Raw genomic sequence first — 57,671 nt, 5'->3', positions numbered from 1 at the left:
TGTGGATGTTGATTTTGAAATCCTGAAACTGCCTGCCGTAGCCCATCAGCACCGCGCACAGCGTGTGATACTCGACATCCTCCAGCGCCCGATCCACCACGTCATCATTATCCGAAGCCAGCACCGTATACTGGCCGGGATGGAACGACAGGCGAATGTTGTGCTCGCGGGCCAATTCGCCGCAGCGGCTAAACAGCGGCTGCAGCTCGGGCAGAATATCGCCATACAGTTCAGTGGCCAGCGGCACGGTGTACAGCGGCAGCAGATCGCTGCCGATGCGCATCATGCGCAACGCATCAGGCTGCTGCGCCAGCTGTTCCAGCGTTAGAGAGAGGTTCTGCAGGTTATTTTGTGCCAGTGCCAGCAGCAGCGTGGCCGCCGCGTTACGCTCCATAGCGAGAAAGCGTGTGCGGGTGGTGGTTTTAAATGGAAATGGCTGTTTAGCCTCAGAATCAAAGTACTTACACGCAAAACCCAATTTCATTATGTTCCCCTTCAGGTCAGCTAGTGAGTCTAGCTGCCGCTGGCAATTATGCGAGGAACGCCACGTGATTAAACGGGCAGCCGCCTTGCACGGCTGCCCGCACTGTTACACGCTCGGGTAAGTGATATTGCTGCCCGGCGCTTCACGATGCAGATGGATAAAGTTCAGGTGACGCTCGTACTGATCGAGAATGTCGATGATCACCTGCTCCTTGTTGTAGTCCATCAGATCGTTGCCCTGGCTACCCTCCAGCAGGAAGGTTTCCAGCCGGTAATAGTGCGACTTACCGCTGCGGGCGCGATAGGTAAAGCCCGGCACCGAGTACTGCTGCGGCCACACCTGATAGACGAAATCCTGCTCCTCGCCGAGGTGCACGCGCAGATCAAGGTAGCCCAGCGGCTGGCCCTCTTCCGGCGCAACGCTCTCCAGCGATACGCGACCGCCGCGCAGCTCCAGCTCTTTAGCGACATCCTGCATCGCCGGATAGATCACGGTTTCCATCATCTGCTGGGTATAGCGCGTGCCCGGGTAGTTCATCAGGCGCGACAGCCGCTTTTTCCAGCTCAGACGGTCATTGCTCGCCGGAATATAGGGCGCGGTATCACGGCTGGCGCTGGCGCGGCGATGATCTTCCACTTTGAGTGATTTATACAGCCCGGCCATCACAAAGAAAATCACGAAGCTGAACGGCAGGCCCATGATCACCGTGGTGTTTTGCAGCGCAGAGATGCCGTTGGTCATCAGCATGCCCATGGTCAGCACGCCAATCGCCACCGACCAGAAAATGCGCAGCCAGTTTGGCGCATCGCTGTTGATGTCTTTCAGCTTCGAGGTGAAGTTCCCCAGCACCAGCGAGCCGGAATCCGCCGAGGTAACATAAAACAGCATGCCGGTAATGGTGGCGACCGAGGCGCTGAACTTAAACGCCGGGTACTGCGCCAGCAGGCTGTAGAACCCGCGCTCGGCATGCGCCATCACTTCCTGGGCAAAACCGGCATCACCGTGGATGATCTCGTACAGCGCCGCGTTACCGAACACCGACAGCCACAGCAGCGTGAAGGTGAACGGGATAATCAGCGTGCCGAGCACAAACTCACGGATGGTGCGGCCACGGGAAATACGGGCGAGGAACAGGCCGACAAACGGCGACCACGCCACCCACCACGCCCAGAAAAACAGCGTCCAGCTGTTCATCCACTGCGTCGGACGATCAAACGCAAAGGTGTTGAGCGTCATGCCCATAAAGCGGTTGATGTAATCACCGACGTTCAGCACCAGCGCGTTGAGCAGGAAATCCGTCTTGCCCATAAACAACACAAACAGAATCAGACCAAGCGCCAGCGCGACATTCAGCTCCGACAGAATGCGGATGCCTTTATCCACGCCCGAGGTCACCGAAATGGTGGCGATCACCACCGACAGTACAATCAGCGCCATCTGCGCCGTCAGCCCTTCCGGCACATCAAATAACACTTTCAGCCCGTAGTTGAGCTGTACCACGCCGATACCCAGCGTGGTGGCGATACCAAAAATGGTACCGATCACCGCCGCGATATCCACCGTGTGGCCAATCGGGCCGTTAATGCGCTTGCCGAAGATCGGATAGAGCGCCGAGCGAATAGTGAGCGGCAGATTATAGCGGTAGCTGAAGTAGCCGAGCGCGATGCCCATCAGCGCATACATCGACCAGCCGGTCAGACCGTAGTGAAACAGCGTCCACACCATCGCCTGACGCGCCGCTTCCAGGGTCTGCCCGGCCCCTTCCGGCGGCTGCATATACTGGGTGACCGGTTCCGCCACCGAGAAGAACATCAAATCGATGCCGATGCCGGCGGCAAACAGCATCGCCGACCAGCTCAGCAGACTGAATTCCGGTTTGGACTGCTCCGGGCCCAGCTTGATGGCGCCGTAGCGTGAACAGGCCATATAGATGACGAAGACGATATACAGCGTGGCGGCCAGCATGTAGTACCAGCCAAAAGTGGACGATACCCAGTTGACGGCGCTCTGGATCCAGCCGGCAGCGAGATCGCTGTACAAAATGGTGACAAGTGAAAATGTCAGAATCAGTCCGGCAGAGGTGTAAAACACCACGGGATTGATTCTGTCTTTTTCACTGGCAGGTGGATTAATCATCGGTTACCTCTGGTTAATTTCCTGTAATTATTCAATGAAGTAGCAGGGCCGTAGCGATCGGCCTTATCGGTATCGTTCTCCTGTTTTCCCTCCTGATTGTTCGGCACGGTTCAGCATTCACCATCCCGTTGCGCTTTTATAACAACCGAAGCACAGTATCCTAACAAGTTTCTTTTTTATATTGAACGTGCAATCAAAAAAAGTTTTAATAGGGGTCTTACATTGCGGTGGAGCTGGAGTCATGCCAAAGGTGGGAATGCAGCCGATACGTCGTCGGCAACTGATTGATGCGACCCTGAGTACCATTAACGAAGTCGGGATCAATGACGCGACCATTGCGCAGATTGCGCGGCGCGCTGGCGTCTCGACCGGCATCATCAGCCACTACTTCAAAGACAAAAACGGTTTGCTGGAAGCCACCATGCGCGACGTGACGCGTCAGCTGCGTGATGCGGTGGCGGCGCGACTGAAACCGCTGACGGGAGCCGGCACCGAAGCGCGCCTGCTGGCGATTGTCGAAGGTAACTTCGACGACACCCAGGTGCACAGCGCGGCGATGAAAGCGTGGCTGGACTTCTGGGCCAGCAGCATGCATCAGCCGCAGCTGGGTCGCCTGGAACGCGTCAGCAGCCGTCGCCTGTTTTCCACGCTCGCTGCCGAGTTTCGCCGCGAGCTGCCGCGTGAGCAGGCGCGGCTGGCCGCGCACGGTCTGGCCTCGCTGATTGATGGCCTGTGGCTGCGCGCCGCGCTGAGCGGCAAACCGTTTGATCTGGCGATTGCCAGAACGCTCACCACCCAATTCATTCGCCAGCAGCTGGCTGGTGCCGCGAATCACTGAGGAAGGAGCAACCATGTCCCGATTCACCGAGCAGCATTTATACATTGATGGTCAATACGTTGCCGCAGCAGCGGGTGACACATTCAAGACCATCAACCCGGCCAATGGCGAAGTGCTGGCCGAGGTCCATGAAGCCGCGCAGGCGGATGTCGATCGCGCGGTCGCCGCCGCGCAAAAAGGCCAGAAAATCTGGGCGGCCATGACGGCGATGGAGCGGTCACGCATCCTGCGCCGTGCGGTGGATATCCTGCGCGAGCGTAACGATGAGCTGGCGGCGCTGGAAACCCTCGACACCGGTAAACCGCTGAGTGAAACCCAGGCGGTGGACATTGTTACCGGTGCCGATGTGCTGGAGTACTACGCCGGCCTGATCCCGGCGCTGGAGGGCCAGCAGATCCCGCTGCGTGATACCTCCTTCGTCTATACGCGCCGCGAACCGCTTGGCGTGGTCGCCGGTATTGGCGCATGGAACTATCCGATCCAGATCGCGCTGTGGAAATCTGCGCCGGCGCTGGCGGCCGGTAACGCGATGATCTTTAAACCCAGCGAAGTGACGCCGCTGAGCGCGCTGAAGCTGGCAGAAATCTACAGCGAAGCCGGCGTACCGGATGGCGTATTCAACGTGCTGAACGGGCGCGGCGCGGTGACCGGTCAGCTGCTGACCGACCATCCGGGCATCGACAAAATTTCCTTCACCGGAGGCGTGGCCAGCGGCAAAAAAGTGATGGCCAACGCGGCCGGCTCCACGCTGAAAGAGGTGACCATGGAGCTGGGCGGCAAATCGCCGCTGATCGTGTTTGACGATGCCGACCTCGATCTCGCCGCCGACATCGCCATGATGGCGAACTTCTACAGCTCCGGTCAGGTGTGCACCAACGGCACGCGCGTGTTTGTGCCGACGGCATTGCAGCAGGCGTTTGAAGCAAAAATCGCTGAACGCGTGGCGCGCATCAAAGCTGGCGATGTCAACGATCCGGCCACCAACTTCGGCCCGCTGGTCAGCTTCCCGCATCGAGACAATGTGTTGCGCTATATCGAATCCGGCATTAGCGAAGGCGCGCGCCTGCTGTGCGGCGGTAAACGCATGAGCGGCGCGGCGTTTGATAACGGTGCCTGGGTAGAGCCGACCGTGTTCACCGATTGCCGTGATGAGATGACCATCGTACGCGAAGAGATTTTCGGACCGGTGATGTCGATCCTGACCTACGACAGCGAGGAAGAAGTGGTGCGCCGCGCCAATGCCACCGAATACGGCCTGGCTGCGGGTCTGGTCACCCGGGATCTGAATCGCGCGCACCGCGTCATTCACCAGATTGAAGCGGGCATTTGCTGGATCAACACCTGGGGTGAATCCGCCGCTGAAATGCCGGTGGGCGGTTACAAGCACTCCGGTATCGGCCGCGAGAATGGCCTGATGACGCTGCAGAGCTACACCCAGGTGAAGTCTGTGCAGGTCGAACTGACCCGTTTTCAGTCGGTATTTTAATCAAGCTTAACCTGAGGAGCGACTAATGGAATTTGATTACATCATTATCGGAGCCGGATCCGCAGGGAACGTTTTGGCAACAAGACTGACCGAAGACAGCAGCGTGAACGTCCTGCTGCTGGAGGCCGGCGGTCCCGATTACCGCTTTGATTTCCGCACGCAAATGCCGGCGGCGCTGGCCTGGCCGTTACAGGGCAAACGCTACAACTGGGCGTACGAAACCGAGCCTGAGCCGCACATGAATAACCGCCGCATGGAGTGCGGACGCGGTAAAGGGCTGGGCGGTTCGTCGCTGATCAACGGCATGTGCTACATCCGTGGTAACGCCATGGATCTCGACAACTGGGCGCAGCAGCCGGGACTGGAAAACTGGACTTACCGCGACTGCCTGCCCTACTACCGCAAGTCGGAAACGCGCGATATCGGTGCTAATGATTATCACGGCGGCGAAGGCCCGGTGAGCATCACCACCTGTAAGCCTGGCAACAACCCGCTGTTCGCCGCGATGATTGAAGCCGGCGTGCAGGCGGGCTATCCGCGTACCGACGATCTCAACGGTTATCAGCAGGAAGGATTTGGTCCGATGGACCGTTTCGTGACGCCGCAGGGCCGCCGCTCCAGCACCGCGCGCGGTTACCTGGATACGGCAAAACAGCGTCCGAACCTGAAAATCATCACCCACGCCACCACCGATCGCATTATGTTCGAGGGCAAACGCGCGGTCGGCGTGCAGTATCTGCACGGCGCCAGCGATACGTCGCACACCGTGCATGCGCGGCGTGAAGTGCTGCTGTGCGCCGGTGCTATCGCCTCGCCGCAGATTCTGCAGCGCTCCGGCGTTGGCGCGGCGGCATTGCTGAAGCAGCACGACATCCCGCTGGTGCATGATCTGCCGGGCGTCGGTGAAAACCTGCAGGATCATCTGGAGATGTACCTGCAGTACGAGTGCAAAGAGCCGGTATCGCTCTATCCGGCCCTGAAGTGGTGGAACCAGCCGAAAATTGGTGCTGAGTGGCTATTCAAAGGCACCGGTATCGGCGCCAGCAACCAGTTTGAGGGCGGTGGCTTTATCCGCAGCCGGGAAGAGTTTGCCTGGCCCAACATTCAGTATCACTTCCTGCCGGTGGCGATTAACTATAACGGCTCGAATGCAGTAGAAGCGCACGGTTTCCAGTGTCACGTCGGTTCGATGCGTTCGCCAAGCCGCGGTCACGTGCGCATTAAGTCGCGCGATCCGCGCCGGCATCCGGCGATTCTGTTCAACTACATGGCACACGAGCAGGACTGGCATGAGTTCCGCGATGCCATCCGCATCACGCGCCAAATCATCAACCAGCCGGCGCTGGATAAGTATCGCGGCAAAGAGATCAGTCCGGGGCTGGAGTGCCAGAGCGACGAGCAGCTGGATGAGTTTGTGCGCAACCATGCTGAGACCGCTTACCATCCGTGCGGCACCTGTAAAATGGGCAGCGATGAGATGGCGGTTGTGGATGGCGAAGGTCGCGTACACGGCCTGCAGGGGCTGCGCGTGGTCGACGCCTCAATCATGCCGCTGATCATCACCGGTAACCTGAATGCCACCACCATCATGATTGGCGAGAAGATCGCCGACAACATTCGTGGTCGCCAGCCGCTGCCGCGCAGCGAAGCGGACTACTTCGTGGCGGGCGATCGCCCGGTGCGCGGCGAGCCGCTGCGTGCATAAAGCAGTAATATCTCAGGGGAGAACGTACGGTTCTCCCCTTTTTTCGCCCTCTTCTCTCTCGCCACCCTGCCTGCCATTAAGGTCTGTCAGACTTTGCGCCGCACGGTGCTGGCGTCCGGTTGATGTAGCAAACTAACAGTATGTTGTAACTAGAATGCCTTAGCGCCTCCGCTAAGCGCCGGGCTCGTCCAGCGCCAGCGCCTGCAAAAAGCGTTGCAGGATGGCGTTGTGACGCGGGCCCTGGCGGGTGACGAGCGCGATTTGACTGTGGTAATGGAACTGCTGCGGCGCGAGGGCGCGCATTTGCTTTTTCTCCACCCACTGCGCGGCGTAGTGGTCCGGCAGGAAACCGATATAGCGCCCGGTGAGAATGAGAAATGCGATCCCTTCGCGATCGGAAGCGGTGGCGCTGCAGTTCAGCTGCTGATGCAGCGCAATCGCCTCCGCCGGCATGCGAAACAGCGGCGCTATCGCATCGCAGGCCGCCAGCGCGTGGTGTTCCGGCCGCTCCGCCTGGTTAAACAGCGGGTGCGCGTGGCTACAATAGAGCTGCGCATGTTCATCATACAGCTGTGCGTACGCCAGCCCGGAGACCGGCGCCGCCATCGGCAGCGCGCCCACGTGCAGGCGTCCTTCCAGCAGACCTCGCTCGATATCCGCCGCGGTTAACATACTGATGTTGATACGGATCCCTGCCCCGCTCTCCCGCAGCGCCGCCAGTGCATGGGTGAGACGCATGCGCGGCTGCGTCACCAGATTATTGATGATGCCGATGTTGAACTCTCCGCGCAGCTGCTGATGCATCTGGTTCACCTGCTGACGAAAATCTTCCACCGCCGCCATCATGGTCTCGCTGTGTCGTAAAATTTCACACCCTTCCTCGGTGAGCGCAAACCCGGCGCGACCGCGCTGGCACAGGCGCATGCCCAGCCGTTTTTCCAGATCGCTCATATGCAGGCTGATGGCCGAGCGCGTAATGCCAAGCAGGCTTTCGGCGGCGGAAAAGCTGCCGCACTCGCTGACGGTTTTGAAAACGCGCAGCAGTTTGAGGTCAAAGTCGGTCACCTGGGCCAGCGCTTTCTTTTTCATTCAGGTGAGTAAATCCATAAGTGAAGACAAGTTAATTAGCATTTAACTTAACCGGCGGCGGATTGCAAACTCTGCTTAACACATGCCGGAGAAAACCCGATGTCACAGCCGATCAATACCGCCGACCTGAATTTACAGGCGCACTGGATGCCGTTCACTGCTAACCGCTATTTTCAGCAGGATCCCCGTTTTATTGTCGCCGCGCACGGCCACTGGCTGACCGCTGGCGACGGCCGCCAGATTTTCGATAGTCTGTCCGGTTTATGGACCTGCGGCGCGGGCCACACGCGCCGTGAAATCCAGCAGGCGGTCGCGCAGCAACTCGGTACGCTGGATTACTCGCCGGGCTTTCAGTACGGCCATCCGCTGTCGTTTCAGCTGGCCGAGCGCATCGCCAGCCTGATGCCCGGCGATCTTAACCACGTGTTTTTCACCGGTTCGGGATCGGAGTCAGCGGATACCGCCCTGAAGATGGCTCGCGCCTGGTGGCGGGCCAAAGGCCAGCCCAATAAAACCCGGCTGATTGGTCGCGCGCGCGGCTATCACGGCGTGAATATTGGCGGCACCAGCCTTGGCGGAATTGGCGGCAACCGTAAAGCGTTTGGACAGCTGCTGGACGTTGATCACCTGCCGCATACGCTGCAGCCTGAGCTGGCGTTCACCCCCGGCCAGGCCGCCACCGGCGGCGAAGCGCTGGCGGATGAGATGCTGAAACTGATCGAGCTGCACGACGCGTCGACTATTGCCGCGCTGATTGTTGAACCGCTGTCCGGCTCCGCCGGCGCGATTATTCCGCCGCGCGGCTACCTGCAGCGCCTGCGCGAGATCTGTACGCAGCACGATATTTTGCTGATTTTTGACGAGGTGATCACCGGCTTTGGCCGCATGGGACGCTGGAGCGGCGCGGAATATTTTGGCGTCACGCCGGATCTGCTGAACTTCGCCAAACAGATCACCAACGGTGCGATTCCGCTGGGCGGCGTGGTGGCCAGCAGCGAAATTTATCACACCTTTATGTCACAGCCGCTGCCGCAGCACGCAGTTGAATTTGCCCACGGCTATACCTATTCGGCGCATCCGGTGGCCTGCGCGGCCGCGCTGGCGACGCTGGACGTACTGGAAAACGAGGCGCTGATTAGCCAGTCGGCCGAACTGGCACCGCATTTTGAACGTGCGCTGCACGGGCTGCGCGAGTGTCCGCAGGTGGTGGACATCCGTAACTGCGGGCTGGTCGGTGCCATTCAGCTGGCATCCCGTGAAGGTGACGCGACCGTGCGGCCGTTTGAAGCGGGCATGGCGCTGTGGAAAGCCGGCTTTTACGTCCGCTTTGGCGGCGATACGCTGCAGTTCGGCCCGATGTTTGATACCCAGCCGGCCGAACTGGACCGGCTGTTTGATGCGGTAGGCGAAGCCCTGCACGGCCTCAGATAATCTCAGTGCTGTAGCTGACCGGCTGCGGCGGAATAAATGCCTGCACCGGCGTCAGTTCGCCGCGGTATTTGCGCAGCTGCACCACGGTGATTTGTCCGCTACAACCCTGCGCCAGCGATGAAGTGCCGATATCCAGCGTCAGCACATTCGGATTGCCGTGGCGACACAGCGGTCGCAGCGCGGTGGGATCGACCGGATCGTACCAGGCGCCGGTCGGCAACTGCACCACCCCCGGCATAATGCTTTCGGTAACGCGAGCGCTGGCCAGCACGTGACCGCGCTGATTGTACAACTCGATAATGTCGCCGTCGGTAATGCCGCGCGCGGCGGCATCGTGCGGATGCAGGCTGCACACCTCACGTCCTTCGCGTTTGCCGCTCAGGCTGTAGTCACCAAAATCCAGCTGGCTGTGCAGACGCGTGGCCGGCTGGTTGGCGATCAACCACAGCGGATGTTCCGCATCCGGCTGCTGCTGCGGTGCGCGCCACACCGGATGGCCGGGGCAATTTTCATAGCCAAAGCTGGCGATGGTGGCGGAAAAGATTTCGATTTTGCCGCTTGGCGTCGGTAGCGGTGCCGCCGCCGGATCGGCCCGAAACGCATTGATCATCCGCCCGCCATCTTTCAGCTGCGGCAGTTCAATCACGCCCTGCAGCCAGAACTGGTCGAAGTCAGGAATCGTCACCTGATGCGCGGCCAGTTTTTCCTGCAGCTGCGCGTAGTGATGGCGCAGCCAGCCGCGGGCGTCGCGTCCTTCGGTGAACGACTCTTCACGGCCTAAACGACGCGCCAGTTCAGCAAAAATGGTGTAGTCATCCTGCGCCTGCGCGTAAGGTTGTGCCACCGGCTGCATGGCAAACAGATGACGATCGGTCGGCGCACCGCCGATATCTTCACGCTCCAGCGTCATGGTGGCAGGCAGCACGATATCCGCATGGCGCGCGCTGGCGGTCCACGCGGTCTCGTGCACAATCAGCGTATCCAGCTGGCAAAACGCCTGCCGCAGCCGCGCCAGATCCTGATGATGATGGAACGGATTGCCGCCCGCCCAGTAGGCCAGACGGATATGCGGATAGGTCAGACGCCGGCCGTTGTAATCAAATTGCGTGCCGGGATGCAGCAGCATATCGGCGATACGCGCCACCGGAATCAGCCGGTCAATACCGTTCTTACCCTGCGGCAGCGCCGGGAAACTCACCAGATTATGATGCTTCCCGTAATGGCCGAGCGCGCCGAGCGCATAGGTGTATCCACCGCCCGGCAGCCCCGGCTGTCCCAGCGCGGCCGCCAGCACCAGCCCCAGCCATACCGGTTGCTCACCGTGTTCCGCGCGCTGCAACGCGTGCGCCACGGTAACCAGCACGCGCTTGCCGTGCAGCTGGCGCGCAAAATCGGTGATTGTTGCCGCGCTGACGCCGCAAATCTCAGCCGCCCACTGTGCGTCGCGTCGCGTACCGTCCTCTTCGCCGCGAACATAGGCGACCATTTGCGGCCAGCCGACGGTGTAACGCGCGAGGAAAGCTTCATCGGTGCGCTGCTCGTCAATCAGCACCGACAGCAGACCGAGAATGAAGGCCGCATCGGTACCAGGACGCAGCGCCAGCCACTCTCCCTGCGCCTCATCGGGCAGATCGCTCTGCAACGGGCTCACCGAAATAAAGCGTGCGCCGCGTTCTGCCGCCTGCTGCATAAAGCCGCGTTCGGTGTGTTCGCTCAGACCACCGCTTGCCACCTGCGAGTTTTTCAGCGCCAGGCCGCCGAACGCCAGCACGATCTCGCTATGCCGGGCGATCTCTTCCCAGCTGACGCCGCGGCGGGCGATCTCATTCATGTCGCCGACGATATGCGGTAACAGCACCGAAGCCGAGCCGGAACTGTAGCTGTTCACCGAGCGCACATAGCCGCCCATCACCGTGTTAAGAAAGCGGTGCACCTGGCTCTGCGCGTGATGAAAACGGCCGGCACTTGACCAGCCATATGAGCCACCAAAAATACCTTCCGGCCCATACGCGTCACCGACGCGCTGCATTTCGCGCGCCACCAGCGTGTAAGCCTGCTCCCAGCTCACCGCCACATAGTCGTCATTACCGCGACGTGGATCCGCGCCGGGCCCGTTTTCCAGCCAGCCACGGCGCACCATCGGTTGCGCCACGCGCGCCGGGTGATGCAGGACGTTGTGAAAGTTTTGCAGCAGCGGGCTGGGATCGGGATCGCCGTGAAACGGTTCGATGGTCAGCCGATCTCCCTGCTGGCGGGCAGTAAAAGCACCCCAGTGGGCGCTGTGCATCACCGGTTTTTGCGTCATCATGCTTCCTGGCGTCAAAAATGAAAAACGGTGCTTACAGCACCGTTGCAATAAAGTTTCTTACCCGTCCGTTTTCCGGATCGTCGAGCACCTGCTGCGTCGGCCCCGCCGCCACAATCCGCCCGCCTTCCATAAACACGATGTTGTCAGCCACCTCGCGCGCAAAACCGATCTCGTGCGTCACGATCACCATGGTGATGCCGGAGTGCGCCAGCTGTTTGATCACCTGCAGCACTTCACCCACCAGTTCCGGATCGAGCGCAGACGTGGGCTCATCAAACAGCATCACGCCGGGATCCATTGCCAGCGCACGGGCGATCGCCACGCGCTGCTGCTGACCACCGGAGAGATTCTGCGGCCACTCTTCTTCGCGCCCGGCCAGCCCCACCTGCTTAAGCAGCGACAGTGCTTTGCTGGTCGCCTGCTGGCGGCTCTGTTTTTTCACCCGCATCGGCGCATCGACAATGTTTTGCAGTACGGTGCGGTGCGGGAACAGGTTGAACTGCTGAAACACCATGCCGATTTCGGCGCGCTGACGCGCAATCTCGCTGCTGCTCAGCTCGTGCAGCGCCTGGCCTTTCTGTTTGTAACCGATGATCTCGCCACCGATACGAATCGTGCCGCCATCCAGTTTTTCCAGATGATTAATGCAGCGCAACAGCGTCGATTTGCCTGATCCGGACGGTCCGAGGATCACCGTCACCGAGCCAGCCGGGATATCAAGATTAACTTCATCCAGAATAGTGACGCCGGAAAAACGTTTGGTCACCTTACGTAAGGCGATCGCTTCAGCCATTGCTTACGCTCCTTTCGGCTTTAGGCGCGGAGAAACCGGGCAGTGACTTGAGTAAACTGCGCTTTTCGCGGCGCGTGACGCCACGGCCAAAGTAGCGCTCGACGTAGAACTGACCAACCGACAGTACCGAAGTCATCAGCAGATACCACAGCGTCGCCACCAGCAGCAGCGGGATCACTTCATAGGTGCGCTGATAGATGATCTGCGCCGAAAACAGCACATCCTGCAGGGAGATCACCGATACCACCGCCGTGGTTTTCAACTGGCCGATGATTTCGTTACCGGCCGGCGGCATGATGGCGCGCATCGCCTGCGGCAGTACGGTATGACGGAAAATCTGCGCCGGACGGTAACCCAGCGCACGGGCGGCTTCCAGCTGGCCGTTGCCAACGCTCTGAATCCCGGCGCGCACGATCTCAGCCGCATAGGCAGACTGATGCATTACCAGCGCGATTACCGCCGCGCTGAACGGACTGACCAGCGCATTGGACTGAGTACTCCAGATTTCACCCAGACCCGGCAGCGACAGCGAAATGGTCGGGTACAGCGCCGCGATGTTGTACCACAGGAACAGCTGTACCAGCATCGGTACGCCGCGGAAAAACCAGGTATAGAACCAGCTGACGCCGACCAGCACCGGGTTGGATGACAGGCGCATCAGCGCCAGCACCGTGCCAAAGGCGAAGCCCAGCACCACCGAAATCGCTGTCAGCTGCAGTGTCATCAGCACGCCCTGCAGGATCGACTCGCCGGTGAAGTTTTCCGCAATCACGCCCCATTCGAAGCGCGGATTGTTGATCATCGAATGCGCCATCGCCACCACGCACAACAGCACCACCAGCGCACTGAGCCAGCGTCCGTAGTAGCGTTTACCGACGATTTTCAGATCGTCGGTGTGGTCGTGAAAGTCACTCATTGAAAGATATCCTGATTACGTTTTGACTCTTTAACCGCGCCAAAGCCGATGCCCCAGTTATCCAGGATCTTCTGGTAGCTGCCATCTTTAATCAGCGAGTTCAGCGCTGCCTGTACGGCAGGTTCAAGCGCGGAATCTTTCGGGAAGGCGACCGATACCGGCGCATCATGCACGGTGATTTCGCCGCTCATGGTCAGCGGTTTGATCACTTTCACCTGCCACAGCAGGCCTTCGTATGGACCGAGGAACATCGGCACACGCCCGCTGACCACGGCCTGAACACCCGCCGGGCGATCCGGGAACACTGACACTTTAATCGGTTTTTTCCCGGCCGCTTCACAGGCTTTGCTGGCCTCTTCCAGACGGGTCACCTGGGTGGTGCCGGAACCGGCACCGACTTCTTTACCGCACACCTCGTCGAGGGTTTTGAACGGCGCGACGTTGGCGTCTTTCCGCGAAATAATGCCCAAACGGCTGGCGTCGTAGTAACTCACAAAGTCGATAATTTTGGCGCGCGCCGGCGTGGCGTTGATGTTGGACAAGGCCACATCGTAGCGGCCGGTTTTCAGTCCCGGAATGATGTTGTCGAAGCCGCCGGTGTCACGCCACTGCACCTGAATGCCGAGACGCTCACCGACCGCGTTCATGATGTCAATTTCACGACCAGCCAGCGTTTTGTTGTCTTCTTTATAGAAGGTGGTGGGCGGCGTGTTGGGGTTGGTTCCTGCCACAATATAGCCGCGCTTCGCCACGTCGGCGGGCACCAGGCTTTTCAGCGCGGCATCAGCCTGAACATGCAGTGAGCTGTCGGTTGGGACGGATTGTTCGGCGGCAAACGCGGTGTGCGCACTGAGAGCGAGTGCGAAAAGGGTGATACCTTTTGCGAATTTCACTGGAACCTTTCTCCTGATATTTAAAATGTTTCCCGGCAGGGAAAAGGCGTCGAGGTAGCGATGTATTTTTCCCTTTGCTCATGTCGCGTAAAGCCGCGCGGAGCAAAGGATTGTCATCCTCAAAACGTCCCGCAGCCATTCTCAGGAAGATAGGCAGCGATCACAAATGCGAAAAACAGATATCTATTGCCGAAATCCGGCAATAGGTTTCTTTGCTGGCCTGAATGCGGCCCTGTCGTCGCGCAAAAATCAGATTGTTGCCGCAAATCAGGCACCTCCTTATCCTGCCACGCTGAATGATTTGCTTATTAGCCATAACGTTCCTGTCTAAGCCAGCGTATCGCCCTGCTGACAAAAACTGACAAAAAAGCGGCCCGTCGAGGCGATGTGCGCAGGAATGTAAAGAAGTCGCACATCAATATACAATGCAAACCATTCTCATTATCATGCGCATTTGCTTACAAATGTTAACGCATCAGGGAGATGATATAAGTGAATGTAACTGTATGTGGCAAAAAGCGTCCGGTCGCACTGTACCTGGCAGGCCTGTTAACCTCACCGGTGTTTGCCGCTGAACCCACGGAGAAGCTGGCCGACGATGAGTCGATGATTGTGACGGCAGAGCAGGAGCTGAAGCAGCAGCCGGGAGTTTCCACCATTACCGCTGAAGACATCAAAAAAAGTCCGCCCGTTAACGACCTCGCGGACATCATCCGCAAAATGCCCGGCGTTAACCTCACCGGTAACGGCGCCAGCGGCAGCCGCGGTAACAACCGTCAGATCGACATTCGCGGCATGGGCCCGGAAAACACTTTGGTGCTGATCGATGGCGTGCCGGTCACCTCCCGTAACTCGGTGCGTTACAGCTGGCGCGGTGAGCGCGACTCACGCGGAGATACCAACTGGGTGCCGCCGGAAATGGTGGAACGCATTGAGGTGATACGCGGTCCGGCCGCTGCCCGTTATGGCTCCGGTGCCGCTGGCGGTGTGGTCAACATTATTACCAAACGCCCCACCAATGACTGGCACGGCTCGCTGTCGCTGTTCACTAACCAGCCAGAAGATGACAAGGAAGGCGCCACCCGCCGCGCGAACTTCAACCTCAGCGGTCCGCTGGCCGGTGAGGCACTCACCATGCGGCTGTACGGCAACCTGAACAAAACGGATGCCGACGCCTTCGACATTAACACCGCACAAAATGGCGCTTATGCCGCCGGACGCGAAGGCGTGCGTAATAAAGACATCAACGGCGTGCTGTCGTGGAAAATCACCCCGACGCAGATTGTCGATTTCAGCTATGGCTACAGCCGCCAGGGCAATATTTATGCTGGCGACACGCAAAACAGCAACAGCAATGCCAGCGCCAACGGGCTGGTGGAAGCGCTGTACGGCAGCGAAACCAACCGCCTGTATCGTCAGAACTACGGAGTGGTGCACAACGGCATCTGGGACTGGGGCACCTCTAAGCTCAACTTTAGCTATGAGAAAACCAATAACACCCGCCTGAAAGAAGGCTCCGGCGGCAGCACCGAAGGGATGATCAACAGCGATACGTACGCTACCAGCCGGTTGGAGAGCTATCGCGCCGGCGGCGAGATCAATTTCCCGCTGCAGCTGCTGGTCGATCAAACCGTTACGCTGGGTGCTGAGTGGAATCGCGATGAGCTTAACGATCCGGCATCGGTACAGGCCACCAGCGCACCGGGCGTCGATTTCGGCGGCGTTTCCAGCGACGGTTCGCAGCGTGACAGTAAAAACAGCGCCACCATCAGCTCGCTCTATTTCGAAGACAACATCGCCGCCACCGACTCCACCGAAGTGATCCCCGGCCTGCGCTTCGACTATCACGATCAGTTTGGCGCTAACTGGAGCCCGAGCCTCAACCTGTCGCAGGGCCTCGGTGATTACTTCACGCTGAAAGCCGGTATTGCGCGTGCCTTTAAAGCGCCAAACCTGTATCAGTCCACTGAGGGCTACATCCTGTCGACGCGCGGCAACGGTTGTCCGATTGGCCTGTCACGCTGTTACCTGCTGGGCAGCAAAGACCTTGATCCCGAGATCAGTGTGAATAAAGAAGTGGGCATTGAATTCAGTCATCAGGGCTATGTCGCGGGCATCACCTGGTTCCGCAATGATTACAAAAACAAAATCATCTCCGGCACCACGCCGGTGGCTTCAACCGGCTCGTATAACCTGCTGCGCTGGGAAAATGGCGGCAAAGCGATCGTCGAAGGGCTGGAAGGCAATCTGAGCATCCCGCTGATCGCCGACACGCTGGAGTGGCGCACCAATGCCACCTATATGTTCCGCTCGGAGAGCAAAAAAACCGGCAACCCGCTGACGGTAATTCCTGAATTTACCATCAACTCGCAGCTGGAGTGGCAGGCGACCGAGGCGTTCAGCGCCAACATCAACTGGACGCAATACGGTCGACAGAAGCCACGCCAGTATGCGGAAACCAGCCTCGAGGCCAGCCGTGGTCTGTCGCAGCGTGAAATCAGCCCGTATTCCATTGTCGGGCTGAACCTCAACTATGACATCACTAAAAACCTGAGCGCCAACGCCGGTATCAATAACCTGTTTGATAAGCGCGTTTATCGCGAAAATGCCGGGGCATCGACCTATAACGAACCGGGCCGCGCCTGGTACGCCGGTGTCACGATGTCGTTCTGAGGAATGGACGCGATTGATTTGAGCGACCGAACTTAGCTGAGGGATTTAAGCACCGCCGCCTGTGCGGCAGGCCTGCGCGCTAGCCGGATGCTCAGCAGCGCGCCGGCCGCCAGACAAATCGACATACACACTATCGCCACGATGAAGGCATGGGTAATCTCTCCCGGCCCCTTGCCCGTGCCCAGCACGGCATAAAAGATCCCGCCGATAATGGCCACGCTCAGTGCCGTGCTCAGTTGCAAGGTGGAGCTGGCGATACCGGCAATCATCCCGGCCCAGGCGGGTGCCACGCGTCCGGTGACGATGTGCATCAACGTCGGCAGCGCCAGCCCCTGACCAAACCCCACCACAAACAACCCCAGGGCCAGCGGCAGCGCCGCCGGTGACACCCCGACCGGCGTGCTGGCCATCAGCCACGCCAGGCCCAGCAGGCCGACCACTTCCAGCACCATCCCAGTGGCGTTAACGTAAGGCCCAATCAGCCGTCGCGCAGCGGGCGTGGATAATGGCCCCAGCAGAAAACCCGCACCAAAGGGCAGGAAGATCAGCCCGGCGCTCAGTACGCCCTGATGCAGCGCGCCCTGTAAATAGATCGAGAACAGCAGGAAGAATACGCCAATCGAGTAGAACAGCAGCGCCAGCAGCAGGGACAGCCCAAGACCCGGCACGCTAAAAATCGCCGGATCGATCAGCGGATCGCCGCCCTGCTTTGCCAGCCGGCTTTCATAGCGCCAGAACAGAGTGCCTAGCACCGGCACCAGCAGCAGCGATAGCCAGGCCCACAGCGGCCAGCCCGCTTCCCGTCCTTCAATCAGCGGCACGATCAGCAGACCCAGCGTCATCATCGACAGTCCCATTCCGCCAAAATCCAGCTTGCGCGCGTGCTGAGCACGCGTCTCTTTAATCAACGGGATGCCAAACAGCACCACCAGCAGCGCTACCGGCAGATTGACCAGGAAAATGGCGCGCCAGCCGCTATTGAACAGGTTGAGTGAGATCAGGATGCCGCCCAGCGCCTGGCCAATCACCGAGGCCAGGCCAAATACCGCGCCGTACAGGCTCAGCGCGCGCGATTTCTCCGCCTCCGGGAAAATCGCCTGAATCGAGGCCAGCGCCTGCGGTGCCATAATCGCTGCAGTGATGCCCTGCAGCACGCGACCAGCGATCAGCGCGCCCGGTGACCAGGCAAAGCCACACAGCGCAGAAGCCGCTGCAAAACCGGTCAGTCCAGCGAAGAACATGCGCCCGCGGCCAAACAGATCGCCGAGGCGACCGCCGGTGATCAGCGTGACGGCATAAAACCCGGAATAGGACGAGATGACAAATTGCTCCGCCGAGCCGGACGTGGCCAAATCGCTCTGAATCGACGGCAGCGCCACATTGACAATAAAGAAGTCCAGCGGGGGTAAAAATGCGCCTGTCAGCAGGACGATAAACATCGCCCAGCGGCGTGGCTCGGGATTTAACGCGTGCGGATCGGACATCACAACACCTCACTAAGGAACCGATCAGTTCCAATATGGATAAAAAAATTAGTCGAGCAGACGCATCGTGCAGTCCACTACTGCGTTCATTTCTGCTACCGTTGCCCCGGTTTTACCGAGGATACGCATCCCTTCAATCTGGCAAACCAGTAAGCGGGCCAGCACCTGCTCATCACGCTCGGGCAGTTCTCCGCTCAGCTGACCGCGCACCAGTGTTGCCGCATACAGCTGCTGCAAACGCCGGAACATGCGTCCCGTGCGTTCGGCAATCTGTTCATCATGCGCGGCCATCTCGGTGGTGAGTGACACCACCAGACAACCGCGCCGCCCTTTCTCGCCGCTGGAGAGCGCGGCATAACGCAGCAGCGAGGCGCGAATCGCCGCTTTAACCGCGCCGGGCTGCGCCAGAATATCCGAGGTGGCTTTCAGACCTTCGGTCATGTAGATATCCAGCGCGGCCAGCAGCAGCCCTTTTTTATCGCCGAACGCCTTGTAGAGACTGCCGCGCGATAAACCGGTTCCGGCGATCAAATCCGGTAGCGACGCCGCTTCATAGCCGCGATCCCAGAAAACGTGCATGGCGCTGCGGGCGGCCTCTTCCAGCTCGAACTCGCGCGGGCGACCGATGACGGTCAGGTTCTTCATCACTGCCCTCCCCTTTAATTATAAACCAACTGGTTCCTATCTTAGCCGCAATGCAGTGGCTATTGCAAGTCAGCCGCCCCCCCCTTCACGGCTCGGCCGCTTACACATGGATAATCAGGGTTAAGTGATGCGTCACACAAAGAACTGACGTAACGCGTCGGCCAGCGCCTGCGGTTGCTCATCCGGGATAAAGTGACCACAGTGCGCGAGGCGAATCCCGCTGACGTCGGCCGCAAAAGTGCGCAGCGGCTGTGCCATATCGGCAATTGAGCCCTGATCGGCGCTCACCGCCAGCAGCGGGATCGCCAGTTTTCCCCGGGTTTGCAACAACTGACGATTCTGCTCCGCTGAGGTGCTGACTTCACGGTACGCCGCCATGCCGGCGCGCAGCGCGCCGTTTTGCTGCAGCAGCCGCACATATTCCGCCATCTCTTCGTCACCAAACACCATCGGGCTGGCTGCTTTGCGCTGCAAAAACCACTGCAGATAGAGCGCTTCACGACCGGCGATCAGCGCTTCCGGCAGATCCGGCAACAGGTGAAAAGCAAAGTGCCAGGTTTTCCAGGCTTTGTCCGGCGTCGCAGGCAGCGCATCCGGCAGCGTCACTCCGGGAATGCCGGCATCCAGCAGCGCCAGTTTGCTGATGGCATCACCGTGCAGCATCGCCAGCGGCCAGGCAACCCAGGCACCCACGTCATGCGCGGCCAGGTAGTAACGCTCAACACCCAACTGCTGCAACAATCCCTGCACGCTGTGCGCCAGTGAGGTGGTGTCATAACCGCTGGCAGGCTTGTCGGAGTCGCCCTGGCCGGGCAGATCCGGCGCAATGATGAAATAGTCTGCCGCCAGCTGCGCCATCACCTTACGCCAGGCAAACCAGCTCTGCGGAAAGCCCGCCAGCAGTACCAGCACTGGTCCCTGCGCATTGCCGCCGCTGACATAGTGCAGCCGCACGCCCGCGACCGTGGCGTAAGCATGGTTAAATTGCGGCAGGTGATCGACGGGCTGTGACCAGCGCGGCGCGGCGTCCAGGGCAGGCAGTGACATAAGCGTTCTCCGGTTATTTTGGTAAAGAGTGTTTCCTTATTGGATGCGATTCTGCGCTACCGCGCCGTTAACGCGGACTCATTAAGGAAATGTTTATTTCCTTAATATTAACGACAGCCACGCGCGCCTTGCAAGCGAGTCTGTGAAATAGATCCGGAAGCGAACGGCGGAGTGAATCGCCCCGCCGCCGCGCCTGAGCGATGCGCGGTTATCCCGCCTTCTTCGACGTGGGTTTCAGCGATCGATTGAGATCCTGAATGCGTTTCATGGTTTTAACCGTGCGTGCCGAACTGGCGGAGGCCACCGCCAGAATCAGCATTTCGAGGCACACCAGCACCGTGCCGTGCAGCGGCATGCGACCATTTTCACCGCCGCGCGGCACGTTAATCACCACATCCGCCTGCTGCGCAAACGCCGAATCCAGCGCGTGGGTCAGCAGAATCACCGGCATACCCAGCCGCTGCGCCTCTTTCAGCGTCGTCATGCCCTCACGGTGCGCCGATTTCTGCGCCATCATGATCAGTACATCGCCGCGCTGTAGCGTTATCAGCTGTTCCGCCAGCGCAATCCCGGCACGGTTAAGCGTCACCGCCGGCAGGCCGATGCGCCGGAACAGTCGCGCGCTGTACTCCGCCAGAATGCCGGAAGCGTTGATGCCAAACAGCGCCACCTGACGCGCTTCCAGCAGCAGTGTCACCGCAGCCGCTACCGCCTGGCGGTTGACCGGTTCTGCCAGTACTTCGCAGGCGCGCTGATGGCCGCCCAGCACAAAATCGATGCCGGAGTTGATGTCACACGACAGTTCGCTGATGGTCGCGCTCATCTTCTCTTCCGAGTTTTGCGCCGGGCCAAACCACGCGGCCAGCGTGGTTTTCAGATCGCGCAAACCGGCAAAGCCCAGCGCCTGCACGGTGCGCACCACGGTGGCGTCAGAAGTTTGGGTGGCCTGGGCGATATCCAATGCAGTCGCGTCTAATATAGCCTCACGATGTTCGTGGATATATCGCGCCACCGTTTGCAGGCTGGCCGATAATGTCGTGACGCGCGCACGGTAGCGTTCACCGAATACATCCACCCGATTTTTAATGTTATTTGCCGCCATTATGTTGCCTGTTAGTAATACCGCATCGTTGTGAACCGCGTCGGCAGGCCGGCTTGTAGTAAAAATTTGCGCCGCTACCGCTGCCCACTCCCTTCACGCCTGGCTTAACCCGGCCAGCCTCAAACTACAAAAAAAGCATAATCGACTGATTGTAAATAAATTTTCTGACAATCCCGGTTCAAAATTTTCTACCGCGTTCTGCTGTAGTATCCACACCATCATTTACGTTTACTACTACATTTTTTCATGTTTGAATGATTCTCAATTACATCTCAGCCGCCTTTTTCCGCTGACTGATGGCATAACAATGCCGGGCCGCGAATGTCCTGTTCGTCAACGGCAGTATTTTACTGATAGCTTCGTTGCGCGGAATAAATAATCCCGCAATTACACCAGGTTTATATTCGATGCAGAACAACTCACCGCGGGCGGTTAAATTACTGTGCCATCCGGCTATCCTTGCCGCTATTTACGGCGTAACGGCACTCAGCAGTACTGACAGCCTTGCCGCTGAACAAAACAGCACCCTCACCGTGACGGCGCAGCAGCAAAACAGTGACGACGGCTATAGCGCCACCAGCAGTTCGGTCGCCAGTAAAACGCCGGTGTCGCGCCTCAATGAAGCCCAATCGGTGAGCGTGGTGACGCAACAGCAGCTGGAGGATTATCAGGCCGCCAGCCTCGTCGACGCGCTGCGCTTTGTCAGCGGCGTAAGCGAAGGCAATACGCTGGCAGGTACCGAAGATGGCTTTGTACGCCGCGGCTTTGGCAGCAACTCGGATGGTTCCATCTATCGTGATGGCGTGCGCAGCAGCCAGGGGTTGAATTTTGATGCCACCACCGAACGTGTCGAGGTGCTGAAGGGCTCGGCTTCGCTGCTGTACGGTATCCAGAATCCCGGTGGCGTGATCAATATTGTGAGCAAAAAGCCGCAATACACCTGGCACACCAAAGTCAGCGGTCGCGCAGCCAGCGAGGGCGGCGGCGCCGGCACGCTGGACGTCACCGGCCCGCTCGGCAACGGTTTTGCTTTCCGCCTGATTGCCGAAAAGCAGAATCAGGATTACTGGCGCAATTTCGGCAGCGATAAACACACCTTAATCGCCCCCTCGCTACAGTGGTATGGCGAGCAGGCCAGCTTCCTCATCAGCTACGAAGATTATCAATACGATATTCCCTACGATCGCGGCACGGCGTTTGTTAACGGTAAGCCGGTAGCGATTGGCTATAAAGATCGCCTGGACGATAAAGCTAACCATGCGTGGGGCCACAATAAAACCCTGAACGCGCACTACGACTGGCAGTTCAATGAGGCGTGGAGCACGCGCCTGACTTTTGGCTGGAACCAGCGTCAGTACGACAACAACGAAGTGCGGGTTACGGCGATCAACCCCACCACCGGCGTGGTGACGCGCCGCGCCGACGCCAACCGTGGCTTCAACCATAAAACCAAATACGTGGCGTGGGATGTGATCGGTTCACCGCAGCTGTTTGGCATGACGCACGATGTGGTGTTCGGCACTGATTATGAAATGAACCAGACTTACCGTGCGCACCAGTATCAGGGTAAAGCGAACACCGGCTTCAACCTGTACGATCCGCAATACGATATGCTGGCACCGATCACCAACAGCAGCAGTGAAAACAGCGCCAACGCCAACCTGCTTAACCGCCTGCACAGTCGCTCGGTATACGCCAAAGACAGCATTTCGCTCACCGACGACTGGATTGCGGTGCTGGGCGGACGCTATCAGCACTATGAACAGCGCGCGTCAAAGGGCTTCGATCCGGTGGTGCAAACGCTGGACAGCGAGGGCAACAAGTTCCTGCCGCAGGCCGGGCTGATTTACAAACTGACGCCGGATGTCTCACTGTACAGCAGCGTGAGCAAATCCTTTACGCCGTCGACTGACGTCGACGATGACGGCAACGTCGGCAAGCCGGAACAGGGCACCACATGGGAAGTGGGCAGCAAGTGGCAGATTTCGCCCCGGCTGTTTGCCAGCGTAGCGCTGTACCGCATCGACGAACGCGATATGTCCCTTAATATCAACGGCACCACGCGCGCCATCAATAAAGCGCTTTCGAGCGGCGCTGAATTTGAGCTCAATGGTGAAGTGCTGCCGGGCTGGGATCTGAGCGCCAACTACAGCTACGATAAGGCAGAAATCGTCAACGATGGCGTCAATCCGGCGAACAAGGGCAACCGCCTGCAGAATGCACCGCGTCACGCCGGGGCGCTTTACCTGAGCCATAACCTGACGCTGAACGGCATTCCCGGTGACTTCCGCGTCGGCGGCGGTGCGCGCTACGTTGGCTCACGCGCCGGTGATCCGGAGAACAGCTTTACGCTGCCGGATTATGTGGTCGCCGACAGCTTTATCGCCTGGAATAATCAGCTGTTTGGCGAGAAAACCCAGCTGAAGCTTAATCTGAATAACCTGTTCAATAAGCACTACTACACCTCCAGCGGCGGCAACCTGCGCGTGCGCGAAGGGGAAACCCGTAACCTGATGGTCGAGGCCAGCGTTGAATTCTGATCGAGCGAAAAATCCGCTGACGTGGCGTGCCTGGCTGGCTGCCCTCCTGCTGCTGGCGTTCAGCACCAGCGCGCTGGCCAGGGTGATCACCGATATTGACGGCAATCGGGTAGAGATTCCCGATAGTCCGCAGCGCATCGTACTGGGTGAGAGCCGCATGCTGTATACCCTGGCGCTGCTGGCGCCGGATGACCCGTTCCGCCACATCGTCGGCTGGCCGCGCGATCTGCAAAAGTATGACAGCCAGACGTGGAACAGTTTTGCGCAGCGGTTTCCGCAGATGCTGAACATACCGACGCTCGGATCGGGCGGCCCTCAGGCGATCAATCCGGAGCAGATTCTCGCCCTGCGACCGGACGTGGTCATTCTGCCGAGTCTGGCGCGCTACGATGATGCCGATCTGAGGCTGGTCAGCATCCTTAATGCTGCGCATATTCCGGTAGTGAAGATCGATCTGCGCGTACATCTGTTAAAGAACACCCGGCGCAGCGTAGAGATTTTTGGTGAGGTGCTGAATCAGCAGGCGCGCGCGGCGGCGTTCAACCGCTTTTACAGTGCGCATCTGCAGGTGATCGAGGAACGGCTGGCGCGCTATCACGGGCCGAAACCCACGGTGCTGTTGCAGTTGCATCTGGGACGGCGCAACGAGTGCTGCGTGACGGCGATTAACGGCAGTCTGGGCGAGCTGCTCAACGCCGCCGGCGGCGACAATATTGCTGGCAAAACTCAGCACGGCGTGTTTGGCCGTTTGAGTGAGGAGCAGGTGATCGCAGCCCAGCCTGAGTATTACTTTGCCACCGGCTTTGGCGATAACGCCAGCGCAGGCCTGCTGCGCCTCGGGCCGGACGTCGCGCCCGACGCGGTGCTGAGCAGTTTTCGCCAGCTCACCGCGCAGCAGAACGGCCTGCGTGAGCTGAAGGCGATTCGCAACGGCCATGCAGCGGCAATCTGGATGAATTTTTATCTCAGCCCGTGGCACATTGCGGCAACCGAGTTCATGGCAAAAACGCTGTATCCGCAGCTGTTCGCCGACATCGATCCGCAGCAGACGCTGGAAACCCTGTTCCGCGATTTCCTGCCGATCCCCTATCGCGGCACACTGTTTATGCGGATTCCGGCGGTGGATTAACCGTGCTGTTCATCCTGATATTTCTGTGCGGCCATTCCGGTGCGCATGAATGCGCACCCTACAGATGACCTCAGGCCCGATGCCGTTATGCATTGATGCGCCCCCGGGAATGGTCCCTGTAGGGTCGCCATTTATGGCGACCGGCGGATCCGTGAAATACCTGAAACTGCTGCGCAATTGAGCTATGTCCTGTAGGGTTGCCATTTATGGCGACCGCTGCGCTGCCTGCGGCTGGCGCTTAAACACCCAGAACGCCCAGCTGTGGTACAGCAACGTCAGCGGCAACACAATCAATAAACCCGTCACCACAAACCCCTGCGTCACCGGCGAGGAGGCCTGCTGGTGCATCTCCAGCTGCCACGGCAGCAACCACGGATAAAGCCCGCACGCCAGCGCCGCGACCACCACGCCCGTCTGCACCAGCGTGATCATCAATAACGCCACCATCGCTTCCCGCCACAGCGTAAGCAGCTGCAGCAGCCACAGCGCAGGCAACAGGCTCAGCAACACTTTTCCCGGCCAGCGCTGCCAGCTCTGCTGCCACAGCGCCGGCTCCAGCAGCATCACGGCAATAAAGCAGGCCAGCGTCACCACCCACCACAGCATGGCCAGCGCCCGCGCCCGCTCTACCACCGGCTCGCCAATGCGCCAGCACAGCCAGCAGCAGCCCAGCAGCAGATCAACCGCCACCAGCCCGAGGCCGCACAGTAGCGGCACCAGCGAAAAATCAATCACAATCCCGCTGGGCGGACGCGACACCAGCATCAACCCGCTCATCCAGCCTGGCAGAAACGCCGCCAGCAGCGAGCTGACCATCAGCAGCCGGTCCAGCCAGCGTCGCCCGGTCTCGTCAGGCTGACCGCGATACGCCAGCGCCAGCCCGCGCAAAAACAGCGCCAGCAGGAAGAGAAACAGCGGCACCTTCAGCGTCTGTAGCAGCAGACTGTACAGCGGCGGAAACAGCGCCAGCATGCCGCCTGCCAGCAACACCAGCCAGGTTTCATTGGCATCCCACAGCGGCAGCAGGCTATGCACCATCCACTGCCGTTCTTGTGGCTGGTCGAAACTGTACAGCAGCATCCCCACGCCGCTATCCGTGCCATCCAGCGCCAGATACATCAGCAGGGCAAACAGCAGGAGCACAGCAGAAAGTTCGACCAACATCCTCACCCTCCTCAGGCTGGCGTCTGTATGGTTTCCGCTACCGCCGTCACTTGCGGATCCGGCAGCGGCGCCGCCAGGTGGCGCAGCAGATAACCCAGGCCAAAGGCAAAACTCAGTGCGTAAATCACCACCACCGACACGAAAATGGCGACGCTGCTGCCGAGGGACATTGGCGCCAGGCTGTCGGCGGTACGCAGCATGCCGTATACCGTCCACGGCTGCCGGCCAACCTCCGTCACCACCCAGCCCGCCAGCAGCGCAATGAAGCCAGCCGGTGACATCAGCGCCAGCAGACGCAGCACGCGCCGAGACTGATCAAGGCGGCCGCGCCAGCGCTGCACATTGCCCACCACGCTGCTCAGCAGCATCAGCAGCGCCAGTCCTACCATCAGGCGAAAAGCAAAAAACACCGGCAGCACCGGCGGCAGGCTGTCGCGCGGGAATTCACCCAGGCTTTTGATGTGGCCGTTGAGGTTATGGCGCAGATAGAGCGAACCGATAGCCGGGATCGCCAGCTCGGCGTGATTCCGCTGCTGCGCCTGATCGGGCAGCGCAAACAGCCGCAGCGGCTCACCCTCCCCTGGCGCAGGCGGCTGCCAGCTGCCCTCGATCGCCGCCAGTTTTGCGGGCTGATAGTCACGGGTATTTTCGCCATGCAGATCGCCCACCACCATCTGCAGCGGCAGGATGCACAGCGACACCGTCAGCGCGCTGCGCAGCATCAGCCGGCTGGCGGCCTCGCCAGCATTACGCAGCAGGCGCCACGCCGCCACGCCACCCAGCAAAAACGCCACGCTGATCCACGAGGCCAGCAGCATGTGCGTCAGCCGCCAGCCAAATGAGGGCGCGGAAATCAAACTCCAGGCGCTGTCCGGCGTGAACTGGCCGGCGTCATTGAGCGTAAAACCGCGCGGCGTTTGCATCCAGGAGTTAGCGGCGAGGATCCAGAAAGCGCTAAAAATCGCGCCGAGCGCCACCAGACAGGTAATGGCGAAATGCACGCCGGGTTTCACCCGATCGATACCAAACAGCATCACGCCGGTCAGCGCCGACTCGAGGAAAAAAGCGATCAGCACCTCATACAGCATCAGCGGACCGATAATGCCGCCCGCTTTGCTGGCAAACACCGACCAGTGAGTGCCGAACTGAAACTCCATGATCACGCCGGAGACGGTGCCAATCGCCACGGTGAGCGCGAATACCTTGATCCAGAAGTGCAGCGCCTGATGCGCTTCCGGCCGCCTGCCCCATAGCCAGCGCGCTTCAAACCACACCAGAAACGGGGCCAGCCCCAGCGTCAGCGCCGCCAGGGTAATGTGCATGCCCATCGTCAGGGCAAACTGACCGCGCGCGATCAGCAGCACCCACTCCTGGCTACTCACGGCTCGGCTTACCGCTGTAGCGGGTGATCGGCTTCTCCTCGTCACCCTGCATTGCGCGCGCAAAGGTTTCCAGCGCCGCCAGCAGTGGCCGGATGCCCTGCCACAGCGCCTCATCATTCAGCAGTTTAAGTACGCCGCTGACGCCCGGCGCGCTTTTCTCCTGCTGCGCCGTGTCGCTGGCCGGCTTCATCGCCAGCAGGGCATCGCGCAGCGCCAGCAGCAAATGGTTGAAGCGTTCCGGCGGTACGGTGCTTAGCGTCATAAACAGCAGCGACAGGTTCTGAACCGCATTCTGCGTGCCGGGCCGGTTAAGCCCGGCGGCGACAATTTTGCCGATGTCATTGTTGGCTTTTACCATGTCATTAGCCAGGCGCAGGAAGCCGTGCTGATGCAGATTCTCCAGCAGTTCGTTCAGCGCTTCCTGCGCGCTGGGTTCGGTGCGCGTCGGAGTGGGTTGATAGTGCAGCGGTTCGGCCATTAGCTTTTCTCCGGATGCGAAACGTGTTCAGGCGGCAGCCGGTATTCAGGCTGCTGCCATTTTTGTTCAACGGGCAGGTGATCCAGCGGCGTGCGCTGGCCGTGGCGGAAGTTGTGCAGCGGAATCGGGTGCGGCTGTGGCGCATGCGCCAGTTTGCGCATCATCACCGCAATTTCCTTGTAGGCGGGCGTGTTGACGTCGGGATCGTGATGTTCACCGGTCAGCCCGTTAATGCCCGGTTTGCCATGGTGAATAGGAATGAATAGCACATTGCCGGCCATCCGTTCGGTCACCACCACCGGCACCTCTACGCTGCCCCGGCGCGAACGCAGCTCCACCCAGTCGCCCTGCCGTAATTGCCGCTCCTGCGCCAGCTGCGGCGAAATCTCAACAAACCAGTTGGGCGACAGCGATTTGATGCGCCCGCCCTGCCCGGTCTGATTGGTCGACTGGAAATGCTCCAGCATGCGGCCATTGTTCAGTAGCAGATCGTACTGCTCATCGGGCGCTTCCATCGGTGGCTGCCACGTCAGTGGATACAGACGCGCTTTGCCATCAGGAAAGGCGAAACGCTCGGTGTACAGCAGCGGCGTGCTGCTGCCGTCGGCGTTTACCGGCCACAGCTGTGACTGCCAGCCGACGAGGTTCTCATAGCTGACTCCGGCAAACAGCGCGGCGATACCCGCAGCTTCTGCCATGATGGCGCCGGGATTCGGGTAGTGCCAGTGATGGCCGAGACGCGCCGCGACCTCCGTCAGTATCTGCCAGTCAGGCCGGCTGTCGCCGAGCGGCGCAAACGCAGGCGAGAAGTGCTGAATGCGCCGTTCGGTATTCACGAAGGTGCCCTCTTTCTCCAGGCTCGGACAGCCAGGCAGCACCACATCCGCGAACTGCGCGGTGCGACTCATGAAGATGTCCTGCACCACCATGAAATCCAGCCGGCTGAAGGCTTCGTGCACTTTGGTCGAGTCCGCATCAGAAAAGGCGGTCTCTTCGCCGATGATGTACATGGCGCGCACCCGCTGTTTATGCGCGTCTTCCACCATCATGAAGTTATCCAGCCCGGCTTCATCGGAAAGCGCGTCCGGCGCCACGCCCCAGGCGCGCGCCCACTTTTCCCGTACCTGCGCATCGGTCACTTTTTCGTAGCCGGGATAGACATTGCTTAAGCAGCCAAAATCGCTGGCACCCTGCACATTATTGTGACCGCGCATCGGATAGCCGCCGGTGCCAGGCCGGCCGTAGTTGCCGGTCACCAGCAGCAGATTGGAGAGCGCAGTGCTGGTATCCGCACCGTGGCTGTGCTGCGTAATGCCCATCGCCCACAGCAGGCAGGCGCTGCCCGCGTTGCCGATCATCTCGGCGGCCTCAGTCAGCTGCGCCACGCTCAGGCCGGTGACCTCACTGGCCATCTCAAGGGTGAAAGGCGCCAGCGTGGCGCGGTATTCCGCCACCTGATTCACGCGCTCGCGCAGGAATGCTTCATCAGCATAACCGTGGTCAAACATGTAGCGCGCCATCGCCGACGCCCACACCATGTCGGTGCCGGGGCGGATGCGCAGATAACAGTCGGCGCGCTCGGCCATTTCGTGACGGCGCGGATCGACCACCAGCAGCTTTTGTCCGCGATGTTTGTGGCTCTGCTTGATATGTGACGCGAAAACCGGGTGGTTTTCCGCCAGGTTGCTGCCAACGGTGATGATCAGGTCGGTCTGCTGCAGATCGCGCAGCGTACCGGCATCGCCGCCGTAGCCCACGGTGCGAAACAGCCCTTCCGTCGCCGGGTTCTGGCAATAACGCGAGGAGTTGTCCACGTTATTGGTGCCGAAAATCAGACGGGCGATCTTCTGCGTCAGATAGGCTTCCTCATTGCTGGCTTTACTGGAACCAATAAAACCAATGGCGTTACCGCCGTGCTGGCGCGCCACCGCGCGCAGGCCGTCGGCCACGCGCTGTAGCGCCTCTTCCCAGCTGGCCGGGCGGAACTGGCCATTTTCACGAATCAGCGGCGTGGTCAGCCGGTTCGGGCTGTTCACAAAATCCCAGCCAAATTTGCCTTTGACACAGGTTGAGATGCCGTTAACCGGCGCATCGGCCACCGGCTGGATTTTGAGGATGTGGCGATCGCGCGTCCAGACTTCAAAACTGCAGCCGACGCCGCAATAGGTGCAGACGGTTTTGGTTTTTTTGATTTCGACTTTGCGCAGCGCATCATCGATCAGCGAAATTCCGGTGATCGGCTCCATGCCGATGCTGTTTTCCAGCGATTTGACGAAATCAATCAGCGGCCGCTTCAGGTCTTCATCCATCGCGGTGAAGGGTCCGGCGTCGGGCTGCATGGTTTTTTCCAGCAGCGCGTTGCACGGGCAGACGGTCACGCAGTGCCCGCAGCTGACGCAGCTGGAACCGGCAATCTGCGTCCCGCCATCCCACAGCACGCGCGGGTGATCGGCGCTGTAATCAATCGACAGCGTCTCATTCACCTCGACATTCTGGCAGGCCTCCACGCAGCGTCCGCACAGAATGCACTGATCCGGATCGTAGGTATAAAACGGATTACTGTAGTCTTTGCTGTCCGGTTTGCGCTGGTAAGGGTAATACTGAATCGGAATGTGCATATCCGCGACGGTGTTATGCAACGTGCAGTCGCCGGTGTTGTGCTCACACACCGTGCAATAAAGCTCGTGGCGATTGAGGATGCGGTCCATGCCCTCCTGCTGTGCCGCCTGCAGTACCGCACTCTGGCTGACCACGCGCAAGCCCTCGGCGCTGCGTAACGTGCAGCCGCGCACCGCTTCGCCATCCACCTCCACCCAGCAGACATCACAGGTTTGCAGCGGCGGCAGCGCCGGGTGATAACAGACATGAGGCAGTTTTTTTCCCTGCTCCTGCAGAAAATCAATTAACGGTTGATTTGCGGTTCCGCTTAAGCGTTCACCATTAAATATAATGGTACATTGTGCTTCGCTCATTTAACGCCTCGTTTAAGCCATCGCTCATAAATATTCGGGCCGGCCAGCGCCGGTTATTATGTAAAGTTATGCATAGAGCTTAGGAACAAATCTTTATCCCGCAAGCAGACCGATTCGCTTAATAATGCGCACAGCTTACGCAGCGCTAAAATAATCATTACGTTAGTGATTTTGTAACTAAAAATATCATTTCAGTTACGCCCGTCCCGCTTTAATAAATCGCGACTGCTTATTTTTTGACGTGACAAATATCACATCTCTGCCAGGCTTAATTTACACGTTCCACTGTACAAGGAGATAGGTATGACTTCATTTACTAACAAAACGCTGATTACCCAGGAATATCCAAAGCCGCCATTCAAAAAGCAGCATCAGCCCATTCCGGGATTAGCCAGTAAGATGGAACCCCGTCCCGATCACGGTGAAACCAGCTATCGCGGCACTGGCCGTTTAACCGGGCGCAAGGCGCTGATTACCGGTGGCGACTCCGGTATTGGTCGCGCGGTAGCCATTGCGTATGCCCGTGAAGGGGCTGACGTGGCAATCAACTACCTGCCGGAAGAGGAGCAGGACGCCGCTGAAGTGGTGCAATTAATCGAAGCGGAAGGCCGTAAAGCGGTGGCGATTCCGGGTGATATTCGCTCAGAATCTTTTTGCCAGCAGCTGGTAAAAGAGGCAGCAGAAAAACTCGACGGTCTGGATATTCTGGTGAATAACGCCGGTCGCCAGCAATTTAATGAGTCTATCCGTACGCTCTCAACGGAAGATTTTGACGCCACCTTTAAGACCAATGTTTATGCGATGTTCTGGATCACCAAAGCGGCACTGGAATATCTGCCTGCCGGATCATCCATAATTAATACCTCGTCGGTTCAGGCATATGAACCGAGCGCCATTCTGCTGGATTATGCGCAAACCAAAGCCGCAATCGCCGCCTTTACAAAAGCGCTGGCGAAGCAGCTGGGCGAGCAGCAAATTCGCGTCAATGCCGTCGCACCAGGACCGTACTGGACCGCGCTGCAGGTGTGCGGCGGTCAGCCGCAGGAAAAAATCGAGAAGTTTGGTGCCAGCGCGCCACTGGGGCGTCCGGGTCAGCCGGCTGAAATCGCGCCGTTGTACGTGACCTTCGCTGAAACCACCAACAGCTTCACCTCAGGTCAGGTGTGGTGCTCCGATGGCGGTACCGGTACCGTCTGACCGGGGAATTCCACCCGCATCACGTGGCTGCCAGCAGGCGGCCACGTTGCCGTTTCTGCTGACAGGGAAGATCCATGAATAATCAAACGTTCCAGTCGCCGGTGCGCGAACGGGGCTTCGCGCGTCTCGGTGACTACGCGGCCATCGGCGAGGGCCGGTCGGTGGCGCTGATCGCGCCCGACGGCGCGATTGACTGGTGGTGCGCGCCCAACCTTGACTCCGCCCCGCTGTTTGACCGCCTGCTCGATCCCGAGATCGGCGGTTTTTTCCAGATCGAACCTGACGCTCCTTATCGTACCGAACGCGCCTATCGTGCTGACAGCAACGTGCTGGAAACCCGCTTTTTTACCGATGACGGCAGCGTGCTGCTGACCGAATCGCTGAACAGCACGCTGGCAGGCCGTCTGCCGTGGAGTGAGCTGGCGCGGCGCGTGGAAGGCGTTGACGGCGAAGTGACGCTGCGCCTGACGCTGCGCTTTGGCACCGTTGCCGAAACCCGCTCGCCGTGGCAGGACAGCACCGAACAGGGCGACGTCTACCACGTTGGCGATCTGCTGGCGATGCTGCGCACCAGCGAGGACTGGCAGATCGAACAGCGTGACGATGAGCAAATCTGCGCCACGCTACGCACCGCAGAGGGCAGTCGATCGCTGGTGGCGTTGCTGGTCACCGAACGCGAACCGCTGGCGGTGCCGCCGCTGGAGGCGATCGATACCCGCATCGAAACCAGCCATACCGCCTGGTGCGACTGGACCCGCAGCCTGAGCTATCAGGGGCGCTTTGCTGAGCACGTGCGCCGCTCGGCGCTGTCGCTGAAATTTTTATGGTATTCCCCCACCGGTGCGCTGGCGGCGGCAGCCACTACCTCGCTGCCGGAAGGCATTGGCGGGGAAAAGAATTATGACTACCGCTATGCATGGGTACGCGATGCCTGTCTGATTATCAAAGCCTTTGTTTTTCTCGGTGCGCTGGAAGATTGTAAAGCGGCGTTCTCCTGGCTGTCGAAAACCATTATCCGCCACGGTACCGCGCTGCGCACCTGCTACACGCTGGAGGGCAACGAAGTGCCTGCCGAACGCTTAGTGCCGCTGCGTGGCTATCACCATTCTCAGCCAGTACGCGTGGGCAACAACGCGCGCGACCAGCTGCAGCTCAGTATGTATGGCGATATGCTGGCCACCGCCGAGCTGTTTATTCGCGCCGGGCACGTGCTGGACTTAGCCACCTCGCGCATGCTGGGTGCGCTGGCTAATCACTGTGCCGATTTATGGCGTCAGAAAGACAGCGGCATCTGGGAACTGCCTGAACAGCAGCACTATACCCATTCAAAGATGGCCTGCTGGCTGGCCCTCGACCGTGCCGTGGCGCTGGCCGAAGCGCGCCACATTGAACCGACGTGGCTGAAACGCTGGCAGCGCGAGCGCGACCGCATCAGCAGCTGGATTGAAGCGCACTGCTGGAATGAAGAGAAACAGTCGTATGTGTTTTATCCCGACAGCAACGGCAGGCTGGACGCTGCGCTGGCGCTGGTGCATCCCTACGGCAGCCGGGTCAACCCGGCACGTATGCAGGCCACCTACCGTGCCATTGAGCAGGAACTGGGACACGGTAGCGCCATGCTGTATCGCTACAGCGGCACGGAACAGGAAGAGAGCACTTTTATCGCCTGCTCGTTCTGGCTGGTGGAAGCCTGGGCGGCGCTGGGCGAGACAACGCGTGCCGAAAGCGCCATGCAGCAGATTCTCGACAAGCTGTGCCAGCGCGGCAACGTGGAAACCTTCAATGAAATGTTTGACGTGCGCAGCGATGAGTGGCGCGGCAATATGCCGCAGGGCCTCAGTCATCTGGCGTTGATTTGCGCCGCGCAGGCGTTGACCGATCATGGCTGAAATGCCCCGCCGGCTGGCGGGGCATGATGTTAACGCGAAGGCTGTGGCGCACGAAACACCAGCAGGATACCCGCCAGAATCGCCGCCATGCCCAGCAGGCTCAGCCACGGCAGTCGGTTACCCAGCAGCAGATAGTCGAGCAGCGCGGTAATCACCGGCACCAGATAAAACAGGCTGGTGACGTTAACGATACTGCCCGCGCTCAGTAAGCGATACAGCAGCAGCTGGGCCACCACGGAGATCATCACGCCGAGGAACAGCGCGGCCAGCCAGAAATGTAGCGTGAAGCTGACATGAAAAGGTTTAACCGGCAGCAACAGCAGGCACAGCAGTAAACTCACGCCGTACTGCAGCGGCAGCACCTGCGCCGGATGCTGCGTCACCCGCTGCTGCATGATGGCACCGAAGGTCATGCACAGCAGCGCGGCCAGCGCAAACAGCACGCCGCTGAGCGGCAGCTGCGACGCCGCCAGACTGCGCCACACCAGTAGTATCAGCCCCGCCAGCGCGACCGTTAAGCCCAGCAACCGCCTGCCCGGCAGACGCCGCTCCACCAGGCACAGCGTCAGAATTGGCTGGATGCCCATGATGGTGGCGATCAGCCCTGGCGTCACGCCCTCCGCCATCGCCTGGAAATAACACAGCGAATAAGCGCCGATCAACACCAGGCCGGTCAGCATTACGCGCGGGCGCGTACCGGGCTGCGGCAGCCAGCGGCGGCGAAACAGTCCCACCAGCAACAGCGCAACCAGCGCGATGCTAAAACGCACCACCAGCAGTGCCAGCGGTGAGGCATTATCCAGCCCGAGACGCGAGAAAATGGCTGCGCTGCCCCACAGCAGCACAAAGCCTGACGTCGCTGCCTGCGAAGTCAGCGAAGAAGAAGAACGCATAGCATTGCTCCTGAAACAAACGTTGTTAGCGCGCTCGCTTAGCGAGGCGCAGGAAGTTCGATACTTAGCGAATCACAACGCGTGCCGGAGGTGGCGGGCAGCAAGGCGCATACAGGCGAAAGTCAGATGACGATGCGGAATCAGCAGAGAGTGTCATAAACGCGCCTGTAGCATGGGGTTTAGGCCAAACGTTAACAGATTGTTTACACCCTGTCATCCATTTAGCCGTTGCGGAAACACCTCACGCAACCAGTCGATCAGCACCCGCAGGCGCTGGGTGAGATGGCGGCTTTGCGGATAGACCACGTGGAACGGATAGTCGGACGGACGCCAGTCGGCGAGGATCTCCACCAGCCGTCCGGCCTGCAAATCCGCGGCCGCAGCGTAACGGAACGTCTGAATGATGCCCAGACCCGCCACCGCCGCAGCAAGGTGCGCGTTGCTCTCATTGACGCCAACGCGGTGCGCGGTCTTGACCTCGATTCGCTCTTCGCCGTGGCGGAAGCGCAGCGGAAACGCGCGCCCGCTCTGCGGCGACAGATAGCTGATGATGCGGTGGCCATTGTTCAGCTCCTGCGGATACGCCGGAATGCCGTAGGTCCGCAGATAGCCGGGCGTGGCACAGGTGATCATTTGCGCATTGCCTAAGTGCCGTGCCACCAGTGACGAATCGCTCAGCGGACCGCCGCGCACTACGCAGTCCACGTTATCACTGATGAGATCCACGGTGCGATCGGACACGCCAAGGTCCAGGGTGATGTCGGGAAACCTGGCAACAAAATCGGGCAGCGCCGGCAGCAGCACATCACGCGCCGTTGAACCGCCGATATCGATACGCAGCTGACCGCGCGGCTTTGCCGTGACGCTATTGAACGCACAATCGATATCTTCCAGATCGCGCACGATGCGCAGCGCCCGCTCGTAGTAATCGCTCCCTTCTGCCGTCACCGTGACCCGGCGCGTGGTGCGCTGCAACAGGCGCACGCCGAGATGCGCTTCCAGCTCCTGCACCAGCTTACTCAGGGTGGCGTTAGGCATATCCAGTGAATTGGCCGCCCGGGTAAAGTTGCCTGCCTCAACCACGCGGGCAAACGCCCGGATTGCCAGCAATTGATCCATTGTCGCCCCAACCTGATTATCCACCCAGAGAAATAGTCCTTTCGATTTTACACCATTTATCCGTAAAAGCGGCAGCGCTACAGTGCACTTCAGCGACGGCAAGGCCGTCACCACTTAACCTGATCAACTGTGGAGTACATACTATGAACCTGATTCTGCAAGACAAAATTGCTTTAGTGACCGGCGGCACCTCCGGTATTGGCCTCGCCACCGCCCAGGAACTGGCGGCACAGGGCGCACGCGTATTTATCACCGGTCGTCGTCAGGCTGAGCTGGATGCGGCCGTCGCCAGCATCGGCGCCACCGCCACCGGCATTCGCGCCGATGCAGCACAGTTAAGCGATCTGGATGCCGTCTATGCGCAGATTGCGCGCCAGGCCGGCCGGCTGGATATCCTGTTTGCCAACGCCGGTGGCGGCGACATGCTGCCGCTGGGGGCCATCACAGAAGAACATTTTGATCGTATCTTCAGCACCAACGTCCGCGGCGTGCTGTTCACCGTGCAGAAAGCGCTGCCGCTGCTGAGCGATAAGGCGTCGGTGATTCTCACCGGCTCCACCGCCGCGATTCAGGGTACGCCGGGCTTCAGCGTCTACAGCGCCAGTAAAGCGGCGGTGCGTAACTTTGCCCGCTCGTGGGCGCTGGATGTGAAAGACCGCGGCATCCGCATTAACGTGGTGAGCCCCGGCCCGGTGCAGACGCCAGGGTTAGGCGGACTGGTGCCGGAAGATCAGCGCCAGGGGCTGTTCGATGCGCTGGCCGCACAGGTACCGCTCGGTCGTCTGGGTGAGCCGGGAGAGATTGGCAAGGTGGTGGCGTTTCTCGCCTCCGACGCCGCCAGCTTTATTAATGCAGCCGAACTGTTTGTCGATGGCGGTATGGCGCAGGTGTAAGCGGGTGTTGTACCGGTGCGCCGCCTGGTGCACCGGCTTTCTGCCTGAAGCATGGCTGCGGTTACCGCAGCGAATGCTCACCAGCCACCGCAGCCGGCTCGCCTGCGGTGAGCTGCTGCTCCAGCGATATGCCTTTGGTCTCCGGCACGCGACGCAGCACAAAGACAAAGCCCGCCGCACAAATCACGCCATACAGCATAAAGCTGCCCGCTGCACCAAGTCCGGCATTGAGGATGGGAAAGGTATAAGTCAGCACAAAACAGGCAATCCACAGCGCCAGCGTGGCGACCGACATCGCCAGACCGCGAATCCGGTTGGGGAAAATTTCCGCCAGCAGCACCCAGGTGACCGGCGCCAGCGTCAGCGCATAAACCGCAATCGCCGCCAATACCAGAATCAGCACCGGCCAGCCGGTGATGCCCAGCGTGTAGGCACCGGCAATCAGTGCATAACACAGCGTCAGTCCTCCGGCGCCGATCAGCATCAGTTTGCGGCGACCGAGCCGGTCCACCAGCGGCAGCGCCAGCACTGTTGCCAGCAAATTGATCAGGCCGGTGGCCACGATCGACTTCAGCGTGCCGTTGATATCGAAACCAGCCGAAGCAAAAATCTCCTGCGCATAATTGAAAATCACGTTGATACCGCACCACTGCTGGAAAATCGCCAGCACGATGCCGGTGATGACAATCGGCAGCGTGCGCGGTGCCAGCAGCGAGCCGGCGCGGGCGCGCGTTTGCTGGCGATCCTGTTCCAGCGCGCGGGCAATCTCGCGCTGCGTCTGCTGCGCATAAGCAGGCGAACCAATTTTATTCAGCATCGCCAGCGCGCGCTGCGGCTGGCCCACCAGCATCAGCCAGCGCGGTGATTCCGGCACCCACATCATCAGCAGCAGAAACGCCAGCGACGGCACGGCAGCCGAGGCGAACATCCAGCGCCAGCCAACCTGACCGTTCCAGGTTTCACGCAGCGCCGCATGGGTTGATGCGCCGACGACCGGATCGGCAATCATCAGGTTGACCAGCTGCGCCGCCAGCACGCCAATAACGATTGTCAGCTGGTTAACCGCGACAAACTTGCCGCGCTTGTCTGCCGGGCTGATCTCCGCGATGTACATCGGGCTGAGCGCCGAGGCGATACCAATGCCGACGCCGCCGATAATGCGCCACCAGACAAACAGCGTAAAGCTGCTGGCCAGCGCGGTGCCGATCGCCGACACCACAAACAGCAGTGCGGCGACGATCAACGGCAGCCGCCGCCCCAGCTTGTCCGCTGACCAGCCGGACACCAGCGCGCCAAATACGCAGCCCACCAGCGCCGAGCTCATCGCCCAGCCGGATGCCGCCGGATCGGTGACGTTGAACCAGGCCTCATAGAAGGGTTTGGCCCCGCCAATCACCACCCAGTCATAGCCAAACAGCAAACCGCCGCAGGCTGCCACCAGACAGATGCTCCACACGTAACGCATATTCAGATGTTGATGATTGTTCACGGCCACTCTCCGCACCAGGGTCAAAGTGCGGCTATCTCACCACCGATACCGCAGGGTGAAAGTTCAGGCCCTCACAGATTTTAGTAACAGGAGTTTAGTAAACTACGCCGTACCGGGATCGGCCTCGACATAGAGATAACCGATGCCGAGGACCTGACGCGCGCGATCCAGCTGGCCAAAATGCACGTTGGTGGCTTTGCTTTTCAGCGCATCGCGCGGATCGAAGGGATTGAAATCAATCTGGTGCACGATGGTCTGCAGCCAGCTTTCGCCAAAGGTACAGCTGCGACCGTACAACCAGATTTGATTGATATTCAGTGTATTAAGGAAATTGTACAGACTCATGCCGATGGCTTCCGCGCTGCGCTGCGCCCACTCGACGATCCACGGCTCGCCGGCCTGCCAGGCGGCCAGCAGCTGACGGCTGGTGGGCTGCACCGCCTGCGGCGCGCGCTGATGCGCCAGCCGCTTAAGCGTGCTGAGCGAGGCGACCGTCTCCAGGCAGCCCTGCCGTCCACAGTTACAGCGCTCCCCGTGCGGATCAACAATGGTGTGGCCAATCTGCCCGCTGCCGTACAGGTTGCCGCGAAAGATCTCGCCGTTGATGACAAATGATGAGCCGATGCCGTAATCGACATTGATGACGCAGAATTCGGCCAGCGCATTGCGGTTCAGCCACTTTTCCGCCAGCGCCAGCATCACGCAGTCGTTATCGACGCGGACGTCAACCGCCAGCTTCTCCTCCAGCAGAAATTTCAGTTGCAGCGGGCTGCGCCACGCCGCCTGCGGCATATGCTGCGAGACACCGGTTACCGGATCGACCTGCCCGTGCACCGCCAGCGCCAGATTAATCTGCCGCTTCGGCCAGCGTTTACAGGTCGCGCGCCACACCGTTTCAATCTCCGCCAGCAGCTGCTCTGGCGTCTGCGCGTTGATGCTGATTTGCTGAAAGTCGCCCTGCGCCACCAGCTGCGCATCCGCCAGCTGCAGTTCAATGCTGGTCGGCTTGACGCACAAACACAGCGTCCACGCGCCCTCGGCCGGCAGCTGAAAACTGCCGTTACTGTTGCCGCGCGTGCTCAGCGTGGCGCTGGAGTGCTGCACGTGGCCCTGCTCCAGCAGCTCCTGCAAAATCTTGCTGGCCGCCGGAATGGTCAGGCCGCTGAGCTGCGCCAGCTGCGATTTGCTCAGACGTTTATGACGCCACATCAGCTGCATAAACAGCGCTTTGTTGTGCTTACGCACCTGGAAATTATTCAGTCCGACGGTTTTCACGCGGCCTCCTTTCGCTTCATCCGCGCTCATCTTACTAAACAGTGTTTACTGACTTCTGTGATGGTTGCGCCATCCTGCGCGCCTGCCGTGCTTTAGAGTCCCTGCTCATAACACCTCGTTCGCGCTATCCCGGTAAAAAACGTTCTGATAATGCCGGGCGAACGCTTTATCTGGCTGTGCTGACACCAACCCTACAGAGAAAACATAATGACAACATCACCTGCAACCCATCCGTGGCTGATCCGCCTCGGCATTCCGCCCGCGCTGGCCTGGGGCTATCTGGCGGTCCTGCTGTTTATGATTGGCGACGGCGTCGAGTCCAACTATCTCGCGCCCTATCTGCACGAAAACGGCTTTTCCCTGAATATCGCTGCATGGGTAATCGCCTTTTACGGCGTCACCGTCACGCTGGGCTCATGGCTGGCCGGTTCGCTGTCAACGCTAATCGGCCCGCGTAAAGTGATGCTGGCGGGCGGCCTGATCTGGATTGTGTTTGAAGTGCTGTTCCTGGCGGTGGCGCTGCCGTCGCACAGCGTGCTGCTGCTGGCACTAACCTATGGCCTGCGCGGCGTGGCTTATCCGATGTTTGCCTACGCCTTTCTGGTGTGGATTCAGTCGGCGGCCCCGGCGGAGATGCGCGGCTCCGCCACCGGCTGGTTCTGGCTGGCGTTTACCGGCGGGCTGCCGACGCTCGGTTCGCTGGTAGCGATCTTCTCTATCCGCCTGGTGGGCGAATACGCCACCTTCTGGCTGTCGCTGGGTCTGGTGGCGATCGGTCTGCTGGTGATGCTGCTGGCGCTAAAAGAGCGCAGCGATTATCAGTCGCTGCTGGATGCCGAACATCGTCAGCAGGGCACGCTGCGCACGCTGATGGGCGGCATCGATATTCTGTGGCGTGAGCCGCGCATCGCTGCCGCGGCAGTGGTGCGCATCATCAACACCACGCCCTACTTCGGCTTCTTTATTTTTCTGCCGGGCTTTTTCACCGAACAGATTGGCTTTTCCCAGACCGAATACCTCAGCCTGATCACCATCATGGGACTGGTGGGCATGAGCTTTAATCCGATCGTTGGCAAGCTGAGCGACCGCATCGGCTGGCGCAAAGTGCTGACGGTGTTCGGCGGCCTGGGTTCCGGCGTCTCGATGCTGCTGATGTACTTTGTGCCGCAGTGGAGTCACGGCAGCTTTGTGCTCAGCGTGATCTGCGCGTGCCTGTACGGCATCACGCTGTGCGGCTACGTGCCCGCCGCCGCGCTGTTCTCATCGTTGTGCCAGCCGAAGGACAAAGGTAACGCCATGGCGATTTACTGCTTCGCCGCCGGCTTGTCCACTTTCTTTGGACCGGCGCTGTACGGCGCAATCAATGCGCTGCTAGGCACACTCGGGGTGGTTTGGGGCTACGCCTTCCTGTATCTGGTGAGTGCGTTTATCTCGTGGCGTTATCTGCTCAGTCCGCTCGATCCGGGCGAGCAGCACAACCCGGCGGCGCAGCGCCTGCGCCGGTTAGATTCCATCGCATCGGAGTAAACGGAGCGTTATGAAAGAGTACGATTACATTGTGGTGGGCGGCGGGAGCGCGGGCTGTATCGTTGCCGCGCGCCTGGTCAGCGAAGGAAATGCGCGCGTGCTGCTGCTGGAGGCCGGGCGCGACGAATATCATCCGGTGCTGAAAATGCCCGCCGGCTATATGAAGTTTCTCGCCAGCGACCGGTTTCTGACAATGCATCAAACCGAAGCGCAGCCGCAGCTCAACGGACGCGGCGTGATCGTGCCGCAGGCCAAAGTGCTGGGCGGCGGTTCGACTGTCAACGCCATGGTCTACATGCGCGGCCATAAACAGGATTACGCCGACTGGAATCAGGCGCTGGGCCATCAGGGCATAGACTGGTCGTGGGAGGCGCTGCTGCCGCACTTTACCGCCATCGAAGATAACGATCACCTCGGCGCACCCAATCACGGCGTTGGCGGCCCGATGAAGGTGTCGCATCTCGGCCACTTCAGCCCGCTGAGCCGCGCCTATGTCAAAACCCTGCAGGGGCTGGGTATTCCCTACACGGCGGATTTTAACAGCGGCAATCCGTCTGGCGTCGGCTTCATGCAGCACACCATTGACGGTCAGACACGACAGCGCTGCAGCGTGGTCGATGCGTTTATCAACCCGCTGCGCCATGACGCACGGCTGACGCTGGTCACCGGTGCGCAGGTGGAAGAGGTGCTGTTTGACGGCACCTGCGCCAGCGGCGTGCGCTATCGTCAGGATGGCCAGCCGCAACAGGCGCGCGCCAGCCGCGAAGTGATTCTGGCCGCCGGTGCCTACCAGACGCCAAAACTGCTGATGCTCTCCGGCATCGGTCCGCAGGAGCAGCTGAAACAGCACGGCATAGCCGTGCGCCATGCCTTGCCGGGCGTGGGTAAAAACCTGCAGGACCATTACGAAGTTCCGGTGATTGCCAGCACGCGCGGTGCGTTTGGCTACTACGGCCAGGATCGCGGCTGGCCAATGGTCAAAGCCGGACTGCAATATCTGCTGTTCAAAAGCGGCCCGGTGACCACCACCGGCGTGGAAACATGCGCCTTTTTCGATCCGCTCGATTTCACGGCGACGCCCACCATTCAGATGTTCTGCGTGCCAACGGTCTATCTCGATCGCGATGTAATGGGTGCCGATCCCGGTGACGGTGTCACGGTGAATTCCCTGCTGCTGCGCCCCAAAGCCACCGGTGAAGTCACGCTGCGCGATAACAACGCCAGCAGCCTGCCGGTGATCGATACGCAGATTTTCGGCCATCCGGACGATTTAGCGCGCACCCTCGCCGGCTTTCGCTTTGCGCGTCAGGTGCTGGCGGCCGCGCCCATCCGCGAGATGGTCGATCAGGAAATTTTCCCTGGCGCGGAAGTCACCAGTGATGACGCGATAAGCGCCCACTGCCGGCGCATGGTGAAAACCGGCTATCACCCGGTCGGCACCTGCCGTATGGGCCACGATGACGACCCGCTGGCGGTGCTGCACGACGACCTGCGCGTGCGTGGCGTACAGCGGCTGCGCGTGGTGGATGCCTCGATGATGCCGAATATTATCAGCGGCAACACCAATGCGGTGGTGATGGCAGTAGCGCATCGCGCTGCGGAGCTGGTTCTGCAGTCGCAGATTGTTGAGCACAAGGAGGCCGTGTATGAGTGACAAACTGGCGCGCCTGCAACAGGCGCTGGCGCACTGGCAGCTGGATGCGGTATTGCTGACGCGCCGCGATAACATCGCCTGGTTGACCGACGGGGCCAGCTATTATGTGGTAGAGCGTGCCGAGACCGGCGTTGCCAGCCTGCTGATCGGCCGCGACAGCGTGCTGCTGCTGGCACCGGGCAATGAATTACCGCGCATTCTGGCCGAAGAGCCCCTGCCGTTCAGCTGTGCGACCCGGCACTATCCGTGGTACCAGTCGCTGAGCAGCGTGCTGCCGGCGGGCAATATCGGCAGCGATACGCCCATGGCAGGATTGAGCGATATCCAGCCGCAGATGATCACGCTGCGCCAGGGGCTGAGCGCACCGGAACAGCAGCGCTTTCGCACGATGGGACAGGAGACGGCGCAGATTGTCGAAACGGTGGCGCGCCAGCTGCGCGCGGGCGTCAGCGAATGGCAGGTCGAAGCCGAGATTGCCGCCGGCTGTCTGGCGCGCGGCATTCGCCCAATGTGCACGCTGGTGGCCGCCGATGAGCGCATCGCCGCATTCAAACATCCGGTACCGACGCGCAAAACGCTGCAGCGCATGATGCTGATCACCCTCGGTGCCGAACGGCACGGTTTGCATGTCAGCCTGACGCGCCTGGTGCATCTCGGCGAACCCGACGCGGCGCTGCGCCAGCGCATTCTGACGCTGGCGGAGATCCACGCCGATATGCTGTATGCCACCCAGGCGCAGCGCAGCTGGTCAGCGGTTTTTGCCGACATCACTCAGGCTTATCAACGCCACGGCCACGCTGAGGCGTGGCGCGATCATCATCAGGGCGGTCCGGCCGGATACGGCTGTCGCGACTGGATTATCACCCCGGAGAGTCGCGGCGAGGTACAGCCCGACACCGCCTTGGCGTGGAACCCGACGCTGAGCGGCGTGAAAAGCGAAGACACTTTTTTGCTCAGCCGCAGCGGGCTGGTGCCGCTCACGCGCAGCGACAGCTGGCCGCTGATTCGCCTGCAGCGCGGTGATAATACCTTAGAGCTGGCCGACTGGCTGATTCTCCCGACATCCTCATAAGGAAGCGACTATGTCCCCACGTTTAGCCAACAAAACCGCCATCATTACCGGTGCCGGCAGCGGCATCGGCAGCGCCATCGCCACCCTGTTTGCGCGCGAAGGCGCCCGCCTGGCGCTGTTCGATCGCGACGCACTCAGCAGCGAAGCGCTGGCGGCGCAGCTACAGCAGCAGTCCGGCCAGCGCTGTCTGGCCTGCGCAGCCGATGTCACGCAGCCGCAGCGGGTTAGCCGCGCGGTACAGCAGGCGCAGCAGGCGCTAGGGGATATTGATATCCTGATTAACTGCGCTGGCGTAAACGTTTTTCGCGATCCGCTGACGCTGGACGAGGATGACTGGCAGCGCTGCATGGACACCAATCTGAAAGGGCCTTACAACCTGATACGCAGCGTCCTGCCGGCGATGCTGGCACGTCAGTATGGCAACATCGTTAACGTTGCCTCGGTGCACGGGCACAAAATCATTCCCGGCGCGTTCCCTTATCCGGTGGCTAAACACGGGCTGATCGGCCTGACGCGTTCCCTGGGCGTGGAATACGCCGCGCAGGGCATCCGCGTAAACAGTATTTCGCCCGGTTTGATCATGACGCCAGCCGCTGAAGCCTGGCTGGCGAGCTGTCCGGATCCGCAGGCCGAGCGCGCGCGTCAGGCGGCGCTGCTGCCGTGTAAACGCATCGGCGAGCCGGATGAAGTGGCCTACACCGCGCTGTTTCTCGCCAGCGACGAGGCGCGCTTTATCAATGCCACCGATATCCTGATCGACGGCGGCCGCAGCCAGATGTATCACGAGTAAACAGGAAGCACCGGTTACGGATGCACGCGCCGGCAATGATCGGCACCTGCCGCAACCGGATGGGCGGCGATATCAGCGCGGTCGGCGCGGATTGTCGCGGTATCGACGTCAAAGCGCTTGTCGCGGTCAGCCAGCAGCGCCGGATTGAGCTGGCCGTCGGCGGTAAAGCCCATCATCAGCGTCGGCGCGCCCAGCGGCAGCGTTTTATCGCGGTCGGTATGCCAGGTGTGCCAGGTTTTTCCGTAGGTGTTGACGATTTTGCTCATCAGCGCGTGCTCCGCGGCCGGCGGCAGGCCAGGCGCAATCAGCGTACCGGATTTCACTTCATAGCGATGGCTGTGCCAGTACTGCTTTTCCTGCGCCGGCAGCTGCTTAAATAAACGTTCACTGATGATGTATTCCACGCCCATTAATTTGGCGTCTTTTTTGTTACCGTCATAAATAACCGCCTGCATCACATCGTCATTAAGAATGGTGACGTAGTGATGGGCCTCCATCTGCCCCTGCTGATTCCCGCAGTAATAATGAAAACCATCCAGATACGTATTGATCGCCTCAATCGGCGGCCGCGACTGCAACGCCGCCGCCCCGCTCTCCAGCAGCGCGGTTTTCCCCGCTTCCGGCGCACCAGGTGCCGTAACCGGCGAGGCGCTGTTATTCGCGCCACAGCCGGATAATAACAATAACGCCAGCGCGCTAAATACACGGTTTCGCATTTCATCACCCCATTCTTATATTGAGTGATAAACATAGTTAATCAGCGTCAGGACGCGAGCGCAGCGGGAGCCATATCCGGCGGCGGATTAAAACCGCCACGCGGTTAATAACCAACCATTCAGCTGGCCGCCGATACAGTGATGAATGTGTCGGCCACTGTTAGCAGACTGACAGGCTGAGAGGCTGAGAGGCTGAGAGGCTGAGAGGCTAAGCTGGAGGGTGGATGAATAAGTTTCGTGAGTGAACAGACGATTCCGCTATCATGAGTGAACGCTCATAAAACAAGGCTGCACCGATGAGAGAGTTACCGCCTACCGCCATGCTGCGCGCGTTTGAAGTGGCGACGCGCCATCCGACCTTTACCGCCGCCGCTGAAGAGCTGTTTATCACCCAAAGCGCCGTCAGCCATCAGCTCAAAAACCTGGAAGAGATCTGGGGCGTACAGCTGTTTCAGCGCGGCAAAACGCTGAGTCTGACGCCGGCCGGTGCGGCGCTGGCACCGATCGTGCGCGAGTTTTTCAGTAATCTGGAAACCAGCTTAGCCGACTTACGCGAGCAGAAAGGCCGCGTGCGGCTGCGCGTGAATACCACCTACTCGTTTGCGCTGAAGTGGCTGTTGCCGCGCCTGCCGGGCCTGACGCGCCAGCACCCGGAAATTCTGGTAACGCTGGAAAGCACCGATGATGCGATTACCTTCTCGCGCCAGGATTCTGACGTGGCGATCCGCTTTGGCCATGGCAATTATCCGGCGCTGCACAGCGAATTTATGTTTCGTGAACAGTTGTTTCCGGTCGCCAGCCCGGCGCTGCTGCAGCGCTTCGGCACACCGCAGGAACCGGCAGAGCTGCTGCGTTACCCGCTGCTGATGCGTGATGGCGCCGATCTGGTGCCAAAGTGGGAGATCTGGTTTAAACAGGTCGGCCTGACGCTGGATGCCTTACAGGAGAGCGTACGTTTTGCCGACACCAATATGACGCTGGAAGCCGCGCTGCTGGGGCAAGGCGTGGCGCTGGCGCGCAGCGGTCATGTTGAAAAAGAGCTGCGCGACGGCAGCCTGGTACGGCTGTTCAACGTCGCGTTTTCCTCGCCCGCCGCCTACTATTTCGTCTGTCCGCAGGGCATTGAAAGCCAGCCGCACATCGTTAATTTTCGACGCTGGCTGCTCGCAGAATCACGTCAGGCGCAGCAGGATTATCAGTGAAGTATGAGTATTTACTCATAGCGCAATGATAAATCTTCGCTTTTCAATCGATCTGCGGCTGCATAGCATCAGCCTATGCCTGATTACATTATTGTCTTAACGCTGTGCGCCGCACTGCTGCACGCCAGCTGGAACACCTTACTGCGCGGCGGATCCGATCGCCTGTGGTCAATGACCATTATGTGCGTGGCGATCGCGCTGGTGTGTGCGCTCAGTACGCTGTTTCTGCCGCTGCCGGCGCGCGCCAGCTGGAAATATGCGCTGCTGTCGGCGCTGCTGCACGTCGGCTATAACCTGTGCCTGGTGCGCAGCTACCAGAGCGGCGATCTCGGCCAGACCTATCCGATTGCGCGCGGATCGTCGCCGCTGCTGGTGACCTGCGCCGCCGCGCTGTTTGCCGGGGAGCACATCGCCTTTACTACGCTGTGCGGCATTGTGCTGGTGTCCGCTGGCATTGTGTCGCTGGCGCTGCGCGGCGGCAAACTGGCGCTGCCGGGCCTGCGCTACACGCTGGCGACCGGTGCCTTTATCGCCGCGTACAGCGTGGTGGACGGCATGGGCGTGCGCGTTGCCGGCAATGCGTTTGCGTATACCGCGTGGATGTGCAGCTTGTGGGGCATATTAATGCCGGCGGTCTACATCGCGCTGCGCGACAGCAAAAGCCTGCTGCAGTGGCGACCGGGCGTGCTGAGCGCCGCGGCGGGTGGCCTGGTTTCGCTGCTGGCCTACGGCATCATTATTTACGCCATGACGGCAGCGCCGATGGGCGCGGTGTCGGCCCTGCGTGAAACCAGCGTGCTGTTTGCCGCCGTGCTGGGCGCGCTGTTTCTCGGTGAAGCAATAACGGTAAGGAAAATGCTGGCGTGTGCGGTGATTGCACTCGGCACGCTGATGATCGGTTAAGCGATGAGGAGATGGCAGCATGTCTGAACGTTGTAAAATCGCCCTGCTGGGCCCCGGTGCAATTGGCACCACCGTCGCGGCGGTGCTGCATGAAGCCGGGCGCACCCCGCTGCTGTGCGGCCGCACGGCCCATGCCCAGTTAACGCTACGCTACGATGCGGGCGAAATCAGCGTGCCTGGTCCGGTGTTGCATGATGCCTCGCACGTGACACAACGCTGCGATTTGCTGTTCGTGGCGGTTAAAACCACTCAGGTCGCGGACAGCGCCGCGTGGCTGGCCACTCTATGCGATGAAAAAACCGTAGTGTGCGCGCTGCAAAATGGCGTCGAGCAGCAGAGCCAGCTGGCGCCTTATGTCAACGGCGCCACGGTATTACCTTCGGTGGTGTGGTTCCCGGCGCAGCGCGAGCCGGATGCGTCAGTCTGGCTGCGCGCCCAGCCTCGCCTGACCTTGCCGGATGTGCCGCAGGCCGCGCGCGTAGTGGATGCGCTGCGTGACACGCGCTGCGAGGTGGCACTGGCCGCGGACTTTCTCTCCATCGCCTGGCGCAAGCTGTTACAAAATGCCGCCGCCGGTTTGATGGTGCTGGCCAACCGTCGCGCCGGCATGTTTAGCCGCGGTGATATTACGCAGCTGGGATTAGCCTATTTACAGGAGTGCCTGACGGTGGCACGCGCGGCCGGCGCGGTGCTGGACGACAGCGTGCCGCAGGAAATTATTGATGGCTTTCACCGCGCGCCGCCCGATCTGAGCACCTCGATCCTCGCCGATCGCCAGGCCAACCGCCCGCTGGAGTGGGATATCCGCAATGGTGTGGTACAGCGCTATGGCCGTCAGCATGCTATTGCTACGCCGATCAGTGATGTCGTGGTGCCGCTGCTGGCAGCGGGCAGCGAAGGGCCGGGCTGATAAAATAGGTTGCCGGACGTGCGGGAAGAAACAGCTATGCTGCAAATTGTTTATACAACGGCCAGGTTTTGATTGCGCCGCTACCAAGAGGGTGCGATGTTCAGCTGATTTAAACCATCGCCTCCGCGGCATAATCACGATGACAGCAACAGGACGCACTTATGACAAATTACGTTTTTTATCGTAAACAACAGGTTATCGCCACGCTGGAACGATCGGATGTGGAACGTGCCCGGCTGCTGATGGCGGACGGTTACAGCAAGATGGATGAAGAAATTAATGCAGCCAGCGCGCAGGCGGCGCTGCGGCGGCTGGCTGATATTCGCCATGAAGAGCACATGACCGAACACGCTTTTGCCACCGGTTCGGTATTCAGCGCGGTGGTCAGCGCCCTGTTCAGACACTGACGTTATGCGCCAAACGCCCCATCAATGGTGTGCATGGCGCCGGTGACGAAACCGGCTTCGGGTCCTGCCAGCCACGCCACCATGCCAGCCACCTCTTCAGAACGGCCATGGCGTTTGATGGCCATGAAGCTGTGCATCAGATCTTTCATCGGACCATTTTCCGGATTGGCATCGGTATCAATCGGGCCCGGTTGCACCACGTTAATGGTGATGCCGCGTGGGCCGAAATCCCGCGCCAGGCCGCGCGCCAGCCCCTGCAAAGCGGATTTACTTAGCGCATAAGACGCCATACCGGGAATCGGCATACGGTCGCCATTGACCGAACCGATAATGATGATGCGGCCGCCGGCTGGCATCTGTCGGGCGGCTTCAACCGCAGCATGATACGGCGCGTGAATGTTAATGCGGAACAGGCGATCGACCGCGTCCGGATCCTGTTCCAGCGCATCGCCAAACAGGGCGATACCGGCATTGACCACCAGCACATCCAGCGGTCCGCTGTCGCGCACGGTGGCAATCACCGCATCGCGCTCTGAGCTGTCGGTATGAACGGCAGCCGAACCGGTTTCGTGCGCCAGTTTTTCGGCGGCCTCCGGCGAACCTGAGAAGGTGAAGGTCACGCTGGCACCTTCATCAGCAAAGCGACGCACGATAGCCGCACCAATACCGCGACTGCCGCCCAGAACCAGAACCTGCTTATCTTTAAATACGCTCATTTGCATCTCCACGTGTGATTTCTTAGTATGCATTACAAAATGAGCCCGATTTAATGTCAATGCAATTTTGTAGCGAGCACTATAAAATATGAAATCACCTGGTCGTCCCCGTAACTTTGACCCCGAACACGCCGTAGCGGTTGCGCAGGGGTTATTCCATGCCAAAGGTTATGACGCCGTCAGCGTCGCCGATGTCACTGACGCGCTGGGCATCAATCCGCCGAGCTTTTACAGCGCGTTCGGTAACAAGGCCGGATTGTATGCCCGCGTTCTCGATCGCTACGCCGCCACCGGCTCGATTCCTCTGGCTGAGATACTGCGCGACGACCGCCCGGTGGCCGAAGCCCTCGATGCATTACTGAAAGCGGCGGCGCTGCATTATGCCCGGGATGAGGTGTGTGCGGGTTGTCTGGTGCTGGAAGGAATTCGCTGTCAGGATCAGCAGGCGCGCGAGGCGGCCAGAGTGTTTCATCGCGCCGCTGAGGATACTATCCGGCGCTATATTGCAGCCCGCTACCCACAAGACGCGCAGCGCCTGACCGACTTTGTCAGCACCGTGATGTCCGGACTTTCTGCCAGAGCGCGTCAGGGCCACAGCGTTGAGCAACTGCTGGCCAGCGCGCAGCTGGCGGGTCTGGCGGTGGCTGCTGCGCTTGAGGCGTGATCGCTTTTCAGCGATGTTCTGACTGCGAAGTGATGCCGATCAACTGGCTGAGTCGGTGTCCGCCACCGACCGCTGGAACATGCGCATAATGCCGCCAAGATGCCAGTGCAGAAGTTCCAGCGCCTGTTCATCCTCGTAATTAGTTAACCGCGCCACGATCGCCTCATGATCGTTTTGCGAACCCTGAAACTCATCCGGCGTGCGCGTCAGGTGATTGAGAAAGGCACGAATGCGGTTGATGCTGGTTTTGTAAAAACCGACCAGCTCGCTGTTCTGGCTGGCTTCAATCAGTGCCATATGAAACGCCGCATCGGTTTCGCGGTAGGTCTCCGGCGCGTTTTGTAATGCATCGCGTCCACGCGCCAGCTGTTCGTTCAGGCGCGCGATCAGCACCTGACGATCGTGTAGCAGTGCCAGCTTTAATGCGCCTGATTCCAGAATCTGCCGCATCTCACAGGTTTCGCGCATCTCCCGCTCATTGAACGAAAACACAAAAGTGCCGCGCTGCGGGATAATTTGCACCAGACGCTCCATCTCCAGCTTTTGCAGCGCCGCTCTTACCGGCGTCCGGCTCACGTTAAGCTGGGTGGCAATATCGTTCTCGGAAATCAATGCACCGGGTGCAATCTGGCAGTTCACGATCAGGTCCCGAATATGATCGGCCAGAATGCTGCTCAATGACTGCGGGCGGAGGATGTTTTTCGATGACCAGTCAATGATGAGTTTATCGGCGGGCATAGCGTGGCGAGCGTCCTTTAAACAGCGAGCATTTAGGGGGTCAAAATGACGATGAGCACTGTGTTTTGTAGTATACAAGAGACAGATCCCCCAAACAATAACAGGCCTGTTTGAGGGAGCGTTGGGTTATGAGGTGAACAAGTATGTCTGCTGCTGGATATGCGCTGGATTAAGTGCCATGCCCATGCCGGGTCCCTGCGGTACCGGGATTAACCCGTTTTGCGGCACCAGCGGATCGCGCAGGAAGTACTGATGAATATCGTTCCATTTCACCAGATACTCCTGATAAGGCGTGTGGATTGGCGATTGCGTGGTGCTGAAATGGGCCGTTGCGATGCTGGAATGACCGTGCGGGATTACCTGCAAATCGTACAGGGTAGCGATAGCGGCAATTTTTAACGTTTCTGAAAGCCCACCGCACCAGTAAATATCGGGCTGAATCACATCCAGCGCCCCGGATTCAAAGAAGCGTTTGAAGCCCCAGCGCGTGTACTCATGTTCGCCTCCCGCCATCGGGATCGACAGTTTGTCTTTGAGTCGTTGCATACTGCAGATTCTGTCGGCCATTACGCACTCTTCCAGCCAGCGCGGGCGATACGGCTCAATGCCCTTTGCCAGTTCAAGCAGATACGTCACATCCATCGACTGCCAGCAATCAAACATCAGATCGTAATCATCCCCCACGGCTTCGCGCAGCGTTTTTGCCAGTTCGATGTTTTTCTTCAGCCCTTCTCTGCCGCTCATCGGGCCGTGGCGGAAAAACCATTTTTGTCCGCGATATCCCAGCGCCTTATACTCCAGCGCCCGCTCGTGCACCCGCGCCATATCCTGCACCGCAAAGCCCAGCATTGATGCGTACGCCGGGATTTCTTCCCGTAACGACCCGCCCAGCAGGCGAAACACCGGTTGCTGCATCCATTTGGCACGCAAATCCCACAAGGCACAATCCACCGCGCTGATCGCCAGCATGCCATCGCCCTGACGCCCATGAATCTGCGCCCGGTACATCTGATCCCACAAACGCTCGGTGTCGCGCGGGTCCTGACCCAGCAACAACGGTCGCAGCTGACCATGAATGATTGACGCAACGGCATGCGGTACCGGCCCTGCCAGCCCGTCCACGCCCTCATCAGAAACGATCTCAAGAAACACAGTGGTAATGGCAAAACCGTCTTCCAGCTGAACGCCACCGTCATGATTATTCACGGTACGAAACTGCGCATAGATATCGGTGGGACGCGCGAGACGCTCCTCCCAGAAATCGCCCTCTCCCGGCATCACGCCTTTCACCTGAAGTAACCGGACATCAATAATCTTCATACTACTGCCCCTCACGTTGTTCATTGCTGGCCTGGTAAGCCGGTAAACGCTGACGACGGAAGATGATGCTCAGGGTAATGATCGAGAGCATCGCCATCGCCGCCAGCCAGTAAAATCCGCCGTTATAACTGCCGCTGCGGTCGCGTATCACGCCGATGACCCACGGATTCACCACACTGGCAATACTGCCCAGCGCATTGATCAGGGCGAGGCCGCCCGCCACCACGGATGCCGGGATAAACTGCGCGGGCAATCCCCAGAACACCGGCATCGCGCCGAAAAAGCCAAATGCTGAACAGCACAAAAACATCATTTTCACCAGCGAGTTATCGAACCACGCAACGCATAACAGCCCGACAAAGGAGAAGATCAGCGCCAGATAATTGGCCAGCAGCCGTGACCCGGGACGATCGGCTATGCGTCCCAGCACCAGCATGCCGGCCAGACCAAATACGTAAGGGATGATGGTGATGAATCCGGTCTGAACATGACTTAAGCCGGTTTCGCTGATGATCAGCGGCAGGAAGGTACTCACCGCGCCGTTGAGGTTTGCCAGTCCGTAATAGGTGAGGCTGAACAACAACACCAGCGGGCTGAACAGCGCTTTCAGCAGACCGCCGTGGCCGCGCGACGGCAGTTTTTGCCGCTCAGCAGCCAGCGTTGTCACCAGCCAGTGCTGCTCTTCTGCGCTGAGGAAGCGGGCATCTTCCGGCCGATCGGGCAACGCAAAGGGGACGATCAATCCCAGCACAATCGCCGGAATGGCCTCCAGCAGAAACATCAGCTGCCAGCCGCGCAGCCCCAGCCATCCGTGCAGTTCTAACAACAGGCTGGAAACCGGTGTGCCGATAATCAGCGCAATCGGAATGCCGGTCATAAACGAGGCGATGATGCGTCCGCGCCACGCCACCGGAAACCATAGGGTGAGATAAAACACGATGCCGGGAAAGAAACCGGCTTCAGCGGCACCCAGCAGCGCGCGCATGACATAGAGGCTGTTTTCACTCCACACAAACATATGCGCACCGGAGATGATGCCCCAGGTCACCATAATGCGGGCGATCCACCAGCGCGCGCCCACCCTTTCCATTAGCAGATTGGAGGGCAGTTCAAGGATGGCGTAAGGCAGGAAAAACAGACCGGCGGCGAGGCCAAAACTGGCGGCGCTGATGCCGAGATCGGCATTCATGGTGAGGGCAGCCACGCCGATATTGGCGCGATCGATCACCGCAATCACGTAGCAGCCAATCAGCAGCGGAATCAGTCGCCACGACAGTTTACGGATCACCCGCTTTTCAATTTCTGTATCTGTACTTTGCATGGTCTTTCCCGGTGTTGGTGACATGGATAAAAAATGCACTTGTATACAAGTTCTGTTGTATACATCCGCTGAACACTCTTCAATGGGCTGAGTACGGAAATGAGATATGAAACGTTTCAGCGTGAAGCCGCTGGTAAACGTTTATAAGAGGGGCGAGCTGGGCGAAGATGAGCTAAAAACGTGGTGATTATTCGAAGTGAACAGAGTGCGCTGGCACACTCCGGGCAGGGTTATTTTATGCGCAGCCATTGTATAAACGCGCGCATGGCAGGTGACATGGCTTTACCCGCTATCCAGCAAAGTGAATAACCCGGGAATTCCATCTCCCAGGGTTGCAGAAGGCGACAAAGCTTGCCGGAGGCCAGCAATGCACTGACCCGTTCCGCCGTTAACTGGGCAATACCTGCGCCAGCAATAGCGGCCTGCCGCTGCCTTTCGCGATCGTCTACCACCAGATTTCCGTGCACGGGAATATCAAAAATTTTCCCCTCATTTAAAAACTGCCAGGGCTCTACCCTGCTACTTCCCGGCCAGCGCCAGCCGATGCAATTGTGATTGATCAGATCTTCCGGGACTTCAACCGCACCATGCTTTGCCAGATATGCTGGCGCAGCGACCACAATCTGATGGAGCGGCTTGCCTAATGGAATAGCAACAAATCCCGGTTCCAGCACCTCGCCTAAGCGCAGTGATAAATCATAGCCGCCGCGGCTCAGATCAACCGGCGCATCGCTGGTTGTGATATCCAGCTGCACGTTGGGATAATCAGTAAGAAACCCGGCAATATTGTGATCAAGAAACATTTCAGCACCCGATCGAAAAGCATGAACGCGAATCAGCCCCTTAATATCCTGGCTTCTGGCGTGTGCCTGCTGCAGGGTCTCATGCAGATTAGTCATAATGGGTGCAGTCTGAAGAAACAGGGAGTTGCCATCATCGGTAAGATATACCGCCCGGGTGGTCCGGTTCAGCAAACGTTGCCCGAGTTGTGCTTCCAGCGCGGTGATTTGCTGACTGACGGCTGACGCGGATACCCCTAGTATTTCCGCAGCGGCTCTGAAATTCAGTTGCTGAGCAACCACGACAAAAGCCCGTAAAGCCAGATACTCCGCGCTGTTAATCATTATTGATGTCCTTTATTAATTGCCACTTAACACACCATTAAGATACAGGAACTTCACGCCTGTAAGTATCTCGTTATAATCACTCAAATCATAATTAATAAATAATATCAGGAGCACTTTATGCTGCAAGAAAACCTTGAATTAGTGCAGAGATTACAAATTATCGAAGACAAACTGGCTATTTATGAATTGATTGCGTCACATCCTCCCAGCGCAGATACTGCAATGGCGGAATATACATTATCGGTTTATCTGGAAAAGAGTGAATTCAATCGCGGTCCTCATCTTGATGGCGCGGAGGGTGCAGAGGCGATAGCCGCCTTTATTTTGCGGCCTGAGCATGAGGAAGCACTGGCTAGCGGATTAGCGCATTTTACCGGATTACCCTTGATTGATCTGCGCGGAGACAGCGCGGTAGTCACCTCTTATTTACAGTTAATTTATCTGGATGATAAAGGCGAATCACGCATGCTGGCCAATCACGGCAGCTCTCCTGGGTATCGCATTCACCGCGTTGTAGTGAATCGCTGGGAGTTAAAACGCATTGCGGGCCAATGGAAAATTCATCGCAGGACGTTGATTCCGGTGGACGGTAGCGGTTTATCACGCGCATTGCTTTCCCAGGGGCTGAAAGATATATTCAGCCGGCAATCACGATAATTAACGCGACGAGACAGCCATTGAGCCAGACCACGATATGCAGCTAAGTCATCAATGACAATCCGCTACGAGACTGGCGGCGCAGGTTGGTGTCCAGCATGGCAACGGTCTGGCTATTCCTTTCAGCCAAATCCTTAGATGATGTACTTTCCTGTAATGTAGGAAATTTATCAAAGTCGATATCCTTATCCTGTAGCAATGCAGCATATTCCCCTATAAATCATCGCCTCACCAAAGAATATCATGTGCAGAGTGCTCTCAGCTTTAAACATCAGCACAATGGGTTATTTCAGCCGCTGCGCCTTTTGACAGTCTGATACTCTAACGCTACGCTTAATTGCAAGGATATATGTCGCAAACTTGCGTAAAGATAAAATATTTCCTAAGGTGACCGCCTTTCAGCCTCTTATAGCTTTCATTTCCCTTTGTGAAGTGCCGGCTGCGAAAGCTATAAGATCGCTCCATTTTTACTCATGGGGAGTTTATGAGCACCGGAACGATGACCAATAAACCTGATTTGACCGTTGACGATATTACCGTCATTGACAACAAATTATTGAAACGCGCCGTCAGCGCCGCAGCGCTGGGTAATACCATGGAGTGGTTTGATTTCGGCGTTTATAGTTACCTTGCCGTGATCATCGGCCAGGTATTTTTCCCGGACGCCAGTAATACCGCGCAGCTTATTGCGTCGTTTGGTACTTTTGCGGCCGCGTTTTTAATTCGCCCGATTGGCGGCATGGTATTTGGTCCACTCGGCGATCGCTTTGGCCGGCAGAAAGTGCTGGCCTTCACCATGATTATGATGTCGATTGGCACCTTCTGTATTGGCCTGATTCCCAGCTATGCCAGTATCGGTATTGCCGCGCCGATCCTGCTGTTGCTGGCGCGTCTGGTGCAGGGCTTTTCCACCGGCGGTGAATATGGCGGTGCCGCCACCTTTATTGCGGAATACTCCACCGACAAACGCCGCGGCTTTATGGGCAGCTTCCTGGAGTTTGGTACGCTGGCCGGTTATCTGCTGGGCGCCAGCCTGGTGACTGGTATGATTGCGCTGCTGCCGCATCAGGCGATGATGGACTGGGGCTGGCGCATTCCGTTCTTCCTGGCCGCGCCGCTGGGGCTGTTTGGCCTGTATATCCGCCTGAAGCTGGAAGAGACACCCGCGTTTAAAGAGCACATGGATAAGCGTGAAGAGGCCGAACATAACAAGCCGCAGCTCACGCTGTGGCAAATGCTGCGCACGCAGAGCAAGCCGCTATTGAAGTGTATTGGCCTGGTGCTGCTGTTTAACGTGTCTAATTATATGCTGACCGCCTATATGCCAAGTTATTTAACCGGCATTCTGGGACTGAGCGAAATATCCGGTCTGCTGCTGGTGATGGTGGTGATGTTTATCATGATGCCGCTGACCTTAATGTGGGGCCATTTTACCGACCGCATCGGCCGTAAACCGGTGATTGGTTTCGGCGCGCTGGGATTATTAGTGCTGGCGATCCCGGCGTTCATGCTGATTGGTTCTGGCAACATGCTATGGGTATTTGCCGGTCTGGCCGTGCTGGGCTTACTGCATACCTGCTTTAGCGGCACTATGCCAGCGACATTACCGGCACTGTTTGTCACCGATATTCGTTACAGTGCGCTGGCTATCGGCTTTAATTTGTCAGTCTCGCTGTTTGGTGGCACCACGCCGTTAATTACCGCATGGCTGGTCGACACTACGCACAATACCATGATGCCGGCGTATTACATGATGGGTGCCGGCGTGATTGGTTTGTTGACGGTATTAACGCTGAGTGAGACAGCGCGTAAGCCGCTGAAAGGTTCATCGCCTGCGGTGGCGACTAAAGCCGAGGCGCATAAACTAATTGATAAACTGCGTAAACAGCGCAGCCGTAAAAAACAGCAGCCAGCATAATCCCCGCTGATATTCACATCAGGTGCGCTCAATGCGCACCTTTTTTGTGCCCTGCGTCAGACTTATAGCCCAGATAATCGCCCCGGGCTGCGCTAGACTGTCCCTCTCTGACTGTTTTTTACTCATTAAGGGATAATGATGTCATCTGCAGTGGCTCCCGCCGTTAATCAAAAGCGCGTACTGATTGCCGGATCCGTCGGCAATTTTATCGAGTGGTATGAATTCGCTGTGTACGGTTTCATGGCCACGCTGATCGCTAAACATTTCTTCCAGCTGGAAGGAGAAAGCGCCCTCACCAGCCTGATCCTCACCTATGCGGCCTTTGCTGTGGCGTTCTTTTTTCGCCCGTTAGGGGCGGTGCTGTTTGGCCGCCTGGGCGATCGTTATGGTCGTAAACCGGTGCTGATCGCGGTGCTGGTATTAATGACGCTGGCCACCGTCGCCATCGGTCTGGTCCCAGTTTATGCCAGCATTGGCGTGGCTGCGCCGCTGCTGATTACACTGCTACGCATTCTGCAGGGACTGTTTGCCGGCGGAGAATACGGCGGCGCGGTCTCGCTGATGACCGAATCGGCGCCG

Annotated in this window: 47 protein-coding genes (2 of these 47 running past the window's edge); 22 read left to right on the top strand and 25 right to left on the bottom strand. The window is 59.2% G+C overall.

Features of this window, described 5'->3' with window-relative positions; all coding sequences use genetic code 11:
• Window positions 1-484, bottom strand: partial view of an apurinic/apyrimidinic endonuclease family protein gene (locus E7738_RS21640; RefSeq protein WP_394516435.1) — the 5' portion only. Its footprint begins 473 nt before the window's first position; only the first 484 of its 957 coding nucleotides appear in the window; it begins with the start codon at window positions 482-484; the stop codon falls past the left edge of the window.
• Window positions 485-589: 105 nt separating this feature from the next.
• The gene (locus E7738_RS21635) at window positions 590-2,620 is read right to left on the bottom strand and encodes a choline transporter (protein ID WP_021509525.1); all 2,031 of its coding nucleotides are present in this window, start codon (window positions 2,618-2,620) and stop codon (window positions 590-592) included.
• A gap of 241 nt (window positions 2,621-2,861) precedes the next feature.
• Here E7738_RS21635 and betI point away from each other — a divergent pair, with 241 nt between their 5' ends.
• Genes betI through betA form a run of 3 tightly spaced genes read left to right on the top strand, consistent with a single transcriptional unit; the run spans window position 2,862 to window position 6,649 of the window.
• Window positions 2,862-3,458, top strand: a complete 597-nt coding sequence (gene betI / locus E7738_RS21630; protein ID WP_150059071.1) for a transcriptional regulator BetI — start codon at window positions 2,862-2,864, stop codon at window positions 3,456-3,458.
• Window positions 3,459-3,471: 13 nt separating this feature from the next.
• Window positions 3,472-4,944: a betaine-aldehyde dehydrogenase gene (gene betB, locus E7738_RS21625; RefSeq protein WP_394516434.1), complete on the top strand. Its 1,473-nt coding sequence runs from the start codon at window positions 3,472-3,474 to the stop codon at window positions 4,942-4,944.
• A gap of 25 nt (window positions 4,945-4,969) precedes the next feature.
• On the top strand, window positions 4,970-6,649 hold the full coding sequence (gene betA / locus E7738_RS21620) for a choline dehydrogenase (RefSeq protein WP_238562275.1): 1,680 nt from the start codon (window positions 4,970-4,972) through the stop codon (window positions 6,647-6,649).
• A gap of 171 nt (window positions 6,650-6,820) precedes the next feature.
• Here betA and E7738_RS21615 read toward each other — a convergent pair whose 3' ends face one another.
• Complete coding sequence (locus E7738_RS21615) at window positions 6,821-7,738, bottom strand: LysR family transcriptional regulator (RefSeq protein ID WP_394516433.1); 918 nt, start codon at window positions 7,736-7,738, stop codon at window positions 6,821-6,823.
• A 99-nt stretch (window positions 7,739-7,837) separates the two neighbouring features.
• Between E7738_RS21615 and E7738_RS21610 the strand changes: the two genes are divergently transcribed.
• Complete coding sequence (locus tag E7738_RS21610; RefSeq protein ID WP_394516432.1) at window positions 7,838-9,169, top strand: aspartate aminotransferase family protein; 1,332 nt, start codon at window positions 7,838-7,840, stop codon at window positions 9,167-9,169.
• On the opposite strand, the gene E7738_RS21605 is transcribed toward E7738_RS21610, so the two are convergent.
• The 4 genes from E7738_RS21605 to E7738_RS21590 are packed head-to-tail and all read right to left on the bottom strand — an operon-like array spanning window position 9,162 to window position 14,079.
• Window positions 9,162-11,474: a molybdopterin-dependent oxidoreductase gene (locus E7738_RS21605; RefSeq protein ID WP_394516568.1), complete on the bottom strand. Its 2,313-nt coding sequence runs from the start codon at window positions 11,472-11,474 to the stop codon at window positions 9,162-9,164. The genes E7738_RS21610 and E7738_RS21605 overlap by 8 nt on opposite strands.
• A 34-nt stretch (window positions 11,475-11,508) precedes the next feature.
• Window positions 11,509-12,270 carry an amino acid ABC transporter ATP-binding protein gene (locus E7738_RS21600; protein ID WP_058758829.1) on the bottom strand — a complete coding sequence of 254 codons (762 nt, stop codon included), beginning with the start codon at window positions 12,268-12,270 and terminating at the stop codon, window positions 11,509-11,511.
• Window positions 12,263-13,186, bottom strand: a complete 924-nt coding sequence (locus E7738_RS21595; protein WP_021509533.1) for an amino acid ABC transporter permease — start codon at window positions 13,184-13,186, stop codon at window positions 12,263-12,265. The genes E7738_RS21600 and E7738_RS21595 overlap by 8 nt, the downstream gene beginning before the upstream one ends.
• Complete coding sequence (locus tag E7738_RS21590; RefSeq protein ID WP_021509534.1) at window positions 13,183-14,079, bottom strand: ABC transporter substrate-binding protein; 897 nt, start codon at window positions 14,077-14,079, stop codon at window positions 13,183-13,185. Before E7738_RS21590 ends, E7738_RS21595 begins: the two co-directional genes overlap by 4 nt.
• A gap of 492 nt (window positions 14,080-14,571) precedes the next feature.
• Here E7738_RS21590 and E7738_RS21585 point away from each other — a divergent pair, with 492 nt between their 5' ends.
• On the top strand, window positions 14,572-16,752 hold the full coding sequence (locus E7738_RS21585; RefSeq protein WP_394516431.1) for a TonB-dependent siderophore receptor: 2,181 nt from the start codon (window positions 14,572-14,574) through the stop codon (window positions 16,750-16,752).
• Between the two features lie 32 nt (window positions 16,753-16,784).
• Here E7738_RS21585 and E7738_RS21580 read toward each other — a convergent pair whose 3' ends face one another.
• The 4 genes from E7738_RS21580 to E7738_RS21565 form a co-directional block, all read right to left on the bottom strand.
• Entirely contained in the window at window positions 16,785-18,236 is a 1,452-nt protein-coding gene (locus E7738_RS21580; RefSeq protein WP_394516430.1) for an MFS transporter, read from the bottom strand.
• Window positions 18,237-18,284: 48 nt separating this feature from the next.
• Complete coding sequence (locus tag E7738_RS21575) at window positions 18,285-18,881, bottom strand: TetR/AcrR family transcriptional regulator (RefSeq protein ID WP_136546562.1); 597 nt, start codon at window positions 18,879-18,881, stop codon at window positions 18,285-18,287.
• 132 nt (window positions 18,882-19,013) lie between these two features.
• Window positions 19,014-19,928 (bottom strand): alpha/beta fold hydrolase, encoded by a 915-nt coding sequence (locus tag E7738_RS21570; protein WP_058775084.1) that lies wholly within the window; start codon window positions 19,926-19,928, stop codon window positions 19,014-19,016.
• 208 nt (window positions 19,929-20,136) lie between these two features.
• The gene (locus tag E7738_RS21565) at window positions 20,137-21,030 is read right to left on the bottom strand and encodes a MurR/RpiR family transcriptional regulator (RefSeq protein ID WP_058770525.1); all 894 of its coding nucleotides are present in this window, start codon (window positions 21,028-21,030) and stop codon (window positions 20,137-20,139) included.
• Window positions 21,031-21,437: 407 nt separating this feature from the next.
• On the opposite strand from E7738_RS21565, the gene E7738_RS21560 reads away from it, so the two are divergent.
• Together E7738_RS21560 and E7738_RS21555 are read left to right on the top strand one after the other, a co-directional pair.
• On the top strand, window positions 21,438-23,570 hold the full coding sequence (locus E7738_RS21560) for a TonB-dependent siderophore receptor (RefSeq protein WP_394516429.1): 2,133 nt from the start codon (window positions 21,438-21,440) through the stop codon (window positions 23,568-23,570).
• Window positions 23,560-24,699, top strand: a complete 1,140-nt coding sequence (locus tag E7738_RS21555) for an ABC transporter substrate-binding protein (protein ID WP_394516428.1) — start codon at window positions 23,560-23,562, stop codon at window positions 24,697-24,699. The genes E7738_RS21560 and E7738_RS21555 overlap by 11 nt, the downstream gene beginning before the upstream one ends.
• 204 nt (window positions 24,700-24,903) lie before the next feature.
• On the opposite strand, the gene E7738_RS21550 is transcribed toward E7738_RS21555, so the two are convergent.
• The 4 genes from E7738_RS21550 to fdhF are packed head-to-tail and all read right to left on the bottom strand — an operon-like array spanning window position 24,904 to window position 30,695.
• Complete coding sequence (locus E7738_RS21550) at window positions 24,904-25,863, bottom strand: cytochrome d ubiquinol oxidase subunit II (protein WP_394516427.1); 960 nt, start codon at window positions 25,861-25,863, stop codon at window positions 24,904-24,906.
• Window positions 25,864-25,874: 11 nt separating this feature from the next.
• Entirely contained in the window at window positions 25,875-27,245 is a 1,371-nt protein-coding gene (locus tag E7738_RS21545) for a cytochrome ubiquinol oxidase subunit I (RefSeq protein WP_394516426.1), read from the bottom strand.
• Window positions 27,238-27,723: a hypothetical protein gene (locus E7738_RS21540; protein ID WP_021509544.1), complete on the bottom strand. Its 486-nt coding sequence runs from the start codon at window positions 27,721-27,723 to the stop codon at window positions 27,238-27,240. The genes E7738_RS21545 and E7738_RS21540 overlap by 8 nt, the downstream gene beginning before the upstream one ends.
• Window positions 27,723-30,695: a formate dehydrogenase subunit alpha gene (fdhF, locus tag E7738_RS21535; RefSeq protein WP_394516425.1), complete on the bottom strand. Its 2,973-nt coding sequence runs from the start codon at window positions 30,693-30,695 to the stop codon at window positions 27,723-27,725. Before fdhF ends, E7738_RS21540 begins: the two co-directional genes overlap by 1 nt.
• A gap of 303 nt (window positions 30,696-30,998) precedes the next feature.
• Between fdhF and E7738_RS21530 the strand changes: the two genes are divergently transcribed.
• Entirely contained in the window at window positions 30,999-31,892 is an 894-nt protein-coding gene (locus tag E7738_RS21530) for an SDR family oxidoreductase (protein ID WP_021509546.1), read from the top strand.
• A gap of 74 nt (window positions 31,893-31,966) precedes the next feature.
• Entirely contained in the window at window positions 31,967-33,781 is a 1,815-nt protein-coding gene (locus tag E7738_RS21525) for a glycoside hydrolase family 15 protein (RefSeq protein WP_394516424.1), read from the top strand.
• A 29-nt stretch (window positions 33,782-33,810) separates the two neighbouring features.
• Here the strand turns inward: E7738_RS21525 and E7738_RS21520 are convergent, their stop codons facing one another.
• Entirely contained in the window at window positions 33,811-34,674 is an 864-nt protein-coding gene (locus E7738_RS21520) for a DMT family transporter (RefSeq protein WP_021509548.1), read from the bottom strand.
• Window positions 34,675-34,887: 213 nt separating this feature from the next.
• A complete protein-coding gene (locus E7738_RS21515) occupies window positions 34,888-35,793 on the bottom strand; it encodes a LysR family transcriptional regulator (protein WP_394516423.1) in 906 nt (301 codons plus the stop codon).
• Between the two features lie 143 nt (window positions 35,794-35,936).
• Between E7738_RS21515 and E7738_RS21510 the strand changes: the two genes are divergently transcribed.
• Complete coding sequence (locus E7738_RS21510; protein ID WP_241798496.1) at window positions 35,937-36,686, top strand: SDR family oxidoreductase; 750 nt, start codon at window positions 35,937-35,939, stop codon at window positions 36,684-36,686.
• A 61-nt stretch (window positions 36,687-36,747) separates the two neighbouring features.
• On the opposite strand, the gene E7738_RS21505 is transcribed toward E7738_RS21510, so the two are convergent.
• Together E7738_RS21505 and E7738_RS21500 are read right to left on the bottom strand one after the other, a co-directional pair.
• Window positions 36,748-38,175 carry a sugar porter family MFS transporter gene (locus tag E7738_RS21505; protein WP_394516422.1) on the bottom strand — a complete coding sequence of 476 codons (1,428 nt, stop codon included), beginning with the start codon at window positions 38,173-38,175 and terminating at the stop codon, window positions 36,748-36,750.
• 102 nt (window positions 38,176-38,277) lie between these two features.
• A complete protein-coding gene (locus tag E7738_RS21500) occupies window positions 38,278-39,450 on the bottom strand; it encodes an ROK family protein (protein WP_394516421.1) in 1,173 nt (390 codons plus the stop codon).
• Window positions 39,451-39,657: 207 nt separating this feature from the next.
• On the opposite strand from E7738_RS21500, the gene E7738_RS21495 reads away from it, so the two are divergent.
• The 4 genes from E7738_RS21495 to E7738_RS21480 are packed head-to-tail and all read left to right on the top strand — an operon-like array spanning window position 39,658 to window position 44,493.
• Window positions 39,658-40,977, top strand: coding sequence for an MFS transporter (locus tag E7738_RS21495; RefSeq protein WP_394516420.1), 1,320 nt, complete (start codon window positions 39,658-39,660; stop codon window positions 40,975-40,977).
• A 10-nt stretch (window positions 40,978-40,987) separates the two neighbouring features.
• Window positions 40,988-42,631, top strand: a complete 1,644-nt coding sequence (locus E7738_RS21490) for a GMC family oxidoreductase (RefSeq protein WP_394516419.1) — start codon at window positions 40,988-40,990, stop codon at window positions 42,629-42,631.
• On the top strand, window positions 42,624-43,703 hold the full coding sequence (locus E7738_RS21485) for a M24 family metallopeptidase (RefSeq protein ID WP_394516418.1): 1,080 nt from the start codon (window positions 42,624-42,626) through the stop codon (window positions 43,701-43,703). The genes E7738_RS21490 and E7738_RS21485 overlap by 8 nt, the downstream gene beginning before the upstream one ends.
• A 10-nt stretch (window positions 43,704-43,713) precedes the next feature.
• Window positions 43,714-44,493 (top strand): SDR family oxidoreductase, encoded by a 780-nt coding sequence (locus E7738_RS21480; protein WP_394516417.1) that lies wholly within the window; start codon window positions 43,714-43,716, stop codon window positions 44,491-44,493.
• Window positions 44,494-44,507: 14 nt separating this feature from the next.
• On the opposite strand, the gene E7738_RS21475 is transcribed toward E7738_RS21480, so the two are convergent.
• Window positions 44,508-45,209 carry an OBAP family protein gene (locus tag E7738_RS21475; protein WP_132463639.1) on the bottom strand — a complete coding sequence of 234 codons (702 nt, stop codon included), beginning with the start codon at window positions 45,207-45,209 and terminating at the stop codon, window positions 44,508-44,510.
• 296 nt (window positions 45,210-45,505) lie between these two features.
• Here E7738_RS21475 and gcvA point away from each other — a divergent pair, with 296 nt between their 5' ends.
• From gcvA to E7738_RS21455, 4 genes are all read left to right on the top strand, one after another.
• Window positions 45,506-46,411 carry a transcriptional regulator GcvA gene (gene gcvA, locus E7738_RS21470; RefSeq protein WP_394516416.1) on the top strand — a complete coding sequence of 302 codons (906 nt, stop codon included), beginning with the start codon at window positions 45,506-45,508 and terminating at the stop codon, window positions 46,409-46,411.
• 75 nt (window positions 46,412-46,486) lie between these two features.
• Window positions 46,487-47,314 (top strand): DMT family transporter, encoded by an 828-nt coding sequence (locus E7738_RS21465; RefSeq protein WP_238562259.1) that lies wholly within the window; start codon window positions 46,487-46,489, stop codon window positions 47,312-47,314.
• A gap of 19 nt (window positions 47,315-47,333) precedes the next feature.
• On the top strand, window positions 47,334-48,224 hold the full coding sequence (locus E7738_RS21460; protein ID WP_394516415.1) for an oxidoreductase: 891 nt from the start codon (window positions 47,334-47,336) through the stop codon (window positions 48,222-48,224).
• A 161-nt stretch (window positions 48,225-48,385) separates the two neighbouring features.
• A complete protein-coding gene (locus E7738_RS21455) occupies window positions 48,386-48,631 on the top strand; it encodes a hypothetical protein (protein WP_058770510.1) in 246 nt (81 codons plus the stop codon).
• Window positions 48,632-48,633: 2 nt separating this feature from the next.
• Here the strand turns inward: E7738_RS21455 and bdcA are convergent, their stop codons facing one another.
• A complete protein-coding gene (gene bdcA, locus E7738_RS21450) occupies window positions 48,634-49,347 on the bottom strand; it encodes an SDR family oxidoreductase (protein WP_021509562.1) in 714 nt (237 codons plus the stop codon).
• Between the two features lie 88 nt (window positions 49,348-49,435).
• Here bdcA and E7738_RS21445 point away from each other — a divergent pair, with 88 nt between their 5' ends.
• Window positions 49,436-50,011 (top strand): TetR/AcrR family transcriptional regulator, encoded by a 576-nt coding sequence (locus E7738_RS21445; RefSeq protein WP_394516414.1) that lies wholly within the window; start codon window positions 49,436-49,438, stop codon window positions 50,009-50,011.
• Between the two features lie 39 nt (window positions 50,012-50,050).
• Here E7738_RS21445 and E7738_RS21440 read toward each other — a convergent pair whose 3' ends face one another.
• The 4 genes from E7738_RS21440 to E7738_RS21425 form a co-directional block, all read right to left on the bottom strand.
• Window positions 50,051-50,749: a GntR family transcriptional regulator gene (locus tag E7738_RS21440; RefSeq protein ID WP_394516413.1), complete on the bottom strand. Its 699-nt coding sequence runs from the start codon at window positions 50,747-50,749 to the stop codon at window positions 50,051-50,053.
• Between the two features lie 126 nt (window positions 50,750-50,875).
• The gene (locus E7738_RS21435) at window positions 50,876-52,069 is read right to left on the bottom strand and encodes an enolase C-terminal domain-like protein (RefSeq protein WP_394516412.1); all 1,194 of its coding nucleotides are present in this window, start codon (window positions 52,067-52,069) and stop codon (window positions 50,876-50,878) included.
• A 1-nt stretch (window position 52,070) separates the two neighbouring features.
• Complete coding sequence (locus tag E7738_RS21430; RefSeq protein ID WP_394516411.1) at window positions 52,071-53,390, bottom strand: MFS transporter; 1,320 nt, start codon at window positions 53,388-53,390, stop codon at window positions 52,071-52,073.
• Window positions 53,391-53,620: 230 nt separating this feature from the next.
• Complete coding sequence (locus E7738_RS21425) at window positions 53,621-54,514, bottom strand: LysR family transcriptional regulator (protein WP_275029822.1); 894 nt, start codon at window positions 54,512-54,514, stop codon at window positions 53,621-53,623.
• A gap of 120 nt (window positions 54,515-54,634) precedes the next feature.
• Between E7738_RS21425 and E7738_RS21420 the strand changes: the two genes are divergently transcribed.
• From E7738_RS21420 to E7738_RS21410, 3 genes are all read left to right on the top strand, one after another.
• Window positions 54,635-55,174 (top strand): nuclear transport factor 2 family protein, encoded by a 540-nt coding sequence (locus E7738_RS21420; protein ID WP_394516410.1) that lies wholly within the window; start codon window positions 54,635-54,637, stop codon window positions 55,172-55,174.
• A gap of 484 nt (window positions 55,175-55,658) precedes the next feature.
• Window positions 55,659-57,092, top strand: coding sequence for a glycine betaine/L-proline transporter ProP (gene proP, locus E7738_RS21415; protein ID WP_394516409.1), 1,434 nt, complete (start codon window positions 55,659-55,661; stop codon window positions 57,090-57,092).
• Between the two features lie 135 nt (window positions 57,093-57,227).
• A protein-coding gene (locus tag E7738_RS21410; RefSeq protein WP_372774664.1) for an MFS transporter crosses the window boundary here: on the top strand, window positions 57,228-57,671 show its beginning. 840 nt of this gene lie beyond the right edge of the window; only the first 444 of its 1,284 coding nucleotides appear in the window; the start codon lies at window positions 57,228-57,230; its stop codon lies beyond the right edge, outside the window.

This window comes from Pantoea sp. SGAir0430 (assembly GCF_043549295.1).
This window is presented reverse-complemented; position numbering and strand designations above follow the sequence as displayed.

Coding starts and splice junctions, on each gene's coding strand:
- E7738_RS21635 (WP_021509525.1), bottom strand. CDS start 2,620: ATGATTAATCCACCTGCCAGTGAAAAAGACAGAATCAATCCCGTGGTG.
- betI (WP_150059071.1), top strand. CDS start 2,862: ATGCCAAAGGTGGGAATGCAGCCGATACGTCGTCGGCAACTGATTGAT.
- betB (WP_394516434.1), top strand. CDS start 3,472: ATGTCCCGATTCACCGAGCAGCATTTATACATTGATGGTCAATACGTT.
- betA (WP_238562275.1), top strand. CDS start 4,970: ATGGAATTTGATTACATCATTATCGGAGCCGGATCCGCAGGGAACGTT.
- E7738_RS21615 (WP_394516433.1), bottom strand. CDS start 7,738: ATGAAAAAGAAAGCGCTGGCCCAGGTGACCGACTTTGACCTCAAACTG.
- E7738_RS21610 (WP_394516432.1), top strand. CDS start 7,838: ATGTCACAGCCGATCAATACCGCCGACCTGAATTTACAGGCGCACTGG.
- E7738_RS21605 (WP_394516568.1), bottom strand. CDS start 11,474: ATGACGCAAAAACCGGTGATGCACAGCGCCCACTGGGGTGCTTTTACT.
- E7738_RS21600 (WP_058758829.1), bottom strand. CDS start 12,270: ATGGCTGAAGCGATCGCCTTACGTAAGGTGACCAAACGTTTTTCCGGC.
- E7738_RS21595 (WP_021509533.1), bottom strand. CDS start 13,186: ATGAGTGACTTTCACGACCACACCGACGATCTGAAAATCGTCGGTAAA.
- E7738_RS21580 (WP_394516430.1), bottom strand. CDS start 18,236: ATGTCCGATCCGCACGCGTTAAATCCCGAGCCACGCCGCTGGGCGATG.
- E7738_RS21575 (WP_136546562.1), bottom strand. CDS start 18,881: ATGAAGAACCTGACCGTCATCGGTCGCCCGCGCGAGTTCGAGCTGGAA.
- E7738_RS21570 (WP_058775084.1), bottom strand. CDS start 19,928: ATGTCACTGCCTGCCCTGGACGCCGCGCCGCGCTGGTCACAGCCCGTC.
- E7738_RS21565 (WP_058770525.1), bottom strand. CDS start 21,030: ATGGCGGCAAATAACATTAAAAATCGGGTGGATGTATTCGGTGAACGC.
- E7738_RS21560 (WP_394516429.1), top strand. CDS start 21,438: ATGCAGAACAACTCACCGCGGGCGGTTAAATTACTGTGCCATCCGGCT.
- E7738_RS21550 (WP_394516427.1), bottom strand. CDS start 25,863: ATGTTGGTCGAACTTTCTGCTGTGCTCCTGCTGTTTGCCCTGCTGATG.
- E7738_RS21540 (WP_021509544.1), bottom strand. CDS start 27,723: ATGGCCGAACCGCTGCACTATCAACCCACTCCGACGCGCACCGAACCC.
- fdhF (WP_394516425.1), bottom strand. CDS start 30,695: ATGAGCGAAGCACAATGTACCATTATATTTAATGGTGAACGCTTAAGC.
- E7738_RS21530 (WP_021509546.1), top strand. CDS start 30,999: ATGACTTCATTTACTAACAAAACGCTGATTACCCAGGAATATCCAAAG.
- E7738_RS21525 (WP_394516424.1), top strand. CDS start 31,967: ATGAATAATCAAACGTTCCAGTCGCCGGTGCGCGAACGGGGCTTCGCG.
- E7738_RS21520 (WP_021509548.1), bottom strand. CDS start 34,674: ATGCGTTCTTCTTCTTCGCTGACTTCGCAGGCAGCGACGTCAGGCTTT.
- E7738_RS21515 (WP_394516423.1), bottom strand. CDS start 35,793: ATGGATCAATTGCTGGCAATCCGGGCGTTTGCCCGCGTGGTTGAGGCA.
- E7738_RS21510 (WP_241798496.1), top strand. CDS start 35,937: ATGAACCTGATTCTGCAAGACAAAATTGCTTTAGTGACCGGCGGCACC.
- E7738_RS21495 (WP_394516420.1), top strand. CDS start 39,658: ATGACAACATCACCTGCAACCCATCCGTGGCTGATCCGCCTCGGCATT.
- E7738_RS21490 (WP_394516419.1), top strand. CDS start 40,988: ATGAAAGAGTACGATTACATTGTGGTGGGCGGCGGGAGCGCGGGCTGT.
- E7738_RS21485 (WP_394516418.1), top strand. CDS start 42,624: ATGAGTGACAAACTGGCGCGCCTGCAACAGGCGCTGGCGCACTGGCAG.
- E7738_RS21480 (WP_394516417.1), top strand. CDS start 43,714: ATGTCCCCACGTTTAGCCAACAAAACCGCCATCATTACCGGTGCCGGC.
- E7738_RS21475 (WP_132463639.1), bottom strand. CDS start 45,209: ATGCGAAACCGTGTATTTAGCGCGCTGGCGTTATTGTTATTATCCGGC.
- gcvA (WP_394516416.1), top strand. CDS start 45,506: ATGAGAGAGTTACCGCCTACCGCCATGCTGCGCGCGTTTGAAGTGGCG.
- E7738_RS21465 (WP_238562259.1), top strand. CDS start 46,487: ATGCCTGATTACATTATTGTCTTAACGCTGTGCGCCGCACTGCTGCAC.
- E7738_RS21460 (WP_394516415.1), top strand. CDS start 47,334: ATGTCTGAACGTTGTAAAATCGCCCTGCTGGGCCCCGGTGCAATTGGC.
- E7738_RS21455 (WP_058770510.1), top strand. CDS start 48,386: ATGACAAATTACGTTTTTTATCGTAAACAACAGGTTATCGCCACGCTG.
- bdcA (WP_021509562.1), bottom strand. CDS start 49,347: ATGAGCGTATTTAAAGATAAGCAGGTTCTGGTTCTGGGCGGCAGTCGC.
- E7738_RS21445 (WP_394516414.1), top strand. CDS start 49,436: ATGAAATCACCTGGTCGTCCCCGTAACTTTGACCCCGAACACGCCGTA.
- E7738_RS21440 (WP_394516413.1), bottom strand. CDS start 50,749: ATGCCCGCCGATAAACTCATCATTGACTGGTCATCGAAAAACATCCTC.
- E7738_RS21435 (WP_394516412.1), bottom strand. CDS start 52,069: ATGAAGATTATTGATGTCCGGTTACTTCAGGTGAAAGGCGTGATGCCG.
- E7738_RS21430 (WP_394516411.1), bottom strand. CDS start 53,390: ATGCAAAGTACAGATACAGAAATTGAAAAGCGGGTGATCCGTAAACTG.
- E7738_RS21425 (WP_275029822.1), bottom strand. CDS start 54,514: ATGATTAACAGCGCGGAGTATCTGGCTTTACGGGCTTTTGTCGTGGTT.
- E7738_RS21420 (WP_394516410.1), top strand. CDS start 54,635: ATGCTGCAAGAAAACCTTGAATTAGTGCAGAGATTACAAATTATCGAA.
- proP (WP_394516409.1), top strand. CDS start 55,659: ATGAGCACCGGAACGATGACCAATAAACCTGATTTGACCGTTGACGAT.